Origin of the sequence: Flavobacterium sp. J372 (genome assembly GCF_024699965.1) — a bacterium.
Taxonomy (GTDB): Bacteria; Bacteroidota; Bacteroidia; order Flavobacteriales; family Flavobacteriaceae; genus Flavobacterium.
The window spans coordinates 519,041-576,711 of sequence record NZ_JAJOMZ010000004.1; the positions used below are offsets into that span (position 1 = coordinate 519,041).

The following is a 57,671-nucleotide window of genomic DNA, read 5'->3' on the forward strand; positions in this document are numbered from 1 at the left end:
CCGCGTGACTGCATGTAGAACATCGCATTCTCGTCAAGCTGGCCTATGGTACAGCCATGTGAACATTTTACGTCATCAGCAAAAATTTCCAGCTGCGGCTTTGCGTTGATAGTTGCCTTATCACTTAAAAGTATATTATTATTCTGCTGGAAAGCATCGGTTTTCTGAGCCTCCTTTTCTACATATATCTTACCATTGAACACACCTGTAGCATTGTCATTAAAAATGCCCTTATAGTTCTGGTGGCTCTGGCAGTCCGGTTCGGCATGACGTACCAGCGTGTAGTGGTCTACAAACTGCTTTTCTTTAATGATGGTGATACCCTTCAGCGTACTCTCTACATGGTCGCCCTGGTGATAGAAATTCAGGTTGTTGCGGGTAATGTTACCCCCGAACGAGAAAGTGTGCACAGAGGCGTTGCTTTCGCGTTTCTGGGCTATATAAGTATTGTCTACCAGGTTGGCTGTAAGCACATCATTTTGTATCTTGTAATAATCTACTATGGCGCGCTCCTGGGCAAATATTTCGGTAACTGAATTAGTTAGCACCGGGTTGCTGTTTAGGCTCTGGTGGCGCTCTATTATCTGTACCTGGGCATTCTTGCCAACTATAATAAGGTTGCGTGGCTGTACCATAAGCGCTGCCTCGTTGCCTGTTGAAAGGTACATTATCTCGATAGGCTTATCGGCAACTTTATTTTTCGGGATGTTGATGTACGCACCTTCCGCTGCAAAAGCAGTATTTAATGACGTAAGGCTGTCTTCGGTATTGGCAATTTTGTTGAAGTACTTATCAATGACCTCCTTGTATTTTGGCTTTGTAAGCGCTGAAGACATAAGGCAAACATCAAGCCCGTCATGTGTGGTTGATGACAGGAATGAGCTGAAGACGCCATCAATGAATACCACTTTGTAAGTGTCAATCTCGTGCAGGAAGTATTTCTTCACGGCAGAATAGTCAACCGCATTCTCTTCTTTTGGAAATACACTGAAATCATTTTTCAGCACACTGTTGAGCGATGTATATTTCCAAGCCTCATCCCTTTTTGTAGGGAATCCCTTCGCTTCAAATGTCTTTATGGCTTCTGTCCTTATTTCATGCAGGTCCGAAGTAACGTCAACACGCTCTTCAAACGCCATGAACGACGATAAAAGTTTCTCTTTCAAATCCATTGTAATGTGTTTGAAGTTGTAATGTTCAATGTTTGAAAGTTTCGTGACGCGAACCGGAAGCTAACTTTCTAACATTATAACTTTCAACTTTCTAACTAATAATTAGTTTTCAGCCTTAATCCAGTCGTAACCTTTCTCCTCCAATTCGTAGGCAAGTTCTTTACCGCCTGATTTTACGATTTTGCCATTGTACAGTACGTGAACAAAGTCCGGCACGATATAGTCAAGAAGCCTTTGGTAGTGCGTAATTACAACTACAGCGTTGTCTTCGCTGCGCAGCTTATTTACGCCATTAGCCACAATACGCAGCGCATCAATGTCAAGGCCTGAATCAGTCTCGTCCAATATCGCCAGCTTGGGCTCAAGCATTGCCATCTGGAAGATTTCGTTACGCTTCTTCTCACCGCCCGAAAAACCTTCGTTCAGCGAGCGTGAAAGGAACTTGCGGTCAATCTCAAGCATTTCACTTTTTTCGCGGATAAGCTTCAGCATTTCATTAGCCGGCATCTCTTCCTGGCCTTTCGCCTTGCGGCTCTCATTGATAGCAGTTTTCATGAAGTTGGTAACCGATACACCCGGGATTTCCACAGGGTACTGGAACGACAGGAACACACCTTTGTGCGCCCTTTCCTCCGGTGCCAGTTCGCCAATATCTTCGCCTTCCAGCAATATCTCGCCTTCGGTTACTTCATAATCTTCCTTGCCGGCAATTACCGACGAAAGTGTTGATTTTCCTGAGCCGTTCGGGCCCATTATGGCGTGTACCTCTCCGGCTTTAACTTCAAGGTTTATACCTTTCAGAATATCTTTATCCTCAACACGAGCGTGTAAATTCTTTATGCTTAACATTAATTTGGAAATTTATTTATCTGGATTAACCCACAGAGCCTTCAAGGCTAATTTCTAATAATTTTTGAGCCTCAACCGCAAACTCCATCGGGAGCTTGTTCAGTACATCTTTACTGAAGCCGTTTACTATCAACGCAATCGCCTTTTCTGTCGGTATGCCGCGCTGGTTACAGTAAAACACCTGGTCTTCACCAATCTTGCTGGTTGTGGCCTCGTGCTCTATCTTGGCTGTTGTGTTCTTTGATTCGATATACGGAAAGGTATGCGCACCGCAATTATTGCCCATTAGCAGTGAATCGCACTGGGAGAAGTTCCTGGCATTTTCTGCACGAGAACCAATCTGGACAAGCCCGCGGTAGCTGTTCTGCGACTTACCTGCTGATATACCTTTTGATATGATGGTGCTCTTGGTGTTTTTGCCAAGGTGAATCATCTTAGTACCAGTATCGGCCTGCTGGTAGTTATTGGTCACGGCAATAGAGTAAAACTCCCCAACCGAGTTATCGCCCTTAAGCACGCAACTTGGGTATTTCCATGTCACGGCGCTACCTGTTTCTACCTGCGTCCAGCTTATCTTCGCGTTTTTCTCGCAAAGTCCGCGCTTGGTTACAAAGTTGTACACACCACCCTTGCCTTCTTTATTGCCGGGAAACCAGTTTTGAACAGTGCTATATTTTATCTCGGCATCGTCCATGGCTATAAGCTCTACCACTGCGGCGTGCAGCTGGTTCTCGTCACGGCTTGGTGCAGTACAGCCCTCAAGGTAGCTTACATAGCTGCCTTCATCGGCCACTACAAGCGTACGCTCAAACTGGCCCGTACCTGCCTGGTTGATACGGAAATACGTTGACAATTCCATTGGGCAGCGCACACCTTTTGGGATGTAGCAGAACGAACCGTCACTAAAAACAGCTGAGTTAAGCGCTGCATAAAAATTATCCTTCTGCGGAACAACGGTGCCAATGTATTTGCGCACCAGGTCTGGATGTTCCTTTATTGCTTCAGAGATAGAGCAGAATATGATGCCCTTTTCAGCCAGTGTCTTTTTAAACGTAGTTGCCACAGAAACGGAGTCAACCACAATATCAATCGCCACATTGTTCATGGCTTTTTGCTCGTCTACAGATATGCCCAGCTTTTTGTACATCGCCAAAAGCTCAGGGTCTACATCGTCAAGCGTTTTGTTCGGGTCAACCGCCTTTGGGGCAGAGTAGTATGATATTGCCTGGAAATCCGGCTTCTCATAATGTACATTCGCCCATTCCGGCTCGGTCATTTCCTGCCATGAACGAAACGCCTCAAGGCGCCACTCGGTCATCCATTCAGGCTCTTCCTTCTTTTTCGAAAGCGCCCGCACGATGTCCTCGTTCAGCCCCACAGGGAACGTTTCAGATTCTATATTTGTATAAAAACCGTACTCGTACTCTTTGGTCTCGAGTTCAATCTTTAATTCTTCTTCGGTGTACTTACTCATATTAAGTTTAAATGTTGAAAGTTTAAATGTTATAAAGTTCCGATCAGGTACTTTATAAAGCCACTCAACAATTTTGATATATCATTTATATTGGCATTCAGGTTTTGGAATCCGTCCACTAGAAATATATCCTAAATCTGACGCTAAATACAATTGCGACCTGAATTCTCCTGCTGATGCTTTCGCAATGTAAAGAAATCTTACAAACTCTTTCGTTGTCTCCCTCTCAAAACCTTCTGCAATATTTGAGGAAATAGAGATGCTAGCTCTCCGCATTTGATCCCTCAATCCATAATCCTTCGTAAAGATTTCGTTTCTGTTTGTAATCCTGTAAATTTCTGCATTTAATTACCTTGTTTTTTGCCAGGCAATAATCTCTTCAAAGGAATTGAGTTTCGCCATCCAGAACTTTCAAACATTATAACTTTTAACTTTACAACTCGCTTACAGCGAAAAACTCTCCCCGCACCCGCAGGTTCTCTGCGCATTAGGGTTATTGAAAACGAAACCTTTACCATTAAGGCCGCCGCTATATTCCAGTACGGTGCCCGCCAGGTAAAGCATGCTTTTTTTATCTACGGCTATCTTTATTCCGTTGTCTTCAAACACCTTATCATTCTCGCCTAAGGCGTTATCAAACTTAAGTTCATATGAAAGGCCAGAGCATCCGCCGCTCTTTACGCCTACCCTTATATAATCATTAGCCGCATCAAAGCCGTCATCTTCCATCAGCATGACAGCCCTCTTTTTTGCTGTATCAGAAACTTTTATCATGACTAAATTGCTTATTATTAGTAAAATTGTGTGCAAAGATACCACATTTTTAAATAATGTAATAGCTGTACACGGTTTTATGCCAGTTGTTATATCAGCAATTTTTATGCCCTGTTTCACACTAAAAATGGTAATTTGGCGGTTTAATTCCTGATTATGAAATTATACCCGATTGAAACCGGAAACTTTAAGCTTGACGGCGGCGCAATGTTTGGCGTGGTGCCGAAAAGCCTGTGGACAAAAACCAACCCCGCCGATGCGAATAACCAGATTGACCTTGCTGCACGATGCCTCTTAGTTGAAGATGGCAACCGCCTGATATTGATTGATACAGGCATGGGCAACAAGCAGAGCGATAAATTTTTCAGCTATTATGCTTTGTGGGGAAATCACGATACCGATAAATCTTTAGCGAAGTACGGTTTCCACCGCGATGATGTTACCGATGTTTTTATGACCCACCTGCACTTTGACCATTGCGGCGGCAGCGTTGTCTGGAACAAAGAGCACACAGGCTATGAAGTTGCTTTTAAAAATGCAAACTACTGGACGAATGAAAATCATTGGGAGTGGGCCACTAAACCGAATGCACGCGAAAAGGCGTCTTTCCTCCCTGAAAATATTTTGCCGATACAGGAAAGCGGCAGGCTAAAATTTATTGAAAGGCCTGATGGTGACCTTCTTGAGAAAAGTGAGCTGGGTTTTGGAATATTTTTCGCTGATGGCCATACTGAAAAGCAGATGATTCCGCTCATAAACTTCAACGGCAAAACCATTGCCTTCATGGCTGACCTCCTGCCGACTGCCGGGCACCTCCCGCTACCGTATGTTATGGGTTATGATACGCGCCCTCTGCTCACCCTCGATGAAAAAGCGAAGTTTTTAAACATGGCTGCCGAAAACAATTTTTGCCTTTTCTTGGAGCACGATGCCCACAATGAAATCATAACCGTTGAGCAAACAGAAAAAGGCGTTCGCCTGCAGGAAATTTTCACTGCTGAAGATTTCTTAATGAAATGTTAAATACCTTACCTTGCTGTAACAAATCGAAATACCTTAGTCCAATTATTCCAACAGTAATTTTTTCAATATGAAATTTAAATCACTTTACTTGTGCGCTGCGCTTGCCTTAGCCCTTACCGGATGCAGCAGCACAAAAGCCATAAAAGCAACTCCGCTGGCCGCGCCGGCAACAATTACCGCTAAAAAAGCAGCGCTTACAACTAACCAGGAACAGCGCTGGAGCCATCTTGACCTGCTTCGTGACACGATTCCCGGAATGAGCGTTGACCGTGCTTATGAACTGCTGAAAGACAGGAAGTTCACTAAAGTTGTGGTAGGCGTGGTTGACTCAGGTATAGACATTGAACACCCTGACCTTAAACCTGTTATATGGGTTAATGAAAAAGAAATTGCAGGAAATGGCATTGACGATGATAAAAACGGCTATGTTGATGACATCCACGGCTGGAACTTTTTGGGTAATGCCGAGCATGAAAATATGGAGTTCGTCCGCATACTGAAAAAAGGCGATGATGGCAGCGAGCGCTATAAAAAAGCCAAAGCCGAATATGATAAAGAATACCAGGAAGCACTGGCAGGCAAACAGCAGATAGATTTTATCATCAATGCTGATAAAGCCATCCGCCAGGAACTTAAAAAAGACAATTATACCGCCGATGACCTGAAGAAATTTAATACTTCAGATCCTACCATGAATGCTGTAAAAGGCAGGCTTATACAGATACTCAGCCAAATCTCGAAAGAAGAATTTGATGAAGAAATAAAAGGCGCTAAAGACCACTATGACGGGCAGATAAACTACAACCTTAACCTTCAGTTTGACGGCCGTAAGATTGTTGGCGATAACCCGGACGATTTCAACGACAGGAATTACGGCAACAACAACGTTATTGGCCCTGTAAAAGATGGCGCCAAGCACGGCACTCACGTTGCCGGCATCATTGCGCAAGGCAGGAATAACGGCATTGGTGGTGATGGTGTTGCAACTCCTGTGGTATCAATAATGGCTGTGCGTGCAGTGCCGGATGGCGATGAATATGACAAAGACGTGGCCCTGGCAATACGCTACGCTGTAGATAATGGCGCTAAAGTAATCAATGGCAGTTTTGGCAAGTACTATTCAGCTCACAGTGAATGGGTTTATGACGCCATAAAATACGCCGCTTCTAAAGACGTACTAATAGTTTGTGCGGCAGGTAATGAGGGTACAGACCTTAACCAGCCGGGCGGTGTAGAGCGTTTCCCTAACGATAACATGAACGGCGGGCCTGAAATCAGCGACAGCTTCCTTTCGGTTGGGGCTATAAACTACAGCCTTGACGGCAACTTTATCGCAGATTTCTCGAACTACGGTAAGACAGATGTTGACGTATTCAGCCCGGGTGTACGCATTTATGCTACAACGCCAAACAATAAGTATGAATTCCTTCAGGGAACATCAATGGCATCGCCAAATGCGGCAGGTGTTGCAGCGCTTATCCGTGCCTACTATCCTAAACTTAAGGCATCGCAGGTGAAGCAAATCATCATGCAAAGCGGCATTGCCATTGACCTGCCTGTAAACGCAGGTGGTGAGGAAACAACCAAGCCTTTCAGTGAACTTTCACGCACGGGCAAAATTGTAAATGCTTACAATGCCATTATCCTGGCAGACCAGATGTCACGAAAATAAAAGAAATATATTTTAAACTGATGGAAGGATTAATCTCCTTCCATTTTATTTTTACCGCATGAAGAAATTATTTTTTGCAGCGCTGCTGGCAGGTACCTCAGCGTTTGCGCAGAAAAACCCTAATCCGGGCTACTGGCAGCAACATGTTGACTACAAGATGGATGTGAACATGGACGTGAAAACATATCGCTACACAGGCAAGCAGGAATTGGTATATACCAACAACTCACCTGATACGCTGCGCCGGGTGTTTTACCATTTGTATAATAATGCTTTCCAGCCCGGCAGTGAGATGGATGCCCGCCTGCAGGCTATAGCCGACCCTGACAAGCGAATGGTAAAAACTTTTAAGACAGGTAACACTACCACAAAAGAAAGCCGCATCAGTACGCTAAAGCCTAACGAAATTGGCTACCTAAACATAAAAAACCTGAAGCAGGATGGGGCCGATGCGAAAAACAGGGTTTCGGGGACAATTCTTGAGGTTGACCTTCCTAAAGCAATACTCCCGGGGCAGTCTACAACCTTTACCCTTGATTTTGAAGGCCAGGTGCCGCTACAAATACGCCGCAGCGGAAGAAACTCAAGTGAAGGTATAGCCCTGTCAATGACGCAGTGGTACCCTAAAATGGCTGAATATGACTTTGAAGGATGGCATGCCAACCAATACATCGCCCGCGAATTTCACGGGGTGTGGGGTAATTTTGATGTGAAAATTACTATTGATAAAGATTACACCATTGGCGGCACAGGCTATCTACAAAACAAGAATGAGATTGGGAAAGGCTATGAAGATACAGGCGTTCAGGTTAAATATCCAAAGAAAACCAAAACGCTTACCTGGCATTTTACAGCACCAATGGTGCATGATTTTGCCTGGGCAGCAGATAACAAATACATCCACGATAAAATCATGGGCGAAAACGGCGTAGAGCTGCATTTCTTCTATAAAGATATACCTGAAAGCAACGATGCCTGGAAGAAACTTCAGCCGAAAACAGCGGAATTGCTGTCATTTTACAACAAGACAATCGGGCTTTACCCTTACAAGCAGTACTCTGTGATACAGGGTGGAGACGGCGGTATGGAATATGCCATGTGTACGTTGGTTACCGGGCGCAGCTATGAAGGATTGGTAAGCGTTACTGCTCACGAGTTTGCTCACAGCTGGTTCCAGCACATACTGGCCAGCAACGAGAGCAAGCACCCATGGATGGATGAAGGATTTACATCTTTTGCTGAAGATCTTGCCATTGAAGCACTGATGCCTAAAACCGACAAACAGGAAGAACAGGCTAACCCTTTTGTAAATGCCTACGCAAACTACAGGTATCTGGTTGGTACCGGAAAAGAGCACCCTATGACTACACATGCCGACAGGTATGACCAAAACGTGCTGTACAGCATTGCAGCTTACAGCAAAGGCGAAATTTTCCTTGCGCAACTGGGTTACCTTATAGGGCAGGATAAGCTGGCAGAAACGATAAAACGCTATTATGCCGACTATAAATTTACTCACCCTACACCGAATGATATAAAGCGGACGGCTGAAAAAGTGAGCGGCGCTCACCTGGACTGGTACCTTACCGACTGGGCACAAACCACAAATACGATAGACTACGCCATTAAAGAAATTGCGGAAGACGGCGATAAAACCAAGGTGACGCTGGAGCGCAAGGGCCGCATGCCAATGCCAATAGATATTATAGTTGCCTATGCTGATGGCTCTCAGGAGAGCTTCTATATTCCGCTGGAGATGATGCGTTTTATAAAAGATAACCCATACCCGAAACTTAACCGCACAGTACTAAACGCATGGGATTGGGGGCATACAACCTATCAATTTACTATTAACAAACGTAAAGGTGATATAAGAGTATTTGTGATTGACCCAAGCGAGCTTATGGCTGATGTGAATGTAAAAGACAACGCTTATATCCCCGGGGCAAACTAGTTAAGCTACCATATTCCATTTGGAGCGGAATTCAATTAACTTGAAACCCAACGCAAATGGTTTATGGGAGCTAAAGGGAATGATTATGACCTACAAAAAAACCTCCGGACTGTCGCTCCCGGAGGTTTTCAGGTAAAATAGAATAAAAACCTGAGTATATATAATGGCGCTAAGAGTTATGATTTCTTAGCTGGGTCAGCCTTTTTCTCAGTAGTGACATTCTTTTCTTCCCTTACTGCTTCAGTCCTGCGCTCAGTTGTAGACGGCTGTGCAGTTCTGGCATCAGCTTTTGCGGTTGCTGTGCCGGTTGAGATTGGTTGGCCGGAGTTGTGGTTGTAGTAGTTGTTGAAGATTGCGTTTGTTGGGTTTGCTTAGCGGGCTCCTGTGCAAATGCTACAGCACCGGTAAGCATTATAGCGCCTAAAATTAAATTTTTCATTGTATTGTATGTTTAGATTATGTACTTGTAATGATAAAGGCAAGTACAGTGCCAGCCAAATACATTATGTAGTACACAACAATAGCTATATATACAATCCGCTGAATATTAGATAATTAAAAAGAAAATCCTTTGCGTACCGAAGTTCGTAAAGGATTTTATATAGTTGTAGAATTTGTGGAGTTTTTGTAGAAAAGCGCCGATTATATCATGGCATTCATGCGTACACTGGCTTTTACCAATGCCATAGCCCGTACAGAATCCATCGGCACATCTTTATCCTGGTGGCGTTTATTTTCGCTTACCAGCTTTATACTGCCGTTTTCATCGCTGCGGTGCACATATTTTACAGTTACGTATTCATCACCACCCATATCAACGCTTAGCAGGTACATTTCACCCCAGAATATTTGCGTGGCAATATCATTTACTTCTTTGTATAGGACAATGTCACCACTCTTCAATATCGGGTACATACTGTCACCCGTTACATAAACTGCACCATCGCATTTAGGCAGGTGCGGTATTGATATATGATCAACCGGCTGCTGGTTGGCATTGCTGAAAATAGGTACAAGGCCTGCTACAGCTTCAAGGTCATATAAAGGAATTTTTTGTGATTCTACCGTAGTATCCGTTTTAAGCTTGAAGGTCCTTATTGCTTCATGCCCTTCCTTAAACATCTCTCCGTCACCGGTAAGCAGCCATGACGGATTAATGTCCTGATACAGGTTCATAATCTTCTCCAGCATGTTTGAGCCGATGCTTTTGCCGTCTTTCACCGCTTTAGATATACTGCCCCGGCTGGCCCCGAGGCTGTTTTCAAATGCATAATAGCTTATGCCCTTGGCTTCTATGTATTCGCCTAAACGTGTTGATACCATAGTTGTAATTTTTTACAATAGTAAGAAAATAATCTGATTAAATAAAATTATTTTTATATTTTGTAAGTTTTAACTTTAAAATGATAGTGTAAATAGTCTCTATCTTTGCCATGACATGGAAAATTCGCGTAAAACATACCCAAAAAATGAAAAGCTCAAAAGCAGGGCAACCATAAGCGAACTTTTTCACTCAAGTAAATCGGTTACTAAGTACCCATTGCGTCTTGTTTACGCCCCGGCAGAAAATAATGCCGGTGTAGCGTTGCAAATGGGCGTATCTGTATCAAAAAAATATTTCAAAAAAGCGCACGACCGTAACTACTTTAAACGCGTACTGCGCGAAACTTACCGGCTTAACCAGCATATCCTTAAAAACAGCATTGACAAGCCTTATGCTTTTATGTTTTTTTACCAGACAAAAGACCGGCTGAGTTTTGAAGAAATAAATGCCAAAACCATTCAGCTTTTTGAAAAGTTTGCCATGCGTGAAAATGCTTAATACTAAGCGAAGCCACATTTCCGTTATGCTGTAAAAGCCATATAACCAATGAAAAACACGATAGCAACACTTGTGCTGCTTGCCGGCCTGGCCTCCTGTAAAGAAGGTGTGAAAAGTGAAGAATTTGACGCTGCCGATGCAACAGTTACGGAAGCTGTACCCGAGGCTAAAGCCTTCATGGCTCCTGATGCTGATAAAAATGTGCAGCCAGGTAACGCAATTGCCGCCGCTTATCCTTCGCAGAAGATTATCCGCAATGCCGACCTGCGTTTTGAAACAGGCGATATGGATGCCACGACTAAAACAATACAGGATGCAGTAAAAAAATACGGCGCGCAGTTGCAGCACGATACAGAAGGCAAAGATGATTACTCTATAAACCGCACACTTACCGTACGCATACCTGCACAAAAGTTTGATGCATTTATTAATGATATAAGCAAAGGAGTAGCTTATTTTGAGCGGAAGGAAATATCTTCTCAGGATGTTACCGAGCAGTATGTTGACACCGAAGCTCGCATTAAAGCAAAGAAAGTATTGGAAGCACGCTACCTTGAACTGATAAGCAAGGCAAAGAAGGTATCTGAAATACTGGAAATTGAGCGGGAACTCTCGTCTATCCGGGAAGAAATTGAGGCAAAAGAAGGGCAGCTGCGCTACATGCAGAACCGGGTAGCGCTAAGCACTATTAACATTGAGTTCTTTAAAAGGACGGAAGCCGGCGCAAGCACAACTGTATCTTACGGTGATAAAATAGGCAACGCGCTGAAGTCAGGCTTCAATTTACTGTCAAGTTTATTCCTTGGAGTGCTGTACATCTGGCCATTAATACTTATTTTCGTGATAGCGTTTATACTATTTCGTAAAAAATTCAGAAAAAAGATACAAAGATGACGATGAAGAAGAAAATTATACTACCGATAGCAGCCGCAGGGATTTTCTTTGTAGCTGTGGGGTTCAAGAACGACTTTTTTGAAGTTGCAAAACAGATAGAGATATTCACCACACTGTTCAAGACCGTGAACGCAAACTATGTGGATGAGACCAACCCCGGCGAGCTTATGGATAAAGCCATAAAAAATATGCTTGCCGACCTTGACCCCTATACGGTTTACTTTAACGAAGCTGATGTTGCCAAGTTTAAAATAAACAACACAGGCGAGTATACGGGCATTGGTGCCATTGTAACGCGTAAGGGTGGTAAGGTAATCATCCGCGAGCCATATAAAGACTACCCGGCAGATAAAGCCGGGCTCAAGGCAGGTGATGAAATCATCCAGATTGGCGATGTTGACCTGTCGACTTTTAAAGAAGATGCCAGCGAACTCCTGAAGGGTTCGCGTAACACTAAAATCCCTGTAAAATATCTCCGCCAGGGAAAGACCTACAGTACAGAAATTACGCTGAGCGAAGTTGATGTAAAGGCAGTGCCTTATTATTCAATGGTTGGCGCTGATGCCGGATATATTGTACTCTCGCAGTTTAATGCCAAGGCATCATCAGAAACTAAAGATGCACTGCTCGATCTTAAAGGCCAGGGCGCTAAAAAAATAATTCTTGACTTGCGCGGCAACCCCGGCGGACTACTGAATGAGGCAGTGAACCTGTGCAACCTTTTTGTTCCGCAGAATGAAATTATTGTGACTACAAAGTCTAAGAATGACAAATACAACAATGTATATAAAACCATGAAAGCGCCGGTAGATACGGAAATTCCGCTCGTGGTGCTGGTTGACGGCAAAAGTGCATCAGCTTCAGAAATCGTGGCAGGCGCCTTGCAGGACCTTGACCGTGCAGTGATTGTGGGCACCCGCAGCTTTGGCAAAGGCCTGGTGCAGCGCCCGCTTGACCTTACCTATGGCACGCAGGTAAAAGTAACCATATCGCGCTATTACACACCTTCGGGCAGGGGAATACAGGCACTTGACTATACCCATAAAGATGCTGACGGGAAGGCAATACGTATCGACAAAAAGAACTATAACGCTTTTAAAACCCGCAAAGGCCGTACGGTTTATGACGGCGGGGGGTATCTTGCCAGATGTTGAGCTGGCTGAATCTAAACAAAGCGCAATATCTGATGCTTTGGTGCGAAATGACGGCATCTTTAACTATGCTACAAGCTATTATTACAAAAACCCCAACCTGGGCAATAACATACCGCAGTTTAGCGATGCTGACTTTGAAGCCTTCAAGCAATTCCTGAAGAAAGAAAAGTTTGAATTTGATACGGAAACCGAACGATCGCTGAAAGCGACGCTTGAAGTTGCCAAAAAGAGAAGGTTGATGCCAGCATTGCCGCCGAATACCAACAGCTGCTCACTGCGCTGCAAAAGAGCGAAGAAAAGGAACTGAATACACACAAGCAGGAAATAAAACAGCTGATTACCGATGAGCTTATAAAACGCTACCAGTATAAAGAAGGGCTTTATAAGTATTATACGAAGACCAACCCCGAAATTTCAAAATCGGTTGCGCTGCTTAATAATCCCACAGAGTACAATAAACTTTTATCTTCAAAATAATTAAAGTCCCGGCAATGCCGGGACTTCTTTTAAACATCCTTCAGCCTTTTGTGATAAGCCGGCGCTTTTCTGCGTTAAATATTTTAACGGCACGATACAGGCTATTTATAAAAACATATACCTTTGTTGTTTAATTTATTACCATCGTGGGCAATCACAAAAATTTAAATAAAGTAACCCTTGGCGGCTTGCTGGTTACTTTAGGTATCATTTATGGCGATATCGGTACATCACCACTTTATGTAATGAAAGCCATAATGGGTGAGCAGCCCATTGAAGAAGATATAGTTTTAGGTGCGTTATCTTGTATTTTCTGGACCCTTACGCTCCAAACAACCATAAAATATGTGTTTCTTACATTACAGGCTGATAATAAAGGTGAAGGCGGCATTTTTTCACTATATACTCTTGTAAAAAGACTTAAGCGCAAGGGTTTGATTGTGCCAGCAATTATTGGCGGAAGTGCATTGCTTGCAGATGGTATAATCACCCCGCCGATTTCGGTTTCTTCAGCTATAGAGGGTTTAAAGATTTATAATCCTGAAATAGATACTGTACCTATAGTCATTGGGATACTTTTTGCACTATTTGTTATACAGCGCTTTGGGTCTTCGCTTGTAGGTAAGTTCTTCGGGCCAATGATGCTTATATGGTTTGGTATGCTTGGTATACTTGGGCTTATCCCGCTGGCAGGCAATCTTTCAGTACTTAAGGCTTTCAATCCTTACTATGCCATTCACTTGCTAAGCATACATCACGAAGGTTTTTACGTGCTGGGCTTTGTGTTCCTGTGTACTACCGGTGCCGAAGCGCTATATAGTGATATGGGCCACTGCGGGCGCAGCAACATCCGTGTAAGCTGGGGCTTTGTTAAAGCAATGCTTGTACTTAACTATTTCGGGCAGGGTGTGTATCTTATTGAACATTCCGGCAAGACACTTACAGAACTTAGCGGCAACCCCGATATGCCGGGCAACCCTTTTTACCTGTTAATGCCTGACTGGTTCCTGCCGTTTGGTATAGCAGTTGCTACATCTGCAGCGGTTATTGCATCACAGGCTCTCATAAGCGGTTCATTTACATTAATAAGTGAGGCTATGCGCCTTAACTTCTGGCCAAAGGTTGCAGTGAAATTCCCTACCGAACTAAAAGGACAGATTTATATCCCTTCAATTAACTGGTTGTTGTTCTTAGGGTGTGTTTTCATTGTACTTCATTTCAGGGAGTCAGGTAATATGGAAGCTGCTTACGGTCTTGCCATAGTACTGTGCATGATAATGACAACATCTTTATTAGGATATTACATGATCATGAAACGGTACAATCGTTTCCTCATCATCGGCATCATCCTGGTTTATTTTACAATAGAATTTTCATTCCTTATTGCCAATGTCAGCAAATTTTCCCACGGCGGTTATGTTTCTCTAATCATTGCGGGCTTACTTGCAACTATAATGACCGTATGGTTTATGGCTAAGAAAATCCGTACGGAGTATACTGAATTCACCAAGATCGACAACTATAAAACGGTACTTTCAGAGCTTAGCAATGACCTTTCAATCCCTAAATATGCCACACACCTGGTTTATATGACCAATGCGCAGCTGGGTGATGAGATTGAGTCAAAAATCATATACTCAATCCTTCAGAAAAGGCCAAAACGTGCCGATATCTATTGGTTTGTACACGTAAATGTAGTTGACGAGCCGTACCAGATGCAGTACAAAGTGCGCGAAATTATGAAGGAAGACGTTATACGCGTAGATTTCTACCTCGGTTTCCGGGTGGCGCCGCGCATCAATCTTATGTTTAAGAAAGTGGTGCAGGATATGGTAAAACGCGGAGAGGTTGACATTACCAGCCGTTATGAATCGCTTAACCGGAACAACGTAATCGGCGACTTTAAGTTTGTACTGATAGAAAAATTCCTGAGCTATGACAATGACCTGCCGTGGTATGAAAGGATAATTCTTGATATTTACAGCGTATTAAAATCGGTAAGCCTTACCGAAGGCCGCGCCTTCGGGCTTGACAGCTCATCCGTAAAAGTTGAGAAATTCCCGATTGTGGTACACCCGCCTGATGACATTGCGCTGTGCCGCCTTGATGATACTAAAGACACCCCAAATGAGAAAGATATTATGTAGCCTTTTCTTTCTGCTTTCATTTTTTGCATTTGCGCAGGAAGAGGTTGTGCACTCGGTTTATTTTGAAACAGCAAAGTATAACCTTGACGAGGCCAAGGCTGTTGATGCATATAACTTCATAAAGAATATTGATACTACGCGAATTGAAAGCATTCAGATATTCGGGTATACAGATGACCGCGGTAAGGATGATTATAACTACAAGTTATCTTCAAACCGGGCCAATACTGTGCGCGATATGCTCATAGCTAAAGGAATAAAAAACAAGATTATAGTAACAATTGAGGGGCGTGGGCGTATATTAATTGAAGATGATATTGATAATGTAAGCGAAGTACGCTCTAAAAACCGCAGGGTAGACGTAGTAGCAAACTTTCGCCCACTGCCTGCGGCAAAATTGAACATACCGGGCCTTTATACCGAGATACGTAAAGACCTGCAAGTGGGCGACCGTATTTTTCTTGAGAATGTTTATTTTGAGCGTGGCAGCAGCCAGCTTGAGGCAAAATCAAAGAAAGTGCTTGAAGGTGTTGTAAAGCAATTGCAGAAATACAAAAACCTTGAATTTGAAATACAGGGGCATATATGCTGCACACCAACTTACCAAAAGGAGGCTATTGATAAAGAAACAAAGAAGCGCGAACTTTCCATCAACCGGGCAAAATCAGTATATAAATTCTTCAGGCTGAAGCGAATTGACCCCAAGCGCATGTCAACCAAAGGTTACGGCAACACACGCTCCCTTAAAATGGGCCCGGAGTATGACCGCCGGGTTGAGCTGGTAATCACAAAAAAATAATTCCTGATTTACTTCCTGTGCATCCTTATGTGCGGTATGCCGTCTTCAAGGTATTGTTCGCCATCCTGCACAAAGCCGTGGGTTTCATAAAACTTTTTAAGGTACAGCTGTGCCGATATGGTAATGGCGGGTGTTTTCCAGATATCTTCAATGGCTGTAATGGCAGCCTGCATCATGGCATGGCCCCATTTACGGTCGCGGTACTTTTGCCCTATTACAACCCGCCCTATTGAAGCATTTTCAAAATAATCGCCCTGCCCAAAAAGGCGGCAGTACGCAGCGACTTCACCATCTTGTTCGGCAAAAACATGAATTGCTTTTGCATCTTTACCGTCAATATCCTGGTAAACGCAATTTTGCTCCACTACAAACACTTCACTACGCAGTTGCAGCACTTTGTATAGTTCAGCTGCAGAAAGTTCGGCAAATCGCTTTATTTTGAATTGTGGCGTCATAGAAATTTTATAGAGCGGATTATCGACTCGAGTTCTGCAAGCAAGTCACGTTTTGGTGAAGAAGGGCTGTATATGAAACCTTCAACCACGAGGTAACACTGGTTTTTGTCATCGCGTATGGCATAATTCAGGAAAGGGCCGCTCATAAAGTCATTTTCCATTTCCCAATTGCCGCGTGATTCAAAAGCCCTGCGGTCATTAAGGCTGGTCATAAACACATATGGCGCATAAGCCTCTTCAGTCACCATGTGTGTGCCGGGTTCCTGCCCGTGTATATACATGTTGCCGATGCTGTCGCGCATTTTAATGATATTGCTGATGATCACCTTGTCTTTCTCTATGGTTTCAAACGGAACTTTATATACAAGTAAGCTGGCATTGCCGCTGGGTATATCGCGCTTAAGCCAGAAAAATGACTCATTTTTTATGGCGAAGCTGTAGGTTTTCGGTATTTCAAGCCCGATGCCGAAGTTTTTGCGAAACTCTGCATCACTTTTAAGCCCTGCTGCCTTGTTAACTTTCCTGAGCTGGGCAAACTCAGTATCACGCACCTTCATGATAATCTCGTCTCCGTGCATATCAATCTTTTCCAGCAAATCGTCAATAGTCTTGCCTGTAATGGTAAAAAGGTTTTGGGGCTTACAGTTGCGGTTGTTTACAAAAGAATATGCCGGGGCGCCACCCTGCTCTACTACAATAATATTCCTGGCCGTGCTGCGTTTAGGCGCCGAGCGGTCATAGTACTGGCTCAGTGTAAACAGCGGTTCTTCCTGGGTAAGCCCGTCAACAGGTGAGGCAAACTTTCGCCGCAGCGCATCGCCTACCTCGCCATTCCATAAAACATCGCTAATGATTATGGTGATTTCATTAATGCTGCCTGTTGAAGACTGCAGCTCTTTTTTATCTGGCGAACAGGCAAAAAAAGCTAAGGCAAATACGGGTAATAGTATCTGCCTTAGCCTGTTTTTATATTTTTCCCTGAAGGGCATTAGTTTGTACTTGAGGTAACTACTTTAAGTTTCATGCCCGGCTGTATGCTTTCGTCTTTCATCTGGTTCCAGTTCTTAAGGTTCTCAACCGTTACGCCCGGGTGTTTTTTGGCAATGCTGAACAATGAGTCGCCTTTTTGCACAATGTACATACGCTCCTGCTCATAGTTAATATCTTTTGCGCGCTGTCTTGGCTCTTTTACGGCCACTGCAGTTTTAGTATCAGCAGTTACAGCCTCTTCTGTATTTGCGGCAATTTCTTCATGCGTTTCCGTGACCGGTACAGCAGCAGGAGTTGTTTCTTTAACCTCTTTAGCCGGCGCAGCTGCTATAGCTTCTCTTTCAGGTACACTTACCTGGACAGCCTTCTGAATTTTCAGCTTTTGGCCCGGCATGATATTATTGCCTTTAATCTTATTCCATTTTTTAAGTTCAGCAACAGAAACGCCGTATTTATTTGAAATCTCTCCCAGGTTATCACCACGCTTTACCGTATAGCTCTTATACTGAATTGTCGATTTTTTCTTATACGTAGTCCTTGTGGCCACAGCTGTATTAGCCTGGCGTATCACGGTATCGCGGTCGCGTGTCCAGGTTGGCCTTTCGCGCTTGCTGTCAATATGGTCTATGTAAGCATACACCCCATTCTCATTTGACGTAAACAGTGCAACCTTATCTTTCGGCAGGCGAAGGTAATGTGCTTTGTCTGCTTCATACGGAATCACATCAAGTTTGTAGATAGGATTTAGGAACTGCAATTGCTGCACAGGCATGTCAAGAAGCTGCGCTATTTGTTTGAAAGACATTTGGCGTTTTACCATGATTGTGTCTGTCTCAAAATAGGTAAGCGGTGCTTTTTTAGGCGTTATGCCGTGCTCTTTCCTGTATTCGTATATGTACATCGTTGCAAGGAAAGCCGGCACATAGCCCTGTGTTTCCTGCGGAAGGTTTTTCCTGATATTCCAGTAATTCTTGTAACCGTTGCTTCGGCGTATGGCTTTGGTAACGTTGCCCGGCCCGGCGTTGTATGATGCAAGAACCAGGTCCCAGTCGCCAAAAATGTTGTAAAGGCTGCTAAGGTACTGGCAGGCCGCTTCAGTAGCTTTGATAGGGTCGCTGCGCTCGTCAACATACGAGTTTACGTTAAGGCTGTATTGCTTGCCGGTTGCATACATAAACTGCCAAAGGCCTGTAGCGCCCACATGTGATTTTGCCCTTGGGTTAAGAGCCGATTCTACAATAGCAAGGTATTTTAGTTCTAGGGGAATATTGTATTTGGCAAGATGCTCTTCAAACATCGGGAAGTAATATTCCGAAATCGCCATAAGCCTTTCATAGCTTCTTGGCCTGTTTTTAAGGTATGATTTTATGATGTTCTCAAGGCCTTTGCTGTACTCTATATTGAACGGCGACTTAGCATCAAGTTTTGCAAGGCGCTCTTTCAACACTTCTGTAGAAAGGTTGTAAGATACCTCAACATCAGGGTTTATATTTTTAATATCATCCTGCATTGCCTCAAAAAGGTCGGCATTGGCAAGCTCTTTCATCCAGAGGCTGTCAACACAGGCAAGCTCGCTGTTGCGGATGAATGTAGTTTTTATTGAATCTAAGAACGATAATTTTACAATTGGGGCCGGTTGGGTTTCAACCAGTGCGCTTTCCTGTGCAAATACTGCCAGGGACAGCAATGAAAATACAAAGGACAGTGTTCTTTTTTTCGTCATAATTTACTTTTTAAACAGTTAAATTACAATGTATTACAAAGTAACAATGTGTTATAACTTTAATTAGTGATTAATATTGCCAACTTTAACACCTAAGCGTTTTGTATGGCTGCTATGCCCGGCAGTGTTTTGCCTTCAAGCATCTCGAGCATTGCGCCGCCGCCGGTAGACACATAGCTCATCTTCGGCTCAAGGCCAAATTGCTTCACCGCCGCTACCGAGTCGCCGCCGCCCACCAATGAGAATGCGCCTTTTTCTGTAGCTTCAGCTATAAAATTGCCCAGCTCTATTGTGCCTTTGGCAAAGTTTTCCATCTCGAATACGCCCAGCGGGCCATTCCAAAGTATAGTTTTTGACTTCAGGATCACTTCTTTAAAGTTTTCCAGTGATTTAGGGCCTGCGTCAAGCCCCTGCCATCCGTCAGGAATTTTGTCAACATCTACAACCTGGGTCTTAGCATCGTTTTTGAATGCGTCTGCCGCTACAACATCAACAGGCAAATGCACCTGCACGTTTTTAGCCTTAGCTTTCTCAAGTATTTCAAGTGCAAGTTCCTGCTTGTCATCTTCGCAGATGCTGTCGCCAATCTTGCCGCCTTGTGCTTTGATGAAAGTGAAGGTCATGCCCCCGCCGATAATCAGGTGGTCTACTTTATCGAGGATATTCTCGATTACAGTAATTTTAGATGAAACCTTGCTGCCCCCCAAAACGGCAGTCACCGGTTTCTCGCTGTTTTTAAGCACTTTGTCAAGGCTGTCGATTTCTTTAGCAAGAAGCTCGCCAAACACTTTATCTTCAGGGAAATAATCTGCAATAATTGTTGTTGAGGCATGTGCCCTGTGCGCTGTACCGAAGGCATCGTTTACGTAAACATCGCCCAGGCTTGCCAGTTTTTTAGCAAAATCCTTATCGCCGGCCTCTTCTTCTTTGTAGAAACGGAGGTTCTCCAGCATCAGCACTTCACCCGGCTGCAGGTTTTTCGCTGCCTCCTCCACTTCGCTGCCAATGCTGTCTTCCACAAACTTTACTTTCACGCCCAGAATTTCAGAAGTTGTATCCACAATATGCTTCAGTGAATATTTTTCTTCTCTGCCTTTCGGGCGGCCCAGGTGCGACATCAAAATCACGCTGCCGGCATCTGTTAAGATTTTCTTAATCGTTGCACTCGCTGCTTCAATGCGGTTGGTATCGGTAACTTTAAAATCTTCATCAAGCGGAACATTGAAATCTACACGTATTACAGCCTTTTTACCTTTAAAATTGATGTCATTAAGTGTTTTCATTATCGCTTTAAAGTTGATTTTTTAGTTTTGGAGAAAGGCAAATATAGCCCATTCTGTTAATAAAAAGCCAATAAAATGTTCAAAAAGATATGCAAATAAAACACATATTATTGATAGTCAACGATATATGCCGATGTTAAATATCACGAAACGGTGTTTTTGTGTAATGAAAATTTTAAGGTTTCAGCCTAACCCAAAAATGCATACTTAAAATTTCCGCTATATTTGCCTATGCTATTTCAGGAAGTATTAGGCCAGGAACACATAAAAAGCCACCTCACCAAAACCGCTGACAGCGGCCGTATACCTCATGCGCAGTTGTTCATCGGGCCCGAGGGCAGCGGCACGTTACCCATGGCCATTGCTTATGCCCAATACATTTTGTGCGGCAATACCGGCAGTGAAAATAATGGCGCCAATTCTGCCTGCAACCTGAAGTTCAGCAACTTATCACATCCTGATTTGCATTTTGTTTTCCCGGTTTCTACGAACAGCGATGTGAAGAGCCATCCCGTGAGCGCCAATTTTTTAAAGCAATGGCGCGAGTTTGTGCTGGAGTCGCCGTACAGCGGGCTTTTTGACTGGTACAAAAAAATTGACATTCAAAACAAGCAGGGCCAGATTGGCGTTGACGAGGCGCATGAAATTGTTAAGTCGTTGTCGCTGAAGGCTTACGAGGGCGGATACAAAGTGATGATTATCTGGATGGCTGATAAAATGAACATTGCGACGGCCAACAAACTCCTGAAAATGCTGGAAGAGCCGCCGCAAAAAACGGTTTTCCTGCTGATTGCCGAAAGCACTGACGATATTTTGCAGACGATACTGTCCCGCTGCCAGGTGTTGCAATTTGGGCCGCTTGGTGAGAAAGTGATTTGCGAAGCGCTTAGAAACCAACAGAATATCGATGAAAAGACCGCTGCAAAAATAGCACACCAGGCACAGGGCAACTACGCCAAAGCATTGCATTTACTGCACAAAGATGATGACGGCCTGCCTTTTGAAGAGTGGTTTGTGCAGTGGGTACGTGCCGCTTTCCGGGCTAAGGGAAATGCCGCTGCCATTCAGGATCTTATAGCCTGGAGCGAGGCCATTGCTACCACTGGCCGTGAAACGCAGAAGCAGTTCCTGAACTTTTGCATTGATATGTTCCGGCAGGCGCTTTTGCTGAATTACAACGCTAAAGAGCTGGTTTTCATGGAGCCGACCGTTGAAAATTTCAAGCTGGAAAATTTTGCGCCTTTTGTAAACGGCACCAACATCAACGATATTTTTAAAGAGCTGAGCGATGCCTTGTACCACATTGAACGAAACGGCAACGCCAAGATTATCCTTACCGACCTTTCAATAAAACTGACACGCTTAATCCATAAAAAATAAGATTATGATAAACGAACAACTCACTCCTGCAATATTGTTGATCCTCGCTTTCCTGGCTATAACCTTCATACAGTCAGGCTATGACAAAGTGATGGATTGGAAGGGTAATGTGGAATGGCTTAAAGGCCATTTCAGCAAGACTATCCTAAAGAACAATGTGCCGCAGGCCTTGTTCCTGGTACTTGCCCTTGAGGTTTTTGCCGGGGCTTTCGCGGTAATTGGTATGATTGAAATACTTGTAAACGGCGGTACAGAGTTCGCTTTTTACGCTGCTGCATTATCATGCATTACACTACTGTTTCTGCTTTTGGGCCAACGCCTTGCAAAAGACTATGACGGTGCGCGTACCATAGTAATTTACTTTATACCGGCTGTTTTGCTGCTAAGCTGGCTTTGATATGAAAATAGGTAAGCGGGTACTTAGTTATTTCATATTATTCTTAATACATCTTATAATAATAATTGGATATATCTTTATTTCAATTTCAATAACGGAACATTCAATTATTGATGTCTTGTTGTTAATTTTGCCGATTAATATAATTTATAGCCGATTTCTACTGGCAAGAGGTTGGTTGGTAAATATTTTGTTATCAATCGGTATACTGTCAATAAATTATTTAATTAGCGAATCTATCTACCGTAATAATTGGTATCCCTCTGGTGATGCTTATGCAATAAAAACTACAATTGCCTGTATTTGCCTTTCCCCTGTTTTCCTCTGGGAAATTGTCTACCACATAAATAAAAAAATTCCAACGAGACACAACGTTTAGCTTACATGAGTCAGGCTAGCTTTAAACAAACGCAGCTCTCCCCAGGTAAATTCATCACCAACCTTTTCCTTTAGATTTCCGAGAGTTTCCTCGGCATAACCCTCAAAAGCTGCAGACAGCGTGGCTATCTTATCTTTTGGAAGTACATCTTCAATCTTAATCTTTTCTGTTTCAACTAATTTTGCAAGATGGCCTTCAATGGTTGTGGCTGTCAGCTTCCGGGTATTAGCAATATCGGTTATTGACATTTTTTGCTGCCAGAGCTCAAAGGTTTCGTCATAGGTTGATTTCTTTGGTTCAGCGGTAGTTTTTTTCTTCTTGGGTTTATAGCGTTCATACACGTGTTCTTCAACGCCGTCTTCTAACAGATTGCCATTGTCTTTTGCCGATTTGCGAATATCTGCCAACTTATCTGCTCTATAGTTCTGTATCTCATATGATGTAAGGTTCTCTTTTTGGATGGGCTTCTCCTCCATCACGGCTTCCATCAGTAGTTTTGCCCTCATCAGCCTGATTACTGAGGCTGTCTGCATTTCTTCAAGCTCGCTGAGCTCCTCAAAAAACTGCTTTGCTTTTTTCAGGCGCTTCACCTCTTCCATCATGTTAAGCAGCTGCTGTACAAGGTTGTCCATCACCGGAAAGAAGTAATTATACGCTGCATCTGTACGCTCCTTTACAAATGCCAGGTCAACGTGCTCTGCTGCAAATAAACGTTGCAGCTGCTTGCGGAATTTATCTGCTGCATCCATCATGCTGTACATCCTGTCCGTTTGATGGTGCGCCCATTTGCGGTGCGGAGTCTTAACTGCCTTCGGCCCTTCACTTGCGTAGCTCGCCTTGTGGCTTTGCCAGGCCGTGGCCAGCTCATTCCATTCAAAACTGTTTATCAGGTAGTTGCCTATGAAATTCAGCGTCTCTGCCTTTAGCGAATGTTCAAGCTCCTTCTCTTTTGCCTTGCCCTTGGCGTAGCCAATCACATCGGCGTCTATACTGATGCCATTCATTTGCAGCGGAGAAAGCAGTACGAGCCCCTGTAACGAGCGTAAACGGGAAAGAGCAACATAGGCCTGCCCCGGCGCAAAAACGCCTGATACGTCAAGCACAGCTTTGTCAAACGTTAGTCCCTGGCTTTTGTGTACGGTGATGGCCCATGCCAGCTTTAACGGGTAATGTACAAACGTACCCAAAACCTCTTCAGTAATCTCTTTTGAAAGTTCGTCGACTTTATACCGAAGGTTTTTCCATTCATACTTTTCAGCCTCGATGGTCACATTTTCTTCTGGGAAATGCACCAGCACTTCTTCGTCTGAAAGTGATTTTATAACGCCAATCTTTCCGTTGAAATATCGCTTTTCAGGCGAAAGATCATTCTTAATAAACATCACCTGCGCGCCCACCTTCAGCTTCAGTTCACCATCTACGGGATATATCTTTTCAGGGAAATCATCTACAATTTCAGGCTTGTATACAAAGGTTTCGCCTTTAATATCTTCAAGGGCAGTAGTGTTTATTGTATCGGCTTTTGAATTATGAGTAGTAAGGGTAATATATCCTGTATGCTCTTGTGCATTAAACCCGGGCTTTACAAAAGCATTCAGCAGCTTCACATCATCCTGCGTTACTACATTGTTACGCAGGTTGTTAAGCACACCAATAAATTCAGTATCAGTCTGCCTGTAAATTTTGGAAAGCTCAATGTACAGCGGCGGATTTTGCTGCACTACATGCGAATGAAAGAAGAACATTCCCTTATAATACTGCTTCAGCACGGCCCATTCTTCCTGTTTTACAACCGGCGGAAGCTGAAGGAGGTCGCCTATAAAAAAGCACCTGTACGCCGCCAAAAGGTTTCGCTATGTGCCTCACGCTGCGCAGCATAAAATCAATGGCATCAAGTAAATCGGCCCGCAGCATACTCACCTCATCAATCACCAGCAGCTCCAGGTTTTTTATCACAGCCAGCTTTTCGCCACGCATTTTAAAATGGTGCTTCAGCGTTTCACGGGTTTCAAACTTTAGGGATTCTGAGAAATAGGGCAAGTGGCCAAAGTCGGGAACGAATGCTGCAAATGGCAGCTGAAACATACTATGAATAGTGACCCCGCCAGCATTAAGCGCAGCTATTCCTGTAGGCGCTACAACAACTGTATTTTTATGTGTGGTACGGATAATCTCCCGCAATAAAGTTGTCTTTCCTGTACCTGCCTTCCCGGTTAAGAAAATTGAGCGGTTGGTCTGGTTTATGAACTTCAGGGTATAATCGGCTGCTGTAGATAGGCTTTGCATTTGGCGAATATTAAGCCGTGAAGGTAAGAAAATATTCTTAATCCAAATTAATGGATATAAAAAAACTCCCTTTCGGGAGTTAACTATTATTCAGCTTTCTTAGCTTCGTCTTTTTTATCATCCTTAGCTTCAGGCTTGTACTTATCGTTAAGTTCTTTAAGGATCTTATCAGTGATATCGTACTCATCTTTTGCATACAAAACTGTTGCAGCATCACCGGTACCGTAAATGTACTCGTAGCCGTTTTTCTTGCCGTAATCCTTTATGTGTTTCTTAATCTGCTTTACAAGTGTATCCATCTCACTGCCACTTTCTTTTTGAAGCTGCTGCAGCATAGTTTGCTGCATAACCGCAAGCTCCTGCTCACGCTTCTGCAGTTCCTGGCCTTTCAGCTGCGCCCACTCCGGCCCCTTAGCTTGGGCTTCTCTGCGGAAACTGGCAGCATCAAGCTTCCATTGCTGTGCCTTGCCCTCAAGCTCGCGGCCCATTTCTTCCGACTTTACTTTGTATTTTGATTCAATGTCTTTGGCTGCCTGGTATTCGTCAAGAAGTTTAGCGGTGTCAACATAAGCTGTTTTAGCTCCCTCACCGGTGCTTGCTGTTTCAGTTTTATTACATGCAATCATTGCAAGAGCACAGCCTAATATCAATAATGATTTTTTCATTGTTCGTTTTCCGTTTTAAAAAATTTCGGTAAAAGTAGTAATAAGTTATAAAGTACCAAAGCAACATTTTTGGCTGGAAACCATGCTAAAGGCAACAATAAGATTTATTTATAATTTCAGGAATTGTCATAATCTCTTTCTTTAAAAACCGGCTTTAAATAATGCGCTATGCCACACAAACAAATTTTCGCGATATAACCACAGGCACAAGCACGCAAAAACGGCTTAAATCGCTTTATTTTGATTTTCTACCGTTTTAAGACGTAAATATGCGATGAATACTCTCCTGACGACATTCCTTTCATGTTCGAGCGCAATCCTGTGATAAATCCCTTCACAAAACTCATTTTTCCGGTTTTATATTTTTCTGAAAGCAGACTCACATAAAAACTGTCAAAGTTCATAGGGAGGATTTTAACCAACTTTATATCCTGCACACCAAATAGTTTTTCAATTGCAGTTTTAGAAAAATGCCATAAGTGCCTCGGTACATCATAGGCTGCCCAATAAGCACCGTAATAGTTGGCGTCAAATGATTTAAAATTAGGCACAGCAATAACGATGTGGCCTCCGGGTTTTACAAGGCGCTTTAGCTCTGTAATCTGCTTCTCCACATCCGGCACATGTTCCAGCACATGCCACATTGTAATAATGTCAAAAGTACCTTCTGAAAGATCAGCGGTATCATCAACTAAATGTACACCTTTAGATTTAGCGATAGCCCTGGCTTTTTCACTGGGTTCAAAGCCAGTTACTGTCCACCCGCTCTTTTGAGCTTCATTCGCAAAATCCCCTGTACCGGCACCAATATCCAGCAAATTGCCTTTTGAACCTGTAAGCCCGGTAATGAGCTTTACCTTATCCCGAAGCGCTTTTTGCTTCACCGCATGGTAAAGTTTTTCAAACAACGAACGCTTGCTGTCAGTGTGTGAAATATAATCTTCACTTTCATAATACCTACCCAAATTTTGAATAGACGGCTGAGGTGCGGTTCTTAAAAGCTGTAATTCCGGATCAAGAAGGAGTTCAAACTCTTCTCCCGAAACGGAATGGTCTTTTACTTTAAGATAAGAGATAGTAAAATTCATTAACTGTTATTATAATCCTTAACGAGATTGCGCAGATAGTTTATAACGATATTCTTGTAAAGCGAATTTTCAGCAAGTGCATCATTGTTATAATCGTCAACGACAGAAACTGCGATAAAACGCGCCTTGCTGCCGATGATATTTGTGTCAGCCTCTACATTTGAAACCATGAACTGCCCTGTGTCAAAATACTTTTCAAGTTCAGCATTTTCGTAGATGTATACTTTAAAGCGGGTATCTTGAAGCGTTACATTATACTCCACATCAACATAGCTGCCTGAACGATATTTATCACCTACAAACTGGTTGAAAGGAATCTTACGCTGGTTATTTTCAAAGATGTATGCTGTTAGTCCTTTTTCATGCCCCAATACCTGCTTGCCATTCGGCATCAATATGTATTCATTTATCTCGACTGTATGGCGAGGTGTAATGCATGAAGCAAAAAAAGCAAATGCAAAAATCACTGCAAACGCTTTAAATTTAAGGCTTTTTGTAAAAGGTTTCACGTGGAACATCATTATCTACCCATGTGAATTAATAACACAGAAACATCACTTGGTGATACCCCGCTAATGCGTGATGCCTGTGAAATGGTTACGGGACGAATCTTTTTCATCTTCTCCTTAGCTTCATAGGACAGCGATTTTACCCTGTCATAATCAAAATCTGAAGGGATTTTTACGTCCTCGAGCCTGTTAAGCTTGTCAGCATTGTTCTTTTCTTTTTCGATGTATCCAGAATACTTAACCTGTATCTCTGCCTGCTCTACAACTTCATTGTCCAGATTATGTTCAGCAATATATTCACGCACTTTCTCAAACTTTAGTATATCTTCTGATTCAATCTGTGGACGGGAGAATAACTTAAACATTTTCTCCGGTTGCGTGATAAGTGATGACTCTTTTTCCTCAAGTACAGGGTTAGCATCAGCAGGTGTTGCACTCGTTTCCTTAAAGAAATTTACAAACGCATCGCTTTCATCGCGCTTCTTCTCCATACGGCGCATACGTGTTTCATCAGCCAGCCCAATTTCATAAGACATTGGTGTAAGCCTGAAATCGGCATTATCCTGACGCAATAGCGTGCGGTACTCTGCACGCGAGGTGAACATCCTGTATGGCTCTTCTGTACCTTTAGTAATAAGGTCATCAATCAAAACGCCGATATACGCTTCATTACGTTTGAGAATAAGCGGGTCGTTACCTTGTACTTTTAAGCTCGCATTTATACCAGCCATTAAACCTTGTGAAGCAGCTTCTTCATATCCTGTAGTGCCGTTTATCTGCCCTGCGAAATATAATCCCTCTACCAGCTTTGTTTCAAGCGTGTGCTTAAGCTGTGTGGGCGGGAAATAATCGTATTCAATAGCATACCCCGGACGGAAGAACTTCACATTTTCAAACCCGGCTACTGAACGAAGTGCATTAAACTGCACCTCTTCCGGGAGTGATGTAGAGAAGCCGTTTACGTATACTTCGACAGTATCCCAACCCTCCGGCTCCACAAAAAGCTGGTGCCTGTCTTTATCCGCAAAGCGGTTTATCTTATCTTCGATAGAAGGGCAATAACGTGGGCCAAGGCTCTTGATTCGCCCGTTAAACATAGGCGAGCGGTCAAAACCCTCTCGTAACTGGTCGTGCACTTGCTCCGATGTATAGGTCATCCAGCATGAGCGTTGCTTTGTCAAAGGCTTAGTAGATTCGAGATATGAAAATTTAGACGGATTTTCATCGCCCGGCTGCTCAATCATTTTAGAATAATCAAGTGAGCGGCCATCTACTCTTGGAGGTGTTCCTGTCTTCATCCTGCCTGAGGTAAACCCGGCACGGACTAAATCTTCAGTAATGCCGTAAGCAGCACCCTCTCCTGCCCTGCCGCCACCGAATTGCTTTTCACCGATATGTATCAGCCCATTAAGGAAAGTACCATTAGTAAGCACAACAGATTTGGCTTTTATCTCAATCCCTAAAGATGTCCGTATGCCTTTTATCTTACCATCTTCAATGATAACACCTGCCACCATTTCCTGGTAGAAGTCAAGATTTGGGGTACGCTCCAGCATAAGCCTCCATTCTTCCGCGAAGCGCATACGGTCGCTCTGCACACGTGGGCTCCACATAGCAGGGCCTTTTGATTTATTCAGCATCTTGAACTGTATAGCCGTCTTGTCACTAACAATTCCGCTATATCCGCCAAGCGCATCAATTTCACGCACAATCTGTCCTTTTGCAATACCACCCATAGCAGGGTTACAGGACATTTGCGCTATGTTTTGAAGGCTCATGGTAACTAGCAAGGTTTTAGAGCCCATGTTCGCAGCAGCAGCAGCAGCCTCGCTACCCGCGTGGCCAGCTCCTACTACAATAACATCATATACTTCGTTAAACATTTTACTTGTGTTCCACGTGGAACGTTTAGTTATTTCAGCTTCATTCAATCACTACTGTTCCACGTGGAACATAGCAATTTTTTCCTCTTCTTTATTTCGCATCAGCTGTTCGTCAGCTTCTGTCTTGTCTTTGTAACCACAGTAGTGCAAAACGCCATGCGCCATTACACGTCGCAATTCTTCTTCAAATGCAACGTTGAAATCAACCGCATTATCCTTAACCCGTTCAACCGAAATGAAGATGTCACCACCTATTTCATTACCCACTGTATAATCAAAACTAATGATATCCGTCAGCGTGTCGTGGTCGAGATAATGCTTGTTTATTTCAAGAAGATAATCGTCATCACAAAAAATATAGCTAATTTCACCTTCTTTTTTCCCTTCAGAGGCTATTACTTCTGATAGCCATTGCTCGTAGCGTGCCTCGTTATCTAACTCAAATTCGGTCTCGTAATTAAAACTAATCATTCTTCTTAAAGTAGGTTTGCACCCTCTGGTTAAAATTAGGGCGCAAAGGTAGTGCTTGCCTGTTTAATATTTCAACACTATTCAAATATTCTTTCAGCGCCTCAGGCAGTTGATTATTCGTATTATTAAACTCTTTTTTGTTGGTCTGGCTCTGGCGCTTGTTCTCTTCGCCCTGCTGCTGTATGGCGCGGTCAAGCTTTAATAGCTCATGCTTTAGGTTTTGCATGCGTTGCAGCGTCTCATTTTTAAAGCCTTTATTCAGCAATTGCTTTTCTATATCTTTCATTTGCTTTAAGGCATTCTGCCCATTGCCGCCCATGCCCTGCTTCTCAAGCGCTTTTTGCAACTGCTCGCGCAGGCGTTGCTGTTCCTTATAAATCTCCAGTAACTCTCCTGCCTCACCTTCGCCACCCTCACCATTTTCACCTTCCTGTCCGCCTTTTTTACCGCCTTTATCGCCCTTCTCACCGTCTTTACCTTGCTTGTCGGGTTCTTCGCCACCTTCTTTACCTCCTTTTTTCATGCCTTTTTGCATCTTTTCAGCAAGGCCTTCCTGTTTCTTAATTATATCAGGCAACTGCATGCCTTCACCCTGTCCTTGTCCCGGCTTAGGTTTACCGCCACCGGAACTCTGCATCTGCAGCTGGTTCTGCATATTGTTGAGCGCATCACTTAAAAAGTCGGCAAGCTTGTTGGCTGATGTAATGGCATACTGCTGGTTACTTACACCGCGATTAACAATATTCTCGGCAAGGTCAGCCAACGCTTTGTCTACGTAATAATGCACATTGCCGACCTCTTTGGTTATCTCATCGCCGATTTTTGGGTTGCGCAGCGACATTGCAAACAGGCTGTCATCCACATGGCGGAACTGCTGCTTTAAATCCTGCTGCCTTTTTAGGTAAGAACCATACGCCGCAGTACGCCCGTTTGACGATTTGAAGTTATCCATAACATCTTCCTGTGAGAACGAATATGCCAGCAGGTTATCCAGTATCTGACGAAGCATTTTTACATCTTCCTGCAACTGCTCCATCTCGCCCCCTGCCATCATCTCCATCATCTTCTGGCCCATTTTTTTCATTTTCTGGGCAGCTGACTTTTGCTTAGGTTTGGCTTTCTGTGCCTTCTGGTCTTTATCTGCATTCTGCTTTTGGAGTTCTTCCGAAGCTTTCTGCATATCCTCCTCAATCTTTTGCTCCTCCTGCTTATCGGCAGGTATATCCATCGGCTTCTTAAGTTCCTCGTTCTGTTTCTCCAGTTCGCGCATTTCTTCCTGAAGTTTGTCAAACTCCTTATTTATCTCGTCCTGCTTTTGCGCATTGTTTTCTTTACTTTCGCTGAGCTTGTCTTCCTTGTCGCCAAGCTTATTAAGCTTGTCGGCAATCTGCTCCGCCTTCTTTTCAACATAAAAACGTTTTGTAAGTTCTACCAGCTGCTCAAGGCTCTTAGTTTGGTTCTTTGCCTTTTGCTTAAACTGGTCAATCTTGTCAAACAGTTCCTCCTCTTTAAGTTTATTAGTAAGTTCTTTCAGCTCGTCCAGCAGTTTTTGGTTCTTTTCAGCTTCCTTCTCATTCTTCTCAAGGCGCTTCATCAGCTCCTCCTTCATCTCGTCTTTCTTTTCAGGATTGAATTGCTCCAGGTTATCCTGAAGCTTCTTTGAGAACTCCTTCATCATCTCATCCTGCTGTTTTTGGCGGTTAATGAAATCCTGAACTTTCTTTTGGTCTTTAAAGTCGAGGTTGGTTTTCTCCTTACCCATTTTCTGCAGCTTGTCGAGTTCCTGAAGTTGTTTGTCCTGGTTCTTAATAGATTTCTCCAGGTTGTTGATGTTGCTGTTCTGGTCCTGAAGCACCTGTTCCTGCTGCTCGTCCTGTGTTAGCTCCCTGTGAGAGAAAACCGATGACCTTGCACTCTTATACCCATGTGCCGCGTCATTGTCAAACACTTCAAAGTAATATTCATAGGCTACGCCTCCCTGCAGGTTGAGCCCGTTGGGGAAGGTGTAATAAAACCTGTCCACCGCGTCTTTTTTAACCGGCAGTGTTCCACGTTTGGCAGCGTTCGGATTATCCTTAGGGTAATACACTACCTGCAGTTTTGTAAGCCCGTAATCATCGCTCACCTCGCCCAGCATTATCTCACGCTTCAGCTTCAGGCTGTCGGGCGCCGCGGAAACAGATATTGTAGGGTACTGATCTTTGATAGTTGTGATCTGGTATTGCAGCTTTTCATGGTGTTTTACTTTACTATTTGATGTAAGAACCTGGTATTCTGTATTTTGAGTAATATTTTTACTATAGCTGAAGACATTTTCATTCGCATTAAATGCTGAAACACTGCCATTTGACACCCACTCGATGCTATTTGTAGCGAGGGCATTTACCTTCCAGGTTACTTTAGTGCCTTCCGGTACGACAGCGTTTCCAGTTCCACGAACAACTTCAGCCTTCTTGCCGAGGTAGCCAGGGAATTGCAGTGTCATTTCAAAATTAGCGATGGTAGGCACGGCCACAACATTCAGTTCGTACGGGCGGGATGTTACACTATTTGCCTGGAGTGTAAAGGCAATATCTTTGGTTGGCTTTTCAAAACGATAACGGAAAACACCCGGACTCACAGGCTCAAGGAAATAGTTCTCTTCGCCAATGGTAATCGTGGCATTCTCGGGGACTATCCTTCCCTGCGTTTTTACTTCCAGTACAAAGTCGGTTTCCTGTTGGGCAATGAGAGAATTATTCAATACCACAAACTCAAACGGTGCCGGTGGCGCGTAATGCTTCTCATAATTCACCACACGGGTAAAGCTTGATGAAATAACCGACCCGTTTCCGCTTATCAGGAAAAATAATATCAACAGCAAAGGCACAGCCGCATACGGCACATACTTCATGTTCTTTTTAAAGTTCACCGCATTGGTAAAAGGTATCGGCTGCAGGGTATTTGCTTTTTGCTCGATGGAAGCCGCCAGTAATTCGCTATGTTGGCTTTGTCCGGACAGTTGAAGGAAATTGGTCAGCTTATCGCTGATTTCTGAGAAGTGATTGCCAATGATTGACGAGGCTTCTTCATACCCAATACCTTTCTGCAATTTGAAGAGCTTAAATATCGGGAACAGAATGAACCGAAGCAGCAGAAAGGCTTCCACTGCAATAAAAAGCCAGAACAAGGCGGTACGACCATTACTTGGCAGCCACAGGAAATATTCAACCAGCAACGTAAATATAAAGTACATGAGGCCTATCGCGAGGAAAAGTATACTCCCGCGGATAAGCTCGTTCGTATAGTATTTTTTGATGAAGCCCTCAAGCTTCAGGTATATGGTGTTTTTCGCTTCCAATCTCAACAATTGTTTATAACCGATAAAATTACAAATTATACTAATGCATAAACGCTAAATTTTGGCCTGTATGATTTTGTGGCAAAACATTAACATCAGCAGGCACAAGCGTTTACAGAAATTGACGTGATTTGATAATGTAATTCCTCCTGTTGAAAACCTGCTAAATTGTATCTTTGCGCCAAAATTTATCAACAATGGCCAAGCAAGTACGGGTGCGTTTTGCCCCAAGCCCTACAGGTCCGCTGCACATAGGCGGCGTAAGGACTGCCCTTTTCAACTACTTATTCGCAAAGAAACATAACGGTGTTTTCTACCTGAGGATTGAAGATACCGACCAGAACCGCTACGTGCCCGGCGCGGAAGAATATATTGTGGAAGCGCTTAACTGGTGCGGCATCCCGTTTGACGAAGGCCCGGGTAAAGAAGGCAATTATGGCCCTTACCGCCAAAGTGAGCGCAAGGATATGTACAGGCAATACGCGCTTGCACTGGTTGAGTCAGGCTGGGCGTACTATGCATTTGACACTCCTGAAGCGCTTGACAAACTTCGCTCTGATGCCGAAGCCGCAGGACAGACTTTTATATACAACCATACAAACAGAGACACGCTCGACACCTCGCTTAACCTTTCTGCGGATGCGGTACAGCAAAGGCTTGATGCCGGAGATGCTTATGTGATACGTTTTAAAACGCCGGTTGGCGAGACGCTTCAACTAAAAGATATTATCCGTGGGGATATTAAATTTGATTCAAGCCTGCTTGATGATAAAGTGTTATTCAAGAGCGATGGGATGCCAACCTACCACCTCGCCAACATTGTTGATGACCACCTGATGGAAACCACCCACGTGATACGCGGTGAAGAGTGGCTTCCTTCTCTCCCGCTGCATGCATTGCTGTACAGGGCATTTGGCTGGGAAGCGCCGGAATTTGCACACCTGCCACTTATATTGAAGCCTGTAGGCAACGGCAAGCTCTCTAAACGCGATGGCGATAAACTGGGCTTCCCGGTTTTCCCGCTGGAATGGAAGAATGCTGACGGCACTACCTCTCCGGGTTATCGTGAGCAGGGCTATTTACCTGAAGCTGTAGTGAACTTCCTGGCCATGCTGGGCTGGAATCCCGGTACCGACCAGGAATTGTTTACACTTGATGAACTGGTGCAGTTGTTCGATCTGGAGCGTGTACATAAGGCTGGGGCTAAGTTTGACCCGGAAAAGAACAAATGGTTCAACCACCAGTATTTTGGCAGGCAGGATAACGAAAAGATTGCGCATGCGCTGTCACACGTTCTTTTGCAGAAAGGCATCAACAAACCGATTGAGTATGTAACTGAAGTGGTTGCTTTAGTTAAAGAACGGGCCACATTTGCCAGTGAGCTTTGGGACCTGAGCGATTATTTCTTTACCGCCCCGCAAACCTACGATGAGAAAACCATAAAGAACTGGAAGCCTGAAACTGCCGAAATCATGCAGCAGCTGATTGACGTGGTACAGAACACGCTGGACTTCACTTCAGCTAACCTTGAAAGCGTTATAAAGGCTTGGATGGAAGAAAACGGCATCGGGATAGGTAAAGTGATGCAGCCCCTGCGTTTAAGCCTTGTAGGGGCTATGAAAGGCCCTCATCTGTTTGATATCATGGCGATGATAGGCAAAGAAGAAACTATACTCAGGATAAAAGCTGCGATTGAAAATTTAGGATAAGATGAAGCCTCCCTAACCGGAGGCTTTTTTATATCCATAAAAATCTATACCTTACACAAAATCAAAAACCAAGAATTATGGAAAACATCCCTTACTACATTTTATTAATTATCGGCCTGTTCATTTTCTTGTCGTCATTCTTTACAGTAAAGCAACAAACAGCAGCTATTATTGAGCGTTTCGGCAAGTTTCAGAGTATACGCCATGCTGGGCTTCACCTCAAAATTCCGGTGATAGATAAAATTGCCGGCAGGCTTAACCTTAAGATACAGCAACTTGATGTTATCATAGAGACCAAAACGAAGGAGAACGTGTTCGTGAAGATGAAAGTTTCTGTGCAGTTTAAGGTAATCCAGGAGAAGGTGTATGAAGCATTCTATAAACTGGAATACCCGCACGACCAGATAACATCTTATGTATTTGATGTGGTGCGTGCAGAAGTACCCAAGCTGAAGCTAGACGATGTTTTTGAACGCAAAGATGATATTGCCATTGCTGTGAAGCGCGAGCTTAATGAAGCCATGACAACCTATGGTTATGACATCATCAATACTTTGATTACTGACATTGACCCGGATATTCAGGTGAAAAATGCGATGAACCGCATCAATGCTGCTGACCGTGAGAAATCGGCTGCGGAGTATGAAGCAGAAGCGCAACGCATACGTATTGTAGCTAAAGCTAAGGCAGAAGCGGAAAGTAAAAGGCTTCAAGGGCAGGGTATTGCCGACCAGCGCAGGGAGATTGCACGTGGACTGGTTGAAAGTGTTGACGTGCTAAACCAGGTGGGCATTAACAGCCAGGAAGCATCTGCGCTTATTGTGGTTACACAGCATTATGATACGTTACAGGCCATTGGCGGAGATACCAACAGCAACTTGATATTATTGCCTAACTCACCGCAGGCGGGCAGCGAGATGCTGAACAATATGGTGGCATCATTTGTGGCCAGTAACCAGGTAGGCGAATCTATGAAACTGCAAAGACCACGCAAACGCGACCGCGAAGATAATGAGCGCAACAGGCGCAATGAGCTCCCGCCACAGGAAGAAACCAATGATGAGCAATAAAAAAAATCCCGCCTTACGAGCGGGATTCTTTTTTAAAATATCTTTTAAAGAGGTATGTAAGCGCCGCGCTCTTAAGCGGGCCGGAGAGCATTCCGAGTACGCCTAAAACTTTTTTAGGTGTCTCGCCAATGAGGTTATCCGGCTGCAGGCTTTCTTTGGTTTCATCAAGTTCCTTCAGAAGCCTGGCATAGGCAAGGTCTTTCTCCACCTTCATTATCTCAAGGTCTTTATTGATCTGGTCGTATGTGTAATATACTTTGGTATTCATAATCAATAGCTTTTTAAAAATATCCTTGAGAACTTCGCTAAAATAGGCCCTTCTACAATCTTGTCCTGAATTTTATATACAATGATGGCGGCCACGAGGTAAATTACACCAACAATTAAGAATCCAAGCGCATGGTTATCCAGCCAATATCCTATTGCCAGTGCAGCAGCAATAGAAAAGAAGACTGTAACAATGAGCAGCATGATGGCCAAAAGGAACATCTTCAGCATCATTGTAGTAGATTTCATAAGTATCTTGAAACCCCATAGCTTGTAATACCTGAGGTTGGCCTCAAATACTTCTTTCGCCTGCTGCTTCAGGTCACCTATGTTTTCTTTTACGTCTTCTAATCCCATACTATGCTTATTTATATGGCAGCGCCGGTTGCACCTTTAGATGCTGCGGTTTTACCTCCTGTTGTAGCTTCATCAGCCATATGAGATGCCGTAGCGCCTTTACTTTTAAGTTCTTCAAGCTTGCGCTCAAGTGTAGAGATAATGTCATCTTTTTTCTCTTCAACGCTTGCAACAAGTTTATCAAAACCCGCTTCAAGGCCTTCTTTAGATGTGCCAAGCCTGCCTTTAAGCTGCTCTGTAAGTTCACTTATCTTATCTTTCAGCTCATCGCGCTTCTGGCCGTAGCCGTCTTTAATTTTCCTGCGGGTATTTGTACCCTGATCCGGAGCGAATAAAATTCCTATTGCAGCGCCTACTGCGGCTCCTGCCAATACAGCTAATACTGTTCCTGTTTTACCAGCCATGATTATTGTTTTTTGAATTAATAATGATAAAGGTAGCCACATAAATATTTGTAAGATGTTAAAACACCGTTAAGTATTAGCCAAACAATGTGAAAACTGAAAATAAAGCGATTTTACAAGGTTTCTTTATATCAAATGACTCTACGCCTTTCTTACAAAAAAGAATGCTTTATATTTGAAATATGGAAGTCGATTTTGATAATCATTCCTGATTGTATTGACTGAAAGTATAGTAAATATATATAATAGAAAAACCCGGATGCTATTCCGGGTTCTGATAAATATACTTTATATAAACTATTCTTTACTTTCAACCTTAGCCCAGGTATCACGAAGGCCAACCGTTTTGTTGAACACAGGTTTACCATCGGTACTGTCAGGATCAACACAAAAATATCCCAGGCGCTGAAACTGGTAGTGCTCCCCTGCTTTCGCATCCTTCAGTCCCGGTTCAAGATAACCTGTGATCACTTCAAGTGAATTAGGATTGATGTACTCTTTAAAGTCAACCTCTTTATCACCGTCAGGATTTTCATGTGTAAATAGCCTGTCATATATCCTGATTTCAGCAGGAAGCGCATGTTGTATTGATACCCAGTGAATGGTCCCTTTTATCTTACGAAGGCTGGCTTCAGTACCACTGCCGCTTTTTGAGTCTGCATCATATGTGGCATGTATTTCAGTAATATTGCCGTCAGCATCCTTCACAACGCTTTCGCCTTTAATAATGTAAGCGTTCTTTAGGCGAACCTCTTTGCCCAGCGTCAAACGGAAATACTTGCTGTTGGCATTCTCCATAAAGTCTTCACGCTCAATATATAATTCACGCGAAAAAGGCACCTGGCGTGAGCCTGTGCTTTCATCTTCAGGATTATTTTCTGCCTCAAGCCATTCTTCTTTTCCTTCAGGATAATTAGTGATGATGAGCTTAACCGGGTCTAACACCGCCATAACACGTGGTGCGGTTTTGTTCAGGTCTTCGCGCACGCAGAATTCCAGCAGCGAAACATCAATAAGGTTGGTACGTTTGGCAATACCTATTGTATCAGCAAAATTGCGTATAGCGGCAGGTGTGTATCCCCTTCTGCGCATGCCGGAAATAGTACTCATACGTGGGTCGTCCCAGCCTTTTACATGACCTTCGGTCACCAGCTGAAGCAGCTTACGCTTGCTTACAACGGTATGGCTTAGGTTACGGCGGGCAAATTCACGCTGTTTAGGGCGTACTTTGCTGCTGTCATATATCTGGTCAAGGAACCAGTCATAAAGCTCCCTGTGCGGCAAAAATTCAAGCGTACAAAGAGAGTGTGTTATCTGCTCCAGGTAATCGCTTTCGCCATGTGCCCAGTCATACATAGGGTAAATGCACCAGTTGTCGCCTGTGCGGTGATGGTGCGCGTGTATAACGCGGTACATAATAGGGTCGCGCATCAGCATATTAGGTGACGCCATATCTATTTTTGCGCGAAGAATATGCTGCCCTTCAGGGAAGTCACCGTTCTTCATACCTTCAAAAAGGCGGAGGTTCTCTTCTACGCTGCGGTCACGGTACGGGCTGTTGGTGCCCGGCTGTGTAGGCGTACCTTTTTGCTTAGCCATTTCTTCGCTGGTCTGGCTGTCAACGTAAGCCTTGCCGTTCTTTATAAACTCAATAGCCCAGTCATACAGCTCCTGAAAATAGTCTGATGCATAGCGCTCTTCAGCCCATTTAAAGCCAAGCCACTCTACATCTTTCTTTATGGCATTAACATACTCCTGCTCTTCTTTGGCAGGGTTGGTATCATCAAAACGCAGGTTTACAGGTGCCTTGTAACGCAGCCCCAGACCAAAGTTCAGGCAGATGGCGCTGGCATGGCCTACGTGCAGGTAGCCATTAGGCTCTGGCGGGAAACGAAAACGCAGCTTATCCTGAGACAGGCCTGCTTTTAAATCGTCTTCTATTATTTGTTCTATAAAATTCAGTGATCTTTCTTCAGCCGACATAGTGGTTTTTTATATGATGGCAAAGGTATGGATTAGTTTGAATGTTGTAAAGTTGAAAGTCTGAAAGTTCAATTATAGAATCTTGTAACCAAGTAAAACAGATATTGAGCCGTTTGTATTACTGTGTGTAAGTGACTTTTTAGCGTAATAGTTGATTCCTGCACTATAATTTTTGTAAATATAACCAAAGCCAACCCGCAATAACGATGAACCTGAATTTGCGTTCTTATAATCGATATTTAATATGTTATTATTCCTGGTATAAGTTGCCGTGGGCTTTGAACCGATAACAGTATTGAAGCCATAAGCTATGTCAAGATTAAGTTCAGAATTCTTATTTAAAATGAAATAATGTCTAATTCCTAAAGGCATTTCTACGTAGGAGTATCCAGTTATCTTTAAATCAGCATCATACGCCTTAATATATTGAGATATCTCACCTTGACTATTATAGGTAGGAGTTGTAAATAAAGCCCATTTTTTATGGTTGAATGGAAGCCTGATTTCTGCTTCAAATCCTAGTAAAATGTTTGTTTCTGCATCACCTTCTAAACTTATCTGATCATAACCGCTTCCTCCAACACCAAATCTTTCTAGGAGTACATCAATTTTCGATGTATAAAAATTTATCCCTGTGACAACTCTAAGATTAAAGTCCGCCATTGTTTTCCTTTCAGCATAGTTCACAGTTTCTGAATCTTGACACTCATTATACCTTGTAATGACTCCAAGTAGCTGATTTTCATTATATTTAATCTTTCGTATATCACCTACAGTTTCACATTTTAAGCTATTGTATAATTCTAATCTGAAACTGTTATCAGTTTCTTCCCTACCAGTAGCAGTACTTAAATACCTGGTGTATATTAAGGGTTTTACAGGCTGGCCTTCAAAATGGAGAAAATATATATCATCTCCATTTTTTAATAATGAGGCTTTACCTTCAGCAATAACTTTTAAAAGCTGCTTTCCGGATTTTATTGCAATGTTGCCCTTCTGCTCAGGGATTGCCGGCACGTCGTATTCTTTATACATGTGAGATGTACCCTCAATATAAAATGATTGAAGCTGAGACGTGTAAATTTTCTTTACTTCGGCTGACTCGTCTGTTTTATATTCAATTTCAGTCGGGATTCTGTTCCAGTCATAGTTTTTAATCAAGCATTCTGTCTGTTGGTTGGTTTTAGTTACAAAATATCCTTTTTGGAATGTGGTTTGGGCGGTTGCAGTGATAAAGAATAGGAAAGAACAAAGAATAAAGATTTTTTTCATTACGGGTGTGTTGGTTTAATGATTATAATTTCGGCTAAAATATAAAAATTGAAATTGTTAAAAGGGTATTACAAAACTTTATCGGTAGCGCCAAAACTTCCTAACTTTACAACTTTAAACATTACAATAAATGGGTATAATCAAATTACAAAATATACGTACCTTTTCTTACCACGGCTGCCTTGAAGAAGAAGCGAAAATTGGCAGTGATTACAGGGTGGATTTGGAAATTAAGGCCGATATGAGGAAGCCTAAAGAAACAGATGAGTTGGCTGATACGGTTGATTACGTACACCTTAACCGCATTGTTGTTGAAGAAATGGCAATACGTTCAAAATTGCTGGAGCATGTGGCACACCGCATTGTAAAACGCATTTTTGCTGAATTGCCTGAAGTTTCCCGGATATTACTGGGAGTAAGTAAATTAAATCCGCCGATAGGTGGTGATGTTGAAATGGTTATTGTCCAGCTTGAAGAATACAGGTCATAAAAAAAAGAGGGTTATACCCTCTTTTTTTTATGCTTTATCTTGTATTTGCCGTCGCTGTAAAGGTTTGACGCTGTTATTACATGTGCCAGGGCATCTTTAGCCAGTTCAGGGTCTAGGCGCATGGGCCTCATAACGGTGTCATTAATAAGCCTGAACTGTAATGGCTCTTTACCAGGCTGCATTATCACTACTCTGTCTTCTACCCTGAAGGCGTTTATGTCATGAAACTGCATAATGGCACGCCCTTCATCTGTCGGCTTTATATCGAAAATATTCCTGCCGGGCATTGGTGTCTCGGCAGTTATTCCGGCCAGGCTAAGCAATGACGGCCCCATATCAATCTGGCTGCAAAGTTTAGTGTACTTCTCCCCTTTTGGCACACCCGGGCCTATAACCAGCGCAGGGATGTGGAATTTATTTACAGGTACCAGGCTCTTGCCATAAGTTCGGGTATTATGGTCGGCAATTACAATGAAAATCGTGTTTTTGAAATATGCTTCTTTCTTAGCCAGCTCAAAGAATTTACCAATAGAGAAATCGGCATATTTCATTGCGTTATGTACCGTATTTTTCTCTTTGTCATGCAGCTTTATCCTGCCATCAGGAAACTCAAACGGCTCATGGTTTGAGGTAGAGAACATTAATGAAAAGAATGGCTTATTACCTTTTGTTTTAAAGTAATCATTGGCTTTTACAGCAAGGTCTTCATCACTGTAACCCCATGTGCCTTTCATAGCATATTTTTTACCATCGCTGTCAAAATCCTCCTCATCAATGATATTCTGAAAGCCATTGCCGTTAAAGAAAGCAGCCATGTTATCAAAATTAGCCATACCGCCGTATATAAAGCTGGTATCATAGCCGTTATCCTGAAGTATATCGGCCAGGGTAAAGAACCCTGTCTGCGAGTTGCTAAGCTTTACCACGCTTTCAGACGGTGATGGTAAAAATCCTGAAACTACTGCCTCAATACCTCTTACGCTTCTTGTGCCGGTGCAATACAGGTTTCTAAATAGTAATCCTTCTTTTGTAAGCTTGTCGAATTCAGGCGTTAAAGGCATACCACCGAGGGCACCCACATACTCAGCACCCAAACTCTCCTGAAGGAAAATCACTATGTTGCATGGTTTTTTTCGCTTGAAATCTGCATCCTGAATGTGAAGCAGCGGAAAGTCTTTATCTGTAAAATCTTCAGGCGCGGCTGTCATGTATTTCTTTACGCGGCTGTAGGCTTCTTCCTTGTCCATTTTACCATACATTTTTGCTGCATTATCTTCATTTTTTAATGAATATGCTGCGAAAGCCACAGTGTATGTTGAGTTAAGCCCGAATGAATTAGTAAGCTGGTCAAATGAAAATACAGCATTACTGGCGTTTATCGGCCTTTTTGAGGTAAGGCTTGAACGCGCACCCACAAAAAGCAAAAAAGCCACTACCGGAAACACCAGCAGCCTCCATTTATAATCATTCGTAACTGGTACAAAAAGCTTTTGTCGCCGCCTGTACAGCAAATAAATGAATACCGACATTACAACTAATGTGATTATAATTGAAGGGAGGTAACTTTTAAACAATGTTCCTATAACTTCTTTCGGGTATATGAGATAATCAAGGAAAAGCCTGTTTGGCCGGGTATCATATTGCTGTACGAAATCAAGAGTTGATAGTTCCATGATCAGCAAAATGCAGAGCAGCAGTGTAAAATACCCGTACAGAAATACTTTAAAATAGCTTAAAAATCTATCCGGCACCAGTGAAAGGATAATTGCCGGTAAAAATGAAAGGTAACATAACAGTATCAGGTCAAACCGCAAGCCAATCGGGAAAATATACCAATAATGTGGTGAATCATCTACCCTGTCTTCAAAGACCAGAAACAATATCAACCTGCTTAATGTTGTGATACATAGGCCAATAAAAATAAAACTTAATATTGGTTTTAGGTGAGCCAGCTTTTTCATCCTGTTAAATAAATCTAAAATTTGTATTAACGAAATGTTAACTTTTTTATTTTGAGGCAAGTATAGGAATTTTTTTCTTTCAGTACACTTTTTTCTTGCGATAGTGTAAATAATATGTAAATTTGCCATCCACGCTCAGGGCATCTTGGCCGAGCGGCTAGGCACAGGTCTGCAAAACCTGCTACAGCGGTTCGAATCCGCTAGATGCCTCAAATGCAAAAAGCTGTCAGATATCTGGCAGCTTTTTTTGTTTAAGTCAAAATGTAAGGATATATCTCTATATAATCTACAATCAACTAATTCTCCAGCTTTTCTATTGCAGAATCTACCATTTTCCCTTTTGCCGGAAAACAGCCTTGGATTAATAAAGCTGCCCCAAAAATAATAAGTACTATGCTAATGCCTTTCTTAACTTTAATGATGTTTGATGGGGTTAAAAACCTTCTTAACTGCTTAGCAGCCATTATCTTGAAAATATCAGTAATGAAATAAGCCGCAATTACTGCCGTAAAAAAAGTGAGCATTCTTGATGGCACCATATTAAGCTTAGGCCCGGTTGTAATAATTATAGTTAACCAGAAACCAAGTACGCCAACATTTATAAAGTTGAGGAAAAAACCTTTGATGAAAAGCTTGAGGTAGTTTGTCTTTACAATATCGGCGCCTATTACGTCAATGGCCTCTTCTTTAGCGTCCTTTTTGTTTTTAAGGAAAGATATGACGCCAAAGGTTATCAGTATCAGCCCGCCAAAAATAAACAGCGCAGGATCGTTCTTAATGCTTTGTATAAGCCTGTAGCTGCTGAAATAAGCTATAAGGATAAAAACAATATCTGCCAGAATTACGCCAAAATTAAACGCCATTGCGGCCCTTATGCCTTTTAACACACTGGTTTCAAGGAGTACAAAAAATACAGCTCCGGGCATGAAACTCAGTATGAAACCCCAGGGTATGGCTATAAGGATATCGTTCAGCATTCGTTTGTTTTAGCGAACGCAATTTAGTGTTTTAATCTTAATGATAAAATAACATTACTCCCGCACTTTTATCTTACCGCCTGCAGCCGTGCGCTTCTTCACCTGTTTCGGATTGCCGTAAATATCAATGGTACCCCCTGCCCTTATTTGGGCATCAGCCAGTATTTTTGCGGTAATATCTGCATTGCCTCCTGCATTTATAACAATTTCAGTGGTTTGTGTTTCAAGGGGTTTTGCTTTGAGTTTGCCTGCTGATGTAATGCTGTTATCATGATAGGCGGCCTTTCCGCTTAACTCAAGCTCACCACCGGTTTGTATGCGTGATTTCAGTTTTTGCACATCCAGAATCAGTTTAACTACGCCGCCTTCCTGTGCATCAATTTCAAAAGATGTAGCCTTGAAAGTATCTTCACTTGATACATAGGCACCTTCATAAGCACCTATATGGTCTATGTTTTTATAATATAGCGTTGCTGTAATATCTTCACCCTGAAGCAGTTTCAAAGTCTTCATTTTAACTTTAAGCGTATTGCCTTTAGTTACAGGCTCTACATCTTCTGCTTTTGCGCCTCTAATAACTATCTTATTTTCAGTTGATGCCACCAGCTTCAGGCTAATTTGGTCATATACTTTCACCGTAGAGAAATCACCGAGATTTAAGGTAATTTCCTGTGCTGATACTGATAGTCCTGCTATTACAAAAGCTATTAAAATTAATCTCTTCATAAAATGTAATCGTTAAGATTCCTGTTTCTTTCCTAAATAATGAAAATCAAGCTGCTTCTTCACCAGGTCGGCATGTTTAAGCTTTACCATTACTTCATCACCCAGCTGAATTATATTGCCGCTTACCTCGCCAACAAGCGCATATTGCTTTTCATCAAATGTGTAATAATCATCTTTAATTTCACGGATGCGGCACATGCCTTCGCATTTATTCTCAATGATTTCTACATATATTCCCCACTCCGTAACACCTGATACCACACCAAGGAACTCTTCATCACGGTGATCCATCATGTATTTCACCTGCATATATTTTATGCTATCGCGCTCTGCATTGGCTGCCAGGGCTTCCATGGTTGATGAATGTGCACACTTTTCTTCGTAGGTATCTGCATCTGCAGATTTACCACCATCAAGATAATACTGGAGCAAACGGTGTGCCATGACGTCCGGATAACGGCGTATGGGCGACGTAAAATGCGAATAATATTCAAATGCCAAGCCGTAGTGGCCTATGTTATCTGTTGAATATTTTGCCTTACTCATACTTCGTATGGCCAGCGTATCAACAAGGTTTTGCTCTTTTTACCCTGCACTTCGCCAAGCAGATTATTCAATGATTTCGAGATACCGTTCTTTGATTTGAAATCAAGCTTATACCCGAATTTCGAGATAACCGTTTGCAGCGCAATTAGCTTATCTTCATCCGGCTCATCGTGAATACGGTATACAAATGTCTTGTTCTGCTTTCCTATAAATTCCGCAACCTTCCTGTTAGCTAAAAGCATAAATTCTTCAATCAGGTGGTTACTGTCTTTTGCTTCTTTAAAGTAAACGCCCACCGGTTCTGCCTGCTCGTTAAGCCTGAATTTCACTTCAACTTTATCAAATGAAATGGCACCGGCAGCCAGCCTTTTGCGCCTCATTATTTTCGCAAGGCGGTCCATCGTTAGGGTAGCATCCACAATAGCATCTGGAACGGTGTACCCCTCACCTGTCAGCGATATTTCAGCCGGCATTTGGTTGCTTTTGGTGTCGATTATATGCTGGGCTTCTTCATAGGCAAATCGCTGGTCGCTGTAAATCACCGTACGCCCAAACCAGCGGTTAACCACTTCGGCTTTATCGTTTAGCTCAAACACTGCTGAGAATGTATATTTCTCTTCATGCGGGCGCAGCGAACACGCAAAATTCGAAAGCACTTCAGGCAGCATGGGCACTACCCTATCTACCAAATATACCGATGTTGCACGGTTATACGCCTCCTCATCGAGTATAGTCCCTTCTTTCACGTAATGCGATACATCGGCAATATGTACGCCTATCTCATAGTTGCCATTCTCCAGTTTCCGGAAAGAAAGCGCATCGTCAAAGTCCTTTGCATCGCGCGGGTCGATAGTAAAAGTCAGCACATCGCGCATGTCCCTCCTTCTTGCAATCTCTTCTTCATGTATTTCGGTATCCAGCTTTTGTGCAAATACTTCTACCTCTACCGGGAAATCATACGGCAGCCCATATTCTGCAAGAATAGCATGAATTTCTGTGTTATGCTCTCCGGGTTTGCCAAGCACTTTCAGTACCTCGCCAAACGGACTGTCAGCTTTCGCCGGCCAGTCAATGATATTCACCAGCACTACATCGCCGTTCTGCGCCTCACCTATTTTGTCTTTCGGGATAAAAATATCTGTATACATCTTTGCATTGGCGGTAGATACAAAAGCGAAATTCTTCTGTATGTCTATCACGCCAACAAATTCGGTCTTAAAGCGTTCCAGTATCTCAACCACTTCAGCTTCGGGCCTTCTGCCCCTTCTCCTGTTATAAATGTATACTTTTACCTTGTCTTTGTCCAGCGCTTTGTTGAGGTTATTGGTCGGGATGAATACATCATCCTCAATTTCCGGCGATACAAAATAGGCCGTTTTGCGGCTGGTCATGTCAATAGTACCCTCTACATAATCTGCTTTTGAGATCACGCGGTACTTGCCTTTATCAGTCTCTTCAATTTTTTCTTTTGAAGCCAGGAGCTGCAGTTCTTTTATAATTTCATTCCTGCTTTTGGTATCGTCAAGCTCAAGTACTGCGGCAATCTGCCTGTAATTAAAAGTCTTATTCGGGTTTTTAGAGAGTATCTTAAATATCTTGTGTGAGAAGTCTTTCTCTTTTTGCCGGATGGTTTTCCGTTCTTTTTATTCATCGTTCTTTTTAAATATTGCTGAAATTTACAAATAACATTCCATTGTAATACAAACCTGAACAGTTTTTAAAAAAACTATAACACCGCTTTTGAAATTCTAAAAGACAAATTCCAAATAACAAAACGAAGGGAATAGTTAATTGTCATTAGTAAGTCTTCATCAAACAGTTTTCAACAATCATTAAAAACAAAAAAAAGATTTTTTGAAATTTAAATTTTTATGATGGTTATTATTGGCTGTTAATAGTTGGAAAAACTTTCTGAAGAAATAGTTGCATTTGCCGTTTTCAAAAGTTGCAAGTAAGCTTTCAACAATGTTAAGAAAATGTAAACAGTTTGTTTTAAAGTAGTTTCGTGAATTTCGCTTTAGGTTATCAACAGCCGTTAATTTCATTTGACGATACTTTATCACTGATAACTTCACTTGTTAATTTGTGTTAATAAATACTGTTAACGTTTTCATAACATTACAACAACTATTCAGAAAAAATTTGGACGGAATGCTTCCGGTTTTGATTATAAAAATTTCTGATTGCTTGTGAAAAATTCTTTCGAAATGTATTTTTACTTATTAACAATTACTGTTAATTTATAAAGCCTTGTTTTTCAATACATATTCTATTGTTATCAACATTGTATTATTTTAACAAATTTACTAAAGCTGTACAGTTGATTTTCAGCCACTTAAAACACAACTGATTTTAGATTTCAAAAATGTATGGCTAAATCTTGGTAACTTTGGCAAAACTACAACAACACACTATGAAAATTTCAATCGGAAACGACCACGCAGGCCCGGACTACAAAGCCGCAATTGTAAAATACCTTAAAGAAAAAGGGCATGAAGTTATCAACCACGGCACCGATACAACCGAAAGCGTTGACTACCCTGACTTCGGGCATCCTGTGGCTGAAGACGTTACCTCAGGCCGCGCCGAGCTGGGCATTGTAATCTGCGGAAGCGGCAACGGCATTGCCATGACAGTTAATAAACATGCCGGCATACGTGCAGCCCTTTGCTGGACAAAAGAGATCGCGACCCTGGCACGCCAGCACAACGATGCCAATATCATAAGCATACCGGCACGCTTTACAGCAGTACACCAGGCGGTTGATATGGTTGATGCTTTCCTGAACACTGCTTTTGAAGGCGGACGACACGCCACGCGCGTGAATAAAATTCCGTGTTAGCATGGCGCATGACCACCACGGCCACAGCCATAACCTGAAGGGGAGGAGCCTGCTTTTCTCCATCGTGCTGAATGTGCTGATAACCGTGGCGCAGGTGGTTGGCGGGATACTCTCCGGCAGCCTTGCACTGCTCAGCGATGCGCTGCACAACTTCAGCGATGTTTTATCATTGGTAATAAGTTACGGGGCACACAAGCTCTCGCACCGCCCGGCCAGCTTTAAGCATACTTTCGGGTTGAAACGCGCCGAACTTATGGCCGCTTTTGTCAATGCACTTACGCTGATAATTGTGGCGCTATACCTTATGTATGAAGCGGTTACAAGGTTTATTAACCCTGTAACTATTGAGCCGGGTATCGTGATCTGGATGGCTCTGCTCGCTATAGTTGGTAACGGGCTTTCAGTATTCCTGCTTAAGAAAGAAGCCGGCCACAACCTGAACATGCGCTCGGCCTATCTGCACCTGCTTACCGACATGATGGCATCTGTCGCGGTATTGGTTGGCGGGTTGGCCATGTATTATTTTGAGGTGCTGTGGATTGATGCGGTGCTTACCCTACTGATTGGCATTTACCTGGTGGTGGTAGGGTTTGACCTGCTTTGGAAGTCGGCCCATATTTTAATGATGCACACACCTGTTGATATTGATCTGGAAGAGGTTATATCCGAAGTGGATAAAATTCCCGGGGTAGGGAGGTTGTACCATATACACGTGTGGCAGCTTGACGAAGAGCGCCTGCACCTGGAGGCCCGCCTTGATTTTGCCGATGACATTACCCTGAGCCAATTTTCAGCGCTGGTAGTTGAAATTGAGAAATTGCTTGCGGAAAAATTCAATATTACGCATGTTATCATCCAACCGGGACTGAACGGCAGGGGAGAGCAGGGATGGATTGTGGAGGATTAGAGAGTATTTTAAAGTGTTTCCCACTCTATTTCTTCATCGTTAATGTTGGCTATCCAAGCTTGTCTATGGTTACGAGCGGCAAATTCTAAGATTTCTTTTTCATTAATTTCGTAATCTCCGCGAATTGCAATAACCATCCTATTCTTATAACCATCTGCTCTAATAAAACAATTGTCGCTAGAGTTTTTTATGTTGAAAAAATGGTGTTCACCTAACCATTCTTGCACAATTCTATTTTTTTCAACTATATCCTCCATAAATCAATCAATTTAAAAATGCGTTATCTGTGAATTTTTTTATAATAGCGATATAACCATCAACTGAGAGATGGTCAGGCTGAATATATAATTTTTTTAGGTCTCTGAAATCTTCATATTTAGTAGAGAATTGTTCAAAGGCAATGTGTTTTTGCCTTATAACTAATACACTCATTTTCTCTTGCGTAAAGACTGGTGAAATAGAAGGCAAATATAAATCAAAACTACATTCTTGAGATTCAAATAACTTATTAATAGTCAAAACCGAACCAAGGAAACGTTCAAATTTCTTATTTCGTATTAATTTTTCAATAAAGATTTTTGAACCATCAAAATAAGAAGTCCAGTACTTTTCTAAAGTGAATTGGTACTTCTCTTTATAATAATATGCAACATAAAAATCTGCTTCAATGTCAATAAGACTCATAAAGTCTGAACCAAAATCATCCTTAATTTTTGTCGCATCCTCTTTATTAGGAACTCCTTGGACAATTAAATGGAAGTATTCGTGGAGAATTACGATTTCAAAAAACTCATAGCTACAATTTTTTAAAATGTAAGGATTAAACGAAGCATACTTTTTGCCTTCGCTAGTCTTTACTCTCATAATCCAGTCTTGGTCGCTAAATGGCTCAAATTTGATTCGGTCTAAATCAAATTTTTTATATGAAATACCAATGCTCGTTAACCAATCTCCAAAATCTTGAATTGACTTTAATAAACGTTCCTTTACGTCATCATCTAATCCAGCTTTCTCCTCTAAATCTTCAAGACCTTTCATTAAAATTACTTTAAAAAGCAATATTAAGAAATTGAATTAACATAATGTTTACATATTACATACAAATTTTGATAATCACATCAGAATTTTATTTTATTAAATCTAATAGATTCAAAACAATTTTCATAACCTTCTTAAAATTTTGTTAACAAAATAATTTCCTTGCACTCGCCATTCCCAAAAAGGCACCAAGATTTGTACGAATATATCCCTCTAAAATTTTCTTAAAAAAATAATTTCCCTGCACCTCACTATCTTTGCTGTTCAATAAAATTACATGACCAATCTCGACTATATTTCAGAAAGAGTTGCCACTCCTAAAAAAGGCATTGAAGCCATACTGCAATTATTAAGTGAAGACTGCACTATTCCGTTCATAGCCCGCTACCGTAAAGACCGCACCGGCAACCTGGATGAGGTTGTTATTGAGCAGGTTGCGAAGCTTAATGAAGCCTTTGATGCCATTGTAAAACGTAAGGCTGCCATCTTAAAAAGCGTCGAAGAGCAAAATGCGCTTACTCCTGAACTTGCCGATAAAATCAGCCGCAGTTTCGACCTCAATGAGCTGGAAGACTTGTACTTACCTTTCAAAAAGAAGAAAAAAACCAAAGCCGATACCGCCCGAGAAAACGGATTGGAGCCGCTGGCAAAAATCATCATGGCGCAAAACAGCGATGATGTGGAGTTCATTGCCGCTAAATACCTGAATGCCAACGTTCCAAACGAAGATGAGGCTTTGCAGGGCGCCCGCGATATCATTGCCGAATGGATAAACGAAAACATCTACATCCGGAAAACACTCCGAAAAATTTTCGGCCGCAAAGCGGCCATTACTGCAAAAGTCGCCAAAGGCCGCGCCGATGATGAAGCCGCCAAAAAATTCAGCCAGTATTTTGACTGGAGTGAAAATCTCACCAAAGCGCCGTCACACAGGCTGTTGGCGATGCTACGCGCAGAAAATGAAGGTTTCATCAAGCTGAAAATAGAAGTGGATAATGATGAGGTGCTAGATTTTATGGAGCAGTCGGTCATCAAAAATAACCGTGATACCACTACACAATTAAAGCTCGCCATCGCCGATAGCTACAAGCGTTTGCTGGCACCTGCCATTGGCAATGAGGTACTGCAGGAGGCCAAATCAAAAGCCGATGCTGTTGCTATTCAGGTATTTGCCGTTAATCTGCAACAGTTGTTGCTTGCGCCGCCACTGGGTGAAAAACGCATCCTGGCGATAGACCCCGGCTTCCGCACGGGCTGTAAAGTGGTATGCCTTGACGAAAAAGGCGACCTGCTCTACAATGAGACCATTTACCCACATGCGCCTCAAAATGAGAGTGCTATCGCGATGAAAAAAATAAAGTCGATGGTGAATGCCTATAAGATTGATGCGATATCTATCGGTAACGGCACCGCCTCCCGCGAGACAGAGTTCTTCATCAAAAAGATTGCGTTTGACTGGCCGCTGCAGGTTTTTGTCGTGAGCGAGGCAGGGGCATCGGTATATTCTGCATCAAAAATTGCGCGTGAAGAATTCGGCAGTTATGACGTAACAGTACGCGGGGCAGTATCCATAGGCCGCCGCCTTAGCGACCCACTGGCAGAGCTGGTAAAGATTGAGCCTAAGGCCATTGGGGTAGGGCAGTACCAGCACGACGTTGACCAGGGCAGCCTGAAGCAGGAGCTTGATACGGTAGTGATGCGCTGCGTGAACACTGTTGGCGTAAACCTGAACACGGCAAGTAAGTCGCTGTTGGGTTACGTATCAGGAATAGGCGAGAAGCTTGCTGAAAACATCGTGGCCTACCGCGCCGAAAATGGCCCTTTTGAAGACCGGAAGCAATTGAAAAAAGTAGCCAGGCTGGGGGATAAGGCCTACCAGCAGGCGGCAGGATTTGTACGTATTGCCAATGCCAAGAACCCATTGGATAACTCAGCGGTGCACCCCGAGGCTTACCCGATCGTAGAGAAAATGGCGAAAGACCTGAAGCTGAAAACTTCTGAACTCATTGCAAATAAAGAAGCTATATTAAAAGTCAACCCTAAAGATTACATCACGGCTGAAGTTGGGGAGCTGGCTCTGAAAGACATACTCAAAGAGCTTGAGAAACCGGGCCTTGACCCGCGGAAAGCTGCCAAAGTGTTTGAGTTTGACCCTAATGTGAAGTCAATGAAAGACCTTCGCGAAGGTATGGTTTTGCCGGGTATTGTGAACAACATCACCAACTTCGGGTGCTTTGTAGATATCGGCATTAAAGAAAGCGGACTGGTACATATATCGCAGCTTAAAGAAGGTTTCGTAAGCGATGTGAATGAGGTAGTAAAGCTTCACCAGCACGTTACCATAAAAGTAGTTGAGGTGGATGAAGCGCGGAAAAGAGTTGCGCTAACGATGATACTATAAGCAAAAAGCCTGTAAGCTAATCACTTACAGGCTTTGTCTTATAATCCTGAGAGATTACAATTTATTTTCTTCAGCTTGCTTTTTAGAGTTTGCAGGCTGCTGGTCTTCATTCTTAGCAGCGTTTTTAAATTCCTTGATGCCAGAGCCCAGCCCTTTCATAAGTTCCGGAATTTTTTTACCTCCGAACAAAAGAAGCAGAACCGCAACGATCAATATTATTTCCCAACCTCCGAATTTACCCATGACAAATAGTTTTAAAAGACAAAGTTAATACAAAATCGAACACAAAGTATATCTACGGCAATTATTTAGAAATGGTTTGCGTTAAATAAATCACAATTATTAAAGGAGTTTTACTGTTAGGCTTTAAAGTATGGGTTTGTTATATTTGTTGCAATAATAGTTTATTATGTCGGCAAAAAGGCTGAAAAGGCAGGAGATTAAGCAAAAGCTTTTCACGAAAAGCCGCATTGTGCTGTTGAACGAGGAGACGTTTGAAGAGATTTTTTCACTCAAGCTCAACCTGATGAATGTTTTTGTTGGCCTTACCAGCATCAGCATTGTTATGATTGCGCTTACAACGTACATCATAGCTTTCACGCCCCTGCGCGAATATATTCCCGGCTATGCTTCAACACAGCTGAAGCGCGAAGCTACCCGAAACGCTATAGCATCAGACTCGCTACAGAAGGTGATCAATGAAAATGAAGCCTATCTTGCGTCAATAAAAAAAGTACTTACGGGTGATCTTGAAACGGCAAAATTAAGCCGTGACTCTATCGTAGCGCCGGAACAGGCAAATGCAGAGGCCCCGGAGCTTGCCCCGTCAAAAGAAGAGCTGAAACTGCGTGAACAGGTAGCGCTTGAAGACAAATACAATGTTTTTGAAAAAGCCGGCCCTAGGGTGAGCCAGGTGCTGTTTGCCCCCGTAAAAGGCATCATTACAGAAAAATACAATTCGAGAAACAAGCATTTTGCAGTTGACATCTCGGTAGCAAAAGATACTCCTATAAAATCTGTAGCGAGCGGAACGGTAGTATTTGCAGACTGGACTCCGACAAATGGCAATGTTGTGATAATGCGCCATAATGATGGGCTTATTTCGGTTTACAAGCATGCAGCTTCTATAACCAAAGACCAGGGCGACACAGTTCGTTCCGGCGAAGTGATTGCCCTTGCAGGAAATACCGGCACCCAAAGTACCGGTGTGCATCTGCATTTTGAGCTTTGGAAAGACGGCTACCCAATAGACCCTACACAATTTATAGATTTTGAATGATACAGGATATAATAGATAACATAATTGTACCATCATTTATAACCGGATTTGTGTTTACATTCATCGGTATAATTATGTATGCTGCACAGCCCACAGAAATTAATGGTTTTATTGGTTACCGTACCGGCTCTTCAATGAAATCGCAGGAGCGATGGGATTTTGCACAGAAATATTCTTCAAAAGTAATGATGATTTGCGGTGTTTTAATGATTGTATTGTCAGTGTTAGGCTATTTTGTGCCAAATGATTATGAAGATAAGCAATTAATTGGCATATGGCTTTTACTTACAAGTGCAGTACTTATAATAGCCTTAACCGAAATTGCTATAAAAAGGCGTTTCAAAAATAATTAGCTATGTCATTAAAGTCATTCGGCGCTAAAATATTTGCAGCAATCATTTACCGTAAAGTCCGGAAGTGGGCATATAGGCCTATAGAAACGCAGCAGCGGGTTTTTAAAAAGCTCATAGCTGATGCAAAAAATACAGAGTTTGGTAAAGACCATGATTTTAAGGATATTAAATCGATGGCTGATTTTGCCAGGAAAGTCCCGGTGCGTGATTATGAAGCGCTGAAAGTGTATGTTGATCGTGTGGTTCATGGAGAAGAAAATGTATTATGGCAGGGCAAACCCATTTATTTCGCAAAGACATCAGGTACAACATCTGGTGCAAAATATATCCCGATTACTAAGGAATCGATGCCGTACCATGTTGAGGCAGCGCGTAATGCAATATTGTTGTACATACACGAGACGGGCAGGGCAGATTTTGTTGACGGTAAGATGATTTTCCTGCAGGGCAGCCCGGTGCTTGATGAAAAGAATGGGGTTAAGCTTGGCAGGCTTTCAGGCATTGTTGCCCACTATGTACCTAAGTACCTGCAAAAGAACAGGATGCCAAGCTGGGAAACCAACATTATTGACGACTGGGAAACCAAAGTAGATGCCATTGTTGAAGAAACCTACAACGAAAACATGGCCGTGATATCAGGCATTCCGTCTTGGGTGCAGATGTATTTTGAGAAACTTCAGCAAAAAGAAGGTAAAAAGGTTGGCGACATCTTTAAAAACTTCAACCTGTTTATTTACGGCGGGGTAAATTATGAGCCATACCGTTCTAAATTTGAAAGCCTTATAGGCAGGCGTGTTGACAGTATAGAGCTTTTCCCTGCCAGCGAGGGCTTTTTTGCCTATCAGGACCAGCAAAATGAAAAAGGCATGCTGTTGCTGCTTGACGGCGGTATTTTCTATGAATTTATCAAGGCAGATGAATTTTTTACCGAAAATCCGCACCGCTATACCATAGGAGAAGTAGAACTAAACACCAATTATGTATTGATAATATCAACCAATGCAGGGCTTTGGGCATATAATATTGGCGACACCGTTCAATTCACTTCGCTGAAGCCTTACCGCGTAATTGTGACCGGAAGGATAAAACATTACATTTCGGCGTTTGGTGAGCATGTTATTGGTAAAGAAGTGGAAGCTGCACTTAATGAAGCTATGGAAGGTACCGATGTAAGTGTGAACGAGTTTACCGTAGCGCCACAAGTAAGTCCTGAAAGCGGGCTGCCGTATCACGAATGGTTTATTGAGTTTGAGAATGAGCCTGCAGATATGAAAGCTTTCGAGCTTAAGATTGATGCAGCCATGCGGAAGCAAAATGTGTATTATGATGACCTTATTGCAGGGAATGTGCTGCGAACGCTGGTTGTTACAAAAGTGCCAAAAAATGGCTTTCAGGAATATATGAAATCTATCGGTAAGCTTGGAGGGCAAAATAAACTGCCCCGCCTTAGCAACGACCGTAAAATTGCAGATGTCTTAGTACGCAGCGAGATAAGTTAAAAATAAACTAAAAAATAAATCCTACATTTGCGGGTAAATTACAATTAATGCAAGGAATTAAAAATATTACAAGGTCACGCGCGCAGGAATCAAGTGCTGCTATTGAGAAGCTGTACATAACCATGCGCCACCTTTTTAACCGCGGATTTTACAAACCGATGGGTGTATCGGGTGATACTCTTCGTGAAGCATTGCTTTCGCTCCGCCCTGAAATATATGGTTCAATTGCTGAAGAAAAAGTAGAGCTTAATGGCCTGTTATATGTTATTGAACGCTTACCTGTTGGCATTGAAGAATGCCGTTTTATAAACCTTACATCTGACGAGGGCTATTCAAAATCGCATTTTAAGGCTATAATCCCCCCAAAAAGGAGGCGTAACTGCTACCGTATTGACGAGGAGCAGATGAACGTAGAGATTACCCGCGGGCGAAGTGATATTTACGATATCCTTACGCACTTAACATTTATATTCATTGAATCGCACAAGATAAAAGACCGGGTGCTGGTTGATGAGAATGGCGAAATGACACGTGACTGGCTTAAGCTGGAGCAGGTTATCCAGCAAGGTAAAAAGCTTACGCTTGTAGAGCGAGAGAAAACAATATCTCATGTATCTAATGTACTGGGACGGACTTTTGCTGAGGTTATAGACATATATGATGCTTTTGGAACCGTTGAAGCTCCTGACAGGTTTCTACACGTGATATACTGGCTGGGCAAGCTGGCTATAGAAGAGGCAGTAGGCGGCGCAAAACGCACCATCACTTTCAGCCCGATATTAAGGGAACGCCTGGGCCACCACATACATGGCGAAATCTGGGCTAACAACATAAAGAATATACTGAAGCAAAACGGATTGCTTGAAAGGCCAATACACATCATCAGCGCTAACATGCACAGCGTTATGAATTCTATATTCGCGACACCTATACTGAAAGCTAAGCATAAAGATAAAGACGACTTTTTTATTTATGAAGAGCTGAGCAAACCGGGCAATAGCGAAACAAGGAAAAAAGTAGAAGAGGTTGCCCTGAAAAGCGGGATGATATCTATACCTGATACTTCAGGTACCAACATTGACGTGCAGATATTTGATACTGAAAAGATAGATTTTTCAAAAACTTCATTTGCCAACGCAAATATTACAGGCAGCAGGCCCGTTATTATAGTTATGGACTATGCTTTTGGCGAGCAGGCATATGAAACTATAGATGAGCTCTTAAAGCCATTTAAAGAGGATGGGCACCGCACGCTGCTCGATGTACAATCAGTATCAATTATGGGTAAAGCAGGCATTCTTGAAGGTAATAAAGGTGATATAATGATACCTTCGGCGCATATTAATGAGGGCACAGGAGATAACTATCCGTTTGAGAATGAGCTTACCGGAGACATGTTTGAAAACCAGGGAATACCTGTATATGTAGGCCCAATGGTTACAGTGCTTGGTACTTCGCTCCAAAATCGTGACCTCCTTAAATTCTTCAATGAGTCAACCTGGGGTGTAATAGGCCTGGAGATGGAAGGAGCCTACTACCAGAAAGCAATACAATCGGCATCGCGTATCCGTAAAAGCATCAACCCAGATGTAAAAGTGAGGTATGCTTACTATGCTTCTGATAATCCGCTGGAAACGGGTAGTACCCTGGCATCAGGAGGCTTAGGTACAACAGGTGTAAAACCTACATACCTTATTACAATTAAGATTTTAGAACAAATATTTAACATATAAAACAAACAAATGGAATCTAATACTAATCGTGATATTGAATTAAAAGACATCTTTAGTTTCAGTAATAAAATAAGAAAGAATATCAAAAATACAGTTTTCAGGTTTGTAAGATTTATATTGAAACATAAGTTTATTCTAATTATATTGTTTATTACTGGTGCGGTTGGAGGATATTTTCTCCAAAAAAGCAGTAAAACTTATGAAAACAAAGTAATTTTAATACCAAATTTTGGGAGTGTAAATTATGTATATAATAAGATTGATTTAATCAACTCAAAAATTATAGAGAATGACGAAGGTTTTTTAAAATCTATAGGTTTAAAAAATCCTAAGCATTTATTGGGTATTGAGATAGAACCGATCAATGATGTTTATCAATTTGTGTCCAGCAGCCAAACAAATTTTGAACTTCTAAGATTAATGGCTGAGGATGTAAGCATGGCAAAGGTGCTTAATGACCCAACGACAAGTAAAAATTATCCGTATCATTTATTAACATTTAAAACAAAGGGCAGAACTTCTGAAAATCTAAGTGTTGATCCGATTATGGATTATCTTAATAACTCACAATATTATACAGCAATTCAAAAGCAATATCTAATAAATCTTGAAGATAAAATTGCAGCAAACAACGCAGTTATAAACGATATTAATGGTATTTTAAAAAACTTTAGTGATAAGTCATCCGAAAATGCAAAATCTGGAAATCTCGTTTATTACAATGAAAACACACAGCTTAATGATGTTATAAAAAGTAGGAATGATTTTATTGCAGAACAGGGTGCACTAAGGCTAAA

At 42.5% G+C, this 57,671-nt stretch carries 48 protein-coding genes, 1 tRNA gene and 3 pseudogenes (2 of these 52 running past the window's edge); 22 read left to right on the forward strand and 30 right to left on the reverse strand.

Annotation, left to right across the window (positions count from 1 at the left end):
- The 5 genes from sufD to LRS05_RS02760 form a co-directional block, all read right to left on the reverse strand.
- On the reverse strand, positions 1 to 1,172 hold the 5' portion of the coding sequence (gene sufD, locus LRS05_RS02740; protein ID WP_257866916.1) for a Fe-S cluster assembly protein SufD. 145 nt of this gene lie to the left of the window's left edge; the window shows 1,172 of its 1,317 coding nt (coding positions 1-1,172); its start codon is at positions 1,170 to 1,172; its stop codon lies off the left edge, out of view.
- Between the two features lie 102 nt (positions 1,173 to 1,274).
- Positions 1,275 to 2,021: a Fe-S cluster assembly ATPase SufC gene (gene sufC / locus LRS05_RS02745; protein WP_257866917.1), complete on the reverse strand. Its 747-nt coding sequence runs from the start codon at positions 2,019 to 2,021 to the stop codon at positions 1,275 to 1,277.
- A 25-nt stretch (positions 2,022 to 2,046) separates the two neighbouring features.
- Positions 2,047 to 3,495 (reverse strand): Fe-S cluster assembly protein SufB, encoded by a 1,449-nt coding sequence (sufB, locus tag LRS05_RS02750; RefSeq protein WP_257866918.1) that lies wholly within the window; start codon positions 3,493 to 3,495, stop codon positions 2,047 to 2,049.
- Positions 3,496 to 3,576: 81 nt separating this feature from the next.
- Complete coding sequence (locus tag LRS05_RS02755; RefSeq protein ID WP_257866919.1) at positions 3,577 to 3,783, reverse strand: four helix bundle protein; 207 nt, start codon at positions 3,781 to 3,783, stop codon at positions 3,577 to 3,579.
- A gap of 156 nt (positions 3,784 to 3,939) precedes the next feature.
- Positions 3,940 to 4,269: an iron-sulfur cluster assembly accessory protein gene (locus tag LRS05_RS02760; RefSeq protein WP_257866920.1), complete on the reverse strand. Its 330-nt coding sequence runs from the start codon at positions 4,267 to 4,269 to the stop codon at positions 3,940 to 3,942.
- A gap of 156 nt (positions 4,270 to 4,425) precedes the next feature.
- Here LRS05_RS02760 and LRS05_RS02765 point away from each other — a divergent pair, with 156 nt between their 5' ends.
- From LRS05_RS02765 to LRS05_RS02775, 3 genes are all read left to right on the forward strand, one after another.
- On the forward strand, positions 4,426 to 5,292 hold the full coding sequence (locus LRS05_RS02765; protein ID WP_257866921.1) for an MBL fold metallo-hydrolase: 867 nt from the start codon (positions 4,426 to 4,428) through the stop codon (positions 5,290 to 5,292).
- A gap of 67 nt (positions 5,293 to 5,359) precedes the next feature.
- On the forward strand, positions 5,360 to 6,964 hold the full coding sequence (locus tag LRS05_RS02770) for a S8 family peptidase (protein ID WP_257866922.1): 1,605 nt from the start codon (positions 5,360 to 5,362) through the stop codon (positions 6,962 to 6,964).
- A 58-nt stretch (positions 6,965 to 7,022) separates the two neighbouring features.
- A complete protein-coding gene (locus tag LRS05_RS02775; RefSeq protein ID WP_257866923.1) occupies positions 7,023 to 8,918 on the forward strand; it encodes a M1 family metallopeptidase in 1,896 nt (631 codons plus the stop codon).
- Positions 8,919 to 9,150: 232 nt separating this feature from the next.
- Here LRS05_RS02775 and LRS05_RS02780 read toward each other — a convergent pair whose 3' ends face one another.
- Together LRS05_RS02780 and LRS05_RS02785 are read right to left on the reverse strand one after the other, a co-directional pair.
- On the reverse strand, positions 9,151 to 9,357 hold the full coding sequence (locus tag LRS05_RS02780; protein ID WP_257866924.1) for a hypothetical protein: 207 nt from the start codon (positions 9,355 to 9,357) through the stop codon (positions 9,151 to 9,153).
- A gap of 203 nt (positions 9,358 to 9,560) precedes the next feature.
- Positions 9,561 to 10,241, reverse strand: coding sequence for a S24 family peptidase (locus tag LRS05_RS02785; RefSeq protein WP_257866925.1), 681 nt, complete (start codon positions 10,239 to 10,241; stop codon positions 9,561 to 9,563).
- 115 nt (positions 10,242 to 10,356) lie between these two features.
- Here LRS05_RS02785 and rnpA point away from each other — a divergent pair, with 115 nt between their 5' ends.
- The 5 genes and pseudogenes from rnpA to LRS05_RS02810 all read left to right on the forward strand — a co-directional run bounded on the left by rnpA (position 10,357) and on the right by LRS05_RS02810 (position 16,211).
- Positions 10,357 to 10,740, forward strand: a complete 384-nt coding sequence (rnpA, locus tag LRS05_RS02790) for a ribonuclease P protein component (protein WP_257866926.1) — start codon at positions 10,357 to 10,359, stop codon at positions 10,738 to 10,740.
- A 48-nt stretch (positions 10,741 to 10,788) separates the two neighbouring features.
- Positions 10,789 to 11,634 carry a DUF4349 domain-containing protein gene (locus tag LRS05_RS02795; protein ID WP_257866927.1) on the forward strand — a complete coding sequence of 282 codons (846 nt, stop codon included), beginning with the start codon at positions 10,789 to 10,791 and terminating at the stop codon, positions 11,632 to 11,634.
- Positions 11,635 to 11,636: 2 nt separating this feature from the next.
- Positions 11,637 to 13,265, forward strand: a pseudogene (locus tag LRS05_RS02800) (S41 family peptidase).
- 137 nt (positions 13,266 to 13,402) lie between these two features.
- Positions 13,403 to 15,412 (forward strand): KUP/HAK/KT family potassium transporter, encoded by a 2,010-nt coding sequence (locus tag LRS05_RS02805; protein ID WP_374707783.1) that lies wholly within the window; start codon positions 13,403 to 13,405, stop codon positions 15,410 to 15,412.
- The gene (locus tag LRS05_RS02810) at positions 15,393 to 16,211 is read left to right on the forward strand and encodes an OmpA family protein (RefSeq protein ID WP_257866928.1); all 819 of its coding nucleotides are present in this window, start codon (positions 15,393 to 15,395) and stop codon (positions 16,209 to 16,211) included. The genes LRS05_RS02805 and LRS05_RS02810 overlap by 20 nt, the downstream gene beginning before the upstream one ends.
- Positions 16,212 to 16,219: 8 nt before the next feature.
- Here the strand turns inward: LRS05_RS02810 and LRS05_RS02815 are convergent, their stop codons facing one another.
- The 4 genes from LRS05_RS02815 to pgk all read right to left on the reverse strand — a co-directional run bounded on the left by LRS05_RS02815 (position 16,220) and on the right by pgk (position 20,662).
- The gene (locus LRS05_RS02815; RefSeq protein WP_257866929.1) at positions 16,220 to 16,666 is read right to left on the reverse strand and encodes a GNAT family N-acetyltransferase; all 447 of its coding nucleotides are present in this window, start codon (positions 16,664 to 16,666) and stop codon (positions 16,220 to 16,222) included.
- On the reverse strand, positions 16,663 to 17,655 hold the full coding sequence (locus LRS05_RS02820; RefSeq protein ID WP_257866930.1) for a DUF4837 family protein: 993 nt from the start codon (positions 17,653 to 17,655) through the stop codon (positions 16,663 to 16,665). The genes LRS05_RS02815 and LRS05_RS02820 overlap by 4 nt, the downstream gene beginning before the upstream one ends.
- The gene (locus tag LRS05_RS02825; protein WP_257866931.1) at positions 17,655 to 19,379 is read right to left on the reverse strand and encodes a lytic transglycosylase domain-containing protein; all 1,725 of its coding nucleotides are present in this window, start codon (positions 19,377 to 19,379) and stop codon (positions 17,655 to 17,657) included. The genes LRS05_RS02820 and LRS05_RS02825 overlap by 1 nt, the downstream gene beginning before the upstream one ends.
- 92 nt (positions 19,380 to 19,471) lie before the next feature.
- Entirely contained in the window at positions 19,472 to 20,662 is a 1,191-nt protein-coding gene (gene pgk / locus LRS05_RS02830; RefSeq protein ID WP_257866932.1) for a phosphoglycerate kinase, read from the reverse strand.
- A gap of 231 nt (positions 20,663 to 20,893) precedes the next feature.
- On the opposite strand from pgk, the gene LRS05_RS02835 reads away from it, so the two are divergent.
- Both LRS05_RS02835 and LRS05_RS02840 read left to right on the forward strand, forming a co-directional pair.
- Entirely contained in the window at positions 20,894 to 22,042 is a 1,149-nt protein-coding gene (locus LRS05_RS02835; protein WP_257869221.1) for a DNA polymerase III subunit delta', read from the forward strand.
- Between the two features lie 4 nt (positions 22,043 to 22,046).
- Positions 22,047 to 22,439: a DoxX family protein gene (locus tag LRS05_RS02840; RefSeq protein ID WP_257866933.1), complete on the forward strand. Its 393-nt coding sequence runs from the start codon at positions 22,047 to 22,049 to the stop codon at positions 22,437 to 22,439.
- A 375-nt stretch (positions 22,440 to 22,814) separates the two neighbouring features.
- Here the strand turns inward: LRS05_RS02840 and LRS05_RS02845 are convergent.
- The 7 genes and pseudogenes from LRS05_RS02845 to LRS05_RS02875 form a co-directional block, all read right to left on the reverse strand.
- A pseudogene (locus tag LRS05_RS02845) lies at positions 22,815 to 25,104 on the reverse strand (helix-turn-helix domain-containing protein).
- 86 nt (positions 25,105 to 25,190) lie between these two features.
- Positions 25,191 to 25,769: an OmpH family outer membrane protein gene (locus LRS05_RS02850; RefSeq protein WP_257866934.1), complete on the reverse strand. Its 579-nt coding sequence runs from the start codon at positions 25,767 to 25,769 to the stop codon at positions 25,191 to 25,193.
- A gap of 248 nt (positions 25,770 to 26,017) precedes the next feature.
- Positions 26,018 to 26,857 carry a class I SAM-dependent methyltransferase gene (locus LRS05_RS02855; protein WP_257866935.1) on the reverse strand — a complete coding sequence of 280 codons (840 nt, stop codon included), beginning with the start codon at positions 26,855 to 26,857 and terminating at the stop codon, positions 26,018 to 26,020.
- Positions 26,857 to 27,366, reverse strand: coding sequence for a hypothetical protein (locus LRS05_RS02860; protein ID WP_257866936.1), 510 nt, complete (start codon positions 27,364 to 27,366; stop codon positions 26,857 to 26,859). Before LRS05_RS02860 ends, LRS05_RS02855 begins: the two co-directional genes overlap by 1 nt.
- Before the next feature lie 11 nt (positions 27,367 to 27,377).
- Positions 27,378 to 29,249, reverse strand: coding sequence for a tRNA uridine-5-carboxymethylaminomethyl(34) synthesis enzyme MnmG (mnmG, locus tag LRS05_RS02865; protein ID WP_257866937.1), 1,872 nt, complete (start codon positions 29,247 to 29,249; stop codon positions 27,378 to 27,380).
- Between the two features lie 51 nt (positions 29,250 to 29,300).
- Positions 29,301 to 29,720: an rRNA maturation RNase YbeY gene (ybeY, locus tag LRS05_RS02870; RefSeq protein WP_257866938.1), complete on the reverse strand. Its 420-nt coding sequence runs from the start codon at positions 29,718 to 29,720 to the stop codon at positions 29,301 to 29,303.
- Positions 29,713 to 33,060 (reverse strand): DUF4175 family protein, encoded by a 3,348-nt coding sequence (locus tag LRS05_RS02875; protein WP_257866939.1) that lies wholly within the window; start codon positions 33,058 to 33,060, stop codon positions 29,713 to 29,715. The genes ybeY and LRS05_RS02875 overlap by 8 nt, the downstream gene beginning before the upstream one ends.
- 197 nt (positions 33,061 to 33,257) lie before the next feature.
- On the opposite strand from LRS05_RS02875, the gene gltX reads away from it, so the two are divergent.
- Positions 33,258 to 34,769, forward strand: coding sequence for a glutamate--tRNA ligase (gene gltX, locus LRS05_RS02880; protein ID WP_257866940.1), 1,512 nt, complete (start codon positions 33,258 to 33,260; stop codon positions 34,767 to 34,769).
- Between the two features lie 77 nt (positions 34,770 to 34,846).
- Positions 34,847 to 35,839 (forward strand): SPFH domain-containing protein, encoded by a 993-nt coding sequence (locus LRS05_RS02885; RefSeq protein ID WP_257866941.1) that lies wholly within the window; start codon positions 34,847 to 34,849, stop codon positions 35,837 to 35,839.
- Positions 35,840 to 35,852: 13 nt separating this feature from the next.
- Here LRS05_RS02885 and LRS05_RS02890 read toward each other — a convergent pair whose 3' ends face one another.
- From LRS05_RS02890 to LRS05_RS02910, 5 genes are all read right to left on the reverse strand, one after another.
- Entirely contained in the window at positions 35,853 to 36,107 is a 255-nt protein-coding gene (locus tag LRS05_RS02890) for a DUF6327 family protein (protein WP_257866942.1), read from the reverse strand.
- A 2-nt stretch (positions 36,108 to 36,109) separates the two neighbouring features.
- The gene (locus LRS05_RS02895) at positions 36,110 to 36,463 is read right to left on the reverse strand and encodes a phage holin family protein (protein WP_257866943.1); all 354 of its coding nucleotides are present in this window, start codon (positions 36,461 to 36,463) and stop codon (positions 36,110 to 36,112) included.
- Positions 36,464 to 36,474: 11 nt separating this feature from the next.
- Positions 36,475 to 36,867, reverse strand: a complete 393-nt coding sequence (locus LRS05_RS02900; RefSeq protein ID WP_257866944.1) for a YtxH domain-containing protein — start codon at positions 36,865 to 36,867, stop codon at positions 36,475 to 36,477.
- A 297-nt stretch (positions 36,868 to 37,164) separates the two neighbouring features.
- Positions 37,165 to 38,850 carry a glutamine--tRNA ligase/YqeY domain fusion protein gene (locus LRS05_RS02905; RefSeq protein ID WP_257866945.1) on the reverse strand — a complete coding sequence of 562 codons (1,686 nt, stop codon included), beginning with the start codon at positions 38,848 to 38,850 and terminating at the stop codon, positions 37,165 to 37,167.
- Between the two features lie 72 nt (positions 38,851 to 38,922).
- Positions 38,923 to 40,122 carry a hypothetical protein gene (locus LRS05_RS02910; RefSeq protein WP_257866946.1) on the reverse strand — a complete coding sequence of 400 codons (1,200 nt, stop codon included), beginning with the start codon at positions 40,120 to 40,122 and terminating at the stop codon, positions 38,923 to 38,925.
- Between the two features lie 130 nt (positions 40,123 to 40,252).
- Between LRS05_RS02910 and folB the strand changes: the two genes are divergently transcribed.
- Complete coding sequence (gene folB / locus LRS05_RS02915; protein ID WP_257866947.1) at positions 40,253 to 40,612, forward strand: dihydroneopterin aldolase; 360 nt, start codon at positions 40,253 to 40,255, stop codon at positions 40,610 to 40,612.
- 11 nt (positions 40,613 to 40,623) lie between these two features.
- Here the strand turns inward: folB and LRS05_RS02920 are convergent, their stop codons facing one another.
- Positions 40,624 to 42,573, reverse strand: a complete 1,950-nt coding sequence (locus LRS05_RS02920; protein ID WP_374707753.1) for an LTA synthase family protein — start codon at positions 42,571 to 42,573, stop codon at positions 40,624 to 40,626.
- Positions 42,574 to 42,712: 139 nt separating this feature from the next.
- On the opposite strand from LRS05_RS02920, the gene LRS05_RS02925 reads away from it, so the two are divergent.
- Positions 42,713 to 42,783, forward strand: a tRNA-Cys gene (locus LRS05_RS02925).
- Positions 42,784 to 42,869: 86 nt separating this feature from the next.
- Here the strand turns inward: LRS05_RS02925 and LRS05_RS02930 are convergent.
- From LRS05_RS02930 to rnr, 3 genes and pseudogenes are all read right to left on the reverse strand, one after another.
- Entirely contained in the window at positions 42,870 to 43,550 is a 681-nt protein-coding gene (locus LRS05_RS02930) for a LysE family translocator (protein ID WP_257866949.1), read from the reverse strand.
- A gap of 54 nt (positions 43,551 to 43,604) precedes the next feature.
- On the reverse strand, positions 43,605 to 44,276 hold the full coding sequence (locus tag LRS05_RS02935; protein ID WP_257866950.1) for a head GIN domain-containing protein: 672 nt from the start codon (positions 44,274 to 44,276) through the stop codon (positions 43,605 to 43,607).
- A 12-nt stretch (positions 44,277 to 44,288) separates the two neighbouring features.
- Positions 44,289 to 46,450 (reverse strand): annotated as a pseudogene (gene rnr / locus LRS05_RS02940) (ribonuclease R).
- Positions 46,451 to 47,235: 785 nt separating this feature from the next.
- Between rnr and rpiB the strand changes: the two are divergent.
- Complete coding sequence (rpiB, locus tag LRS05_RS02945; protein ID WP_257866951.1) at positions 47,236 to 47,664, forward strand: ribose 5-phosphate isomerase B; 429 nt, start codon at positions 47,236 to 47,238, stop codon at positions 47,662 to 47,664.
- Position 47,665: 1 nt separating this feature from the next.
- Positions 47,666 to 48,571 carry a cation diffusion facilitator family transporter gene (locus tag LRS05_RS02950; protein WP_257866952.1) on the forward strand — a complete coding sequence of 302 codons (906 nt, stop codon included), beginning with the start codon at positions 47,666 to 47,668 and terminating at the stop codon, positions 48,569 to 48,571.
- Positions 48,572 to 48,579: 8 nt separating this feature from the next.
- Here the strand turns inward: LRS05_RS02950 and LRS05_RS02955 are convergent, their stop codons facing one another.
- Positions 48,580 to 48,828, reverse strand: coding sequence for a hypothetical protein (locus tag LRS05_RS02955; protein ID WP_257866953.1), 249 nt, complete (start codon positions 48,826 to 48,828; stop codon positions 48,580 to 48,582).
- A gap of 7 nt (positions 48,829 to 48,835) precedes the next feature.
- A complete protein-coding gene (locus LRS05_RS02960; RefSeq protein WP_257866954.1) occupies positions 48,836 to 49,609 on the reverse strand; it encodes a hypothetical protein in 774 nt (257 codons plus the stop codon).
- Between the two features lie 277 nt (positions 49,610 to 49,886).
- Here LRS05_RS02960 and LRS05_RS02965 point away from each other — a divergent pair, with 277 nt between their 5' ends.
- Positions 49,887 to 52,010: a Tex family protein gene (locus LRS05_RS02965; protein WP_257866955.1), complete on the forward strand. Its 2,124-nt coding sequence runs from the start codon at positions 49,887 to 49,889 to the stop codon at positions 52,008 to 52,010.
- Positions 52,011 to 52,064: 54 nt separating this feature from the next.
- On the opposite strand, the gene LRS05_RS02970 is transcribed toward LRS05_RS02965, so the two are convergent.
- Positions 52,065 to 52,253 (reverse strand): twin-arginine translocase TatA/TatE family subunit, encoded by a 189-nt coding sequence (locus tag LRS05_RS02970; RefSeq protein WP_257866956.1) that lies wholly within the window; start codon positions 52,251 to 52,253, stop codon positions 52,065 to 52,067.
- Between the two features lie 166 nt (positions 52,254 to 52,419).
- Between LRS05_RS02970 and LRS05_RS02975 the strand changes: the two genes are divergently transcribed.
- The 5 genes in view from LRS05_RS02975 to LRS05_RS02995 are tightly spaced (at most 47 nt apart) and all read left to right on the forward strand, a layout consistent with a single transcriptional unit that may run on beyond the window.
- Positions 52,420 to 53,289, forward strand: coding sequence for a M23 family metallopeptidase (locus LRS05_RS02975; RefSeq protein ID WP_257866957.1), 870 nt, complete (start codon positions 52,420 to 52,422; stop codon positions 53,287 to 53,289).
- On the forward strand, positions 53,286 to 53,642 hold the full coding sequence (locus tag LRS05_RS02980; protein ID WP_257866958.1) for an SdpI family protein: 357 nt from the start codon (positions 53,286 to 53,288) through the stop codon (positions 53,640 to 53,642). Before LRS05_RS02975 ends, LRS05_RS02980 begins: the two co-directional genes overlap by 4 nt.
- Positions 53,643 to 53,644: 2 nt before the next feature.
- Complete coding sequence (locus tag LRS05_RS02985; RefSeq protein ID WP_257866959.1) at positions 53,645 to 55,141, forward strand: GH3 auxin-responsive promoter family protein; 1,497 nt, start codon at positions 53,645 to 53,647, stop codon at positions 55,139 to 55,141.
- A gap of 47 nt (positions 55,142 to 55,188) precedes the next feature.
- On the forward strand, positions 55,189 to 56,874 hold the full coding sequence (locus LRS05_RS02990; protein ID WP_257866960.1) for a hypothetical protein: 1,686 nt from the start codon (positions 55,189 to 55,191) through the stop codon (positions 56,872 to 56,874).
- A 9-nt stretch (positions 56,875 to 56,883) separates the two neighbouring features.
- Positions 56,884 to 57,671 carry the 5' portion of a hypothetical protein gene (locus LRS05_RS02995; RefSeq protein ID WP_257866961.1) on the forward strand. It continues 166 nt past the right edge of the window, so the window shows 788 of its 954 coding nt (coding positions 1-788); the start codon lies at positions 56,884 to 56,886; its stop codon lies beyond the right edge, outside the window.

Bases quoted from the DNA above. Each gene is read 5' to 3' on its own strand.
- sufC (WP_257866917.1), bottom strand. From the start codon at position 2,021: ATGTTAAGCATAAAGAATTTACACGCTCGTGTTGAGGATAAAGATATT.
- sufB (WP_257866918.1), bottom strand. From the start codon at position 3,495: ATGAGTAAGTACACCGAAGAAGAATTAAAGATTGAACTCGAGACCAAA.
- LRS05_RS02760 (WP_257866920.1), bottom strand. From the start codon at position 4,269: ATGATAAAAGTTTCTGATACAGCAAAAAAGAGGGCTGTCATGCTGATG.
- LRS05_RS02765 (WP_257866921.1), top strand. From the start codon at position 4,426: ATGAAATTATACCCGATTGAAACCGGAAACTTTAAGCTTGACGGCGGC.
- LRS05_RS02770 (WP_257866922.1), top strand. From the start codon at position 5,360: ATGAAATTTAAATCACTTTACTTGTGCGCTGCGCTTGCCTTAGCCCTT.
- LRS05_RS02775 (WP_257866923.1), top strand. From the start codon at position 7,023: ATGAAGAAATTATTTTTTGCAGCGCTGCTGGCAGGTACCTCAGCGTTT.
- LRS05_RS02780 (WP_257866924.1), bottom strand. From the start codon at position 9,357: ATGAAAAATTTAATTTTAGGCGCTATAATGCTTACCGGTGCTGTAGCA.
- LRS05_RS02785 (WP_257866925.1), bottom strand. From the start codon at position 10,241: ATGGTATCAACACGTTTAGGCGAATACATAGAAGCCAAGGGCATAAGC.
- rnpA (WP_257866926.1), top strand. From the start codon at position 10,357: ATGGAAAATTCGCGTAAAACATACCCAAAAAATGAAAAGCTCAAAAGC.
- LRS05_RS02795 (WP_257866927.1), top strand. From the start codon at position 10,789: ATGAAAAACACGATAGCAACACTTGTGCTGCTTGCCGGCCTGGCCTCC.
- LRS05_RS02810 (WP_257866928.1), top strand. From the start codon at position 15,393: ATGAGAAAGATATTATGTAGCCTTTTCTTTCTGCTTTCATTTTTTGCA.
- LRS05_RS02815 (WP_257866929.1), bottom strand. From the start codon at position 16,666: ATGACGCCACAATTCAAAATAAAGCGATTTGCCGAACTTTCTGCAGCT.
- LRS05_RS02820 (WP_257866930.1), bottom strand. From the start codon at position 17,655: ATGCCCTTCAGGGAAAAATATAAAAACAGGCTAAGGCAGATACTATTA.
- LRS05_RS02825 (WP_257866931.1), bottom strand. From the start codon at position 19,379: ATGACGAAAAAAAGAACACTGTCCTTTGTATTTTCATTGCTGTCCCTG.
- pgk (WP_257866932.1), bottom strand. From the start codon at position 20,662: ATGAAAACACTTAATGACATCAATTTTAAAGGTAAAAAGGCTGTAATA.
- LRS05_RS02835 (WP_257869221.1), top strand. From the start codon at position 20,894: ATGCTATTTCAGGAAGTATTAGGCCAGGAACACATAAAAAGCCACCTC.
- LRS05_RS02840 (WP_257866933.1), top strand. From the start codon at position 22,047: ATGATAAACGAACAACTCACTCCTGCAATATTGTTGATCCTCGCTTTC.
- LRS05_RS02850 (WP_257866934.1), bottom strand. From the start codon at position 25,769: ATGAAAAAATCATTATTGATATTAGGCTGTGCTCTTGCAATGATTGCA.
- LRS05_RS02855 (WP_257866935.1), bottom strand. From the start codon at position 26,857: ATGAATTTTACTATCTCTTATCTTAAAGTAAAAGACCATTCCGTTTCG.
- mnmG (WP_257866937.1), bottom strand. From the start codon at position 29,249: ATGTTTAACGAAGTATATGATGTTATTGTAGTAGGAGCTGGCCACGCG.
- ybeY (WP_257866938.1), bottom strand. From the start codon at position 29,720: ATGATTAGTTTTAATTACGAGACCGAATTTGAGTTAGATAACGAGGCA.
- gltX (WP_257866940.1), top strand. From the start codon at position 33,258: ATGGCCAAGCAAGTACGGGTGCGTTTTGCCCCAAGCCCTACAGGTCCG.
- LRS05_RS02885 (WP_257866941.1), top strand. From the start codon at position 34,847: ATGGAAAACATCCCTTACTACATTTTATTAATTATCGGCCTGTTCATT.
- LRS05_RS02890 (WP_257866942.1), bottom strand. From the start codon at position 36,107: ATGAATACCAAAGTATATTACACATACGACCAGATCAATAAAGACCTT.
- LRS05_RS02895 (WP_257866943.1), bottom strand. From the start codon at position 36,463: ATGGGATTAGAAGACGTAAAAGAAAACATAGGTGACCTGAAGCAGCAG.
- LRS05_RS02900 (WP_257866944.1), bottom strand. From the start codon at position 36,867: ATGGCTGGTAAAACAGGAACAGTATTAGCTGTATTGGCAGGAGCCGCA.
- LRS05_RS02905 (WP_257866945.1), bottom strand. From the start codon at position 38,850: ATGTCGGCTGAAGAAAGATCACTGAATTTTATAGAACAAATAATAGAA.
- LRS05_RS02910 (WP_257866946.1), bottom strand. From the start codon at position 40,122: ATGAAAAAAATCTTTATTCTTTGTTCTTTCCTATTCTTTATCACTGCA.
- folB (WP_257866947.1), top strand. From the start codon at position 40,253: ATGGGTATAATCAAATTACAAAATATACGTACCTTTTCTTACCACGGC.
- LRS05_RS02920 (WP_374707753.1), bottom strand. From the start codon at position 42,573: ATGAAAAAGCTGGCTCACCTAAAACCAATATTAAGTTTTATTTTTATT.
- LRS05_RS02930 (WP_257866949.1), bottom strand. From the start codon at position 43,550: ATGCTGAACGATATCCTTATAGCCATACCCTGGGGTTTCATACTGAGT.
- LRS05_RS02935 (WP_257866950.1), bottom strand. From the start codon at position 44,276: ATGAAGAGATTAATTTTAATAGCTTTTGTAATAGCAGGACTATCAGTA.
- rpiB (WP_257866951.1), top strand. From the start codon at position 47,236: ATGAAAATTTCAATCGGAAACGACCACGCAGGCCCGGACTACAAAGCC.
- LRS05_RS02950 (WP_257866952.1), top strand. From the start codon at position 47,666: ATGGCGCATGACCACCACGGCCACAGCCATAACCTGAAGGGGAGGAGC.
- LRS05_RS02955 (WP_257866953.1), bottom strand. From the start codon at position 48,828: ATGGAGGATATAGTTGAAAAAAATAGAATTGTGCAAGAATGGTTAGGT.
- LRS05_RS02960 (WP_257866954.1), bottom strand. From the start codon at position 49,609: ATGAAAGGTCTTGAAGATTTAGAGGAGAAAGCTGGATTAGATGATGAC.
- LRS05_RS02965 (WP_257866955.1), top strand. From the start codon at position 49,887: ATGACCAATCTCGACTATATTTCAGAAAGAGTTGCCACTCCTAAAAAA.
- LRS05_RS02970 (WP_257866956.1), bottom strand. From the start codon at position 52,253: ATGGGTAAATTCGGAGGTTGGGAAATAATATTGATCGTTGCGGTTCTG.
- LRS05_RS02975 (WP_257866957.1), top strand. From the start codon at position 52,420: ATGTCGGCAAAAAGGCTGAAAAGGCAGGAGATTAAGCAAAAGCTTTTC.
- LRS05_RS02980 (WP_257866958.1), top strand. From the start codon at position 53,286: ATGATACAGGATATAATAGATAACATAATTGTACCATCATTTATAACC.
- LRS05_RS02985 (WP_257866959.1), top strand. From the start codon at position 53,645: ATGTCATTAAAGTCATTCGGCGCTAAAATATTTGCAGCAATCATTTAC.
- LRS05_RS02990 (WP_257866960.1), top strand. From the start codon at position 55,189: ATGCAAGGAATTAAAAATATTACAAGGTCACGCGCGCAGGAATCAAGT.